The organism is Sphingobacterium sp. HJSM2_6 (assembly GCF_049316305.1).
Classification (GTDB): Bacteria; Bacteroidota; Bacteroidia; order Sphingobacteriales; family Sphingobacteriaceae; genus Sphingobacterium.
In genome coordinates, this window is the sequence record NZ_JBMOXB010000009.1 from 57672 (window position 1) to 115342 (window position 57671).

At 35.7% G+C, this 57671-nt stretch carries 50 protein-coding genes (2 of these 50 cut by a window edge); 23 read left to right on the forward strand and 27 right to left on the reverse strand.

Going from position 1 to position 57671, the window contains the following annotated elements:
- From eno to ACFRAE_RS09630, 7 genes are all read right to left on the reverse strand, one after another.
- Positions 1-875: the 5' portion of a phosphopyruvate hydratase gene (eno, locus tag ACFRAE_RS09600; protein WP_422796933.1), read on the reverse strand. It extends 424 nt beyond the left edge of the window; only the first 875 of its 1299 coding nucleotides appear in the window; the start codon lies at positions 873-875; the stop codon falls past the left edge of the window.
- Positions 876-1101: 226 nt separating this feature from the next.
- Positions 1102-2202 (reverse strand): glutamine-hydrolyzing carbamoyl-phosphate synthase small subunit, encoded by a 1101-nt coding sequence (carA, locus tag ACFRAE_RS09605; RefSeq protein WP_422796934.1) that lies wholly within the window; start codon positions 2200-2202, stop codon positions 1102-1104.
- A gap of 333 nt (positions 2203-2535) precedes the next feature.
- Complete coding sequence (gene rseP, locus ACFRAE_RS09610; RefSeq protein ID WP_422796935.1) at positions 2536-3846, reverse strand: RIP metalloprotease RseP; 1311 nt, start codon at positions 3844-3846, stop codon at positions 2536-2538.
- 27 nt (positions 3847-3873) lie between these two features.
- Positions 3874-5043 (reverse strand): 1-deoxy-D-xylulose-5-phosphate reductoisomerase, encoded by a 1170-nt coding sequence (locus ACFRAE_RS09615; RefSeq protein WP_422796936.1) that lies wholly within the window; start codon positions 5041-5043, stop codon positions 3874-3876.
- 17 nt (positions 5044-5060) lie between these two features.
- Positions 5061-5852, reverse strand: a complete 792-nt coding sequence (locus tag ACFRAE_RS09620) for a hypothetical protein (protein WP_422796937.1) — start codon at positions 5850-5852, stop codon at positions 5061-5063.
- A gap of 105 nt (positions 5853-5957) precedes the next feature.
- Positions 5958-8078, reverse strand: a complete 2121-nt coding sequence (locus ACFRAE_RS09625) for a DPP IV N-terminal domain-containing protein (protein WP_422796938.1) — start codon at positions 8076-8078, stop codon at positions 5958-5960.
- A gap of 192 nt (positions 8079-8270) precedes the next feature.
- Entirely contained in the window at positions 8271-8609 is a 339-nt protein-coding gene (locus tag ACFRAE_RS09630) for a DUF3276 family protein (protein WP_422796939.1), read from the reverse strand.
- A 262-nt stretch (positions 8610-8871) separates the two neighbouring features.
- Here ACFRAE_RS09630 and ACFRAE_RS09635 point away from each other — a divergent pair, with 262 nt between their 5' ends.
- The 4 genes from ACFRAE_RS09635 to ACFRAE_RS09650 are packed head-to-tail and all read left to right on the forward strand — an operon-like array spanning position 8872 to position 12992.
- Positions 8872-9744, forward strand: coding sequence for a LiaF transmembrane domain-containing protein (locus ACFRAE_RS09635; protein ID WP_422796940.1), 873 nt, complete (start codon positions 8872-8874; stop codon positions 9742-9744).
- A 10-nt stretch (positions 9745-9754) separates the two neighbouring features.
- Positions 9755-10795 carry a sensor histidine kinase gene (locus ACFRAE_RS09640; protein ID WP_422796941.1) on the forward strand — a complete coding sequence of 347 codons (1041 nt, stop codon included), beginning with the start codon at positions 9755-9757 and terminating at the stop codon, positions 10793-10795.
- Positions 10792-11532 (forward strand): LytR/AlgR family response regulator transcription factor, encoded by a 741-nt coding sequence (locus ACFRAE_RS09645; RefSeq protein ID WP_422796942.1) that lies wholly within the window; start codon positions 10792-10794, stop codon positions 11530-11532. The genes ACFRAE_RS09640 and ACFRAE_RS09645 overlap by 4 nt, the downstream gene beginning before the upstream one ends.
- Positions 11533-11552: 20 nt before the next feature.
- On the forward strand, positions 11553-12992 hold the full coding sequence (locus ACFRAE_RS09650; RefSeq protein WP_422796943.1) for a serine hydrolase domain-containing protein: 1440 nt from the start codon (positions 11553-11555) through the stop codon (positions 12990-12992).
- Between the two features lie 255 nt (positions 12993-13247).
- Here the strand turns inward: ACFRAE_RS09650 and ACFRAE_RS09655 are convergent, their stop codons facing one another.
- The 3 genes from ACFRAE_RS09655 to ACFRAE_RS09665 all read right to left on the reverse strand — a co-directional run bounded on the left by ACFRAE_RS09655 (position 13248) and on the right by ACFRAE_RS09665 (position 15078).
- The gene (locus ACFRAE_RS09655; protein ID WP_422796944.1) at positions 13248-13622 is read right to left on the reverse strand and encodes a RidA family protein; all 375 of its coding nucleotides are present in this window, start codon (positions 13620-13622) and stop codon (positions 13248-13250) included.
- A 73-nt stretch (positions 13623-13695) separates the two neighbouring features.
- Positions 13696-14127: a helix-turn-helix transcriptional regulator gene (locus ACFRAE_RS09660; protein ID WP_422796945.1), complete on the reverse strand. Its 432-nt coding sequence runs from the start codon at positions 14125-14127 to the stop codon at positions 13696-13698.
- A gap of 453 nt (positions 14128-14580) precedes the next feature.
- Positions 14581-15078 carry a redoxin gene (locus tag ACFRAE_RS09665; protein WP_422796946.1) on the reverse strand — a complete coding sequence of 166 codons (498 nt, stop codon included), beginning with the start codon at positions 15076-15078 and terminating at the stop codon, positions 14581-14583.
- Between the two features lie 133 nt (positions 15079-15211).
- On the opposite strand from ACFRAE_RS09665, the gene purN reads away from it, so the two are divergent.
- On the forward strand, positions 15212-15787 hold the full coding sequence (gene purN / locus ACFRAE_RS09670) for a phosphoribosylglycinamide formyltransferase (RefSeq protein WP_422796947.1): 576 nt from the start codon (positions 15212-15214) through the stop codon (positions 15785-15787).
- An 83-nt stretch (positions 15788-15870) separates the two neighbouring features.
- Here the strand turns inward: purN and ACFRAE_RS09675 are convergent, their stop codons facing one another.
- Positions 15871-17058, reverse strand: coding sequence for an alpha/beta hydrolase-fold protein (locus tag ACFRAE_RS09675; protein WP_422796948.1), 1188 nt, complete (start codon positions 17056-17058; stop codon positions 15871-15873).
- A gap of 135 nt (positions 17059-17193) precedes the next feature.
- Between ACFRAE_RS09675 and purH the strand changes: the two genes are divergently transcribed.
- The 5 genes from purH (at position 17194) to rimK (ending at position 22377) form a co-directional block, all read left to right on the forward strand.
- The gene (purH, locus tag ACFRAE_RS09680) at positions 17194-18720 is read left to right on the forward strand and encodes a bifunctional phosphoribosylaminoimidazolecarboxamide formyltransferase/IMP cyclohydrolase (RefSeq protein WP_422796949.1); all 1527 of its coding nucleotides are present in this window, start codon (positions 17194-17196) and stop codon (positions 18718-18720) included.
- A 389-nt stretch (positions 18721-19109) separates the two neighbouring features.
- Positions 19110-19595: a DNA-deoxyinosine glycosylase gene (locus tag ACFRAE_RS09685; RefSeq protein WP_422796950.1), complete on the forward strand. Its 486-nt coding sequence runs from the start codon at positions 19110-19112 to the stop codon at positions 19593-19595.
- A 181-nt stretch (positions 19596-19776) separates the two neighbouring features.
- Positions 19777-20955 carry an AIR synthase related protein gene (locus tag ACFRAE_RS09690; RefSeq protein ID WP_422796951.1) on the forward strand — a complete coding sequence of 393 codons (1179 nt, stop codon included), beginning with the start codon at positions 19777-19779 and terminating at the stop codon, positions 20953-20955.
- A 12-nt stretch (positions 20956-20967) separates the two neighbouring features.
- A complete protein-coding gene (locus ACFRAE_RS09695) occupies positions 20968-21399 on the forward strand; it encodes an ATP-dependent zinc protease (protein WP_422796952.1) in 432 nt (143 codons plus the stop codon).
- Positions 21400-21441: 42 nt separating this feature from the next.
- Positions 21442-22377 (forward strand): 30S ribosomal protein S6--L-glutamate ligase, encoded by a 936-nt coding sequence (gene rimK, locus ACFRAE_RS09700; RefSeq protein WP_422796953.1) that lies wholly within the window; start codon positions 21442-21444, stop codon positions 22375-22377.
- 76 nt (positions 22378-22453) lie between these two features.
- Here rimK and ACFRAE_RS09705 read toward each other — a convergent pair whose 3' ends face one another.
- The 3 genes from ACFRAE_RS09705 to ACFRAE_RS09715 form a co-directional block, all read right to left on the reverse strand.
- The gene (locus ACFRAE_RS09705) at positions 22454-25006 is read right to left on the reverse strand and encodes a DUF3857 domain-containing protein (protein WP_422796954.1); all 2553 of its coding nucleotides are present in this window, start codon (positions 25004-25006) and stop codon (positions 22454-22456) included.
- A gap of 268 nt (positions 25007-25274) precedes the next feature.
- Complete coding sequence (locus ACFRAE_RS09710; RefSeq protein ID WP_422796955.1) at positions 25275-25700, reverse strand: cold-shock protein; 426 nt, start codon at positions 25698-25700, stop codon at positions 25275-25277.
- A 231-nt stretch (positions 25701-25931) separates the two neighbouring features.
- Entirely contained in the window at positions 25932-26813 is an 882-nt protein-coding gene (locus ACFRAE_RS09715; RefSeq protein ID WP_422796956.1) for a glycerophosphodiester phosphodiesterase family protein, read from the reverse strand.
- A gap of 308 nt (positions 26814-27121) precedes the next feature.
- Between ACFRAE_RS09715 and ACFRAE_RS09720 the strand changes: the two genes are divergently transcribed.
- Positions 27122-27889, forward strand: a complete 768-nt coding sequence (locus ACFRAE_RS09720; protein WP_422796957.1) for a DeoR/GlpR family DNA-binding transcription regulator — start codon at positions 27122-27124, stop codon at positions 27887-27889.
- A 296-nt stretch (positions 27890-28185) separates the two neighbouring features.
- Here the strand turns inward: ACFRAE_RS09720 and rplT are convergent, their stop codons facing one another.
- The 4 genes from rplT to thrS form a co-directional block, all read right to left on the reverse strand.
- The gene (rplT, locus tag ACFRAE_RS09725) at positions 28186-28530 is read right to left on the reverse strand and encodes a 50S ribosomal protein L20 (RefSeq protein ID WP_422796958.1); all 345 of its coding nucleotides are present in this window, start codon (positions 28528-28530) and stop codon (positions 28186-28188) included.
- A gap of 103 nt (positions 28531-28633) precedes the next feature.
- On the reverse strand, positions 28634-28834 hold the full coding sequence (rpmI, locus tag ACFRAE_RS09730) for a 50S ribosomal protein L35 (RefSeq protein ID WP_099365780.1): 201 nt from the start codon (positions 28832-28834) through the stop codon (positions 28634-28636).
- Between the two features lie 38 nt (positions 28835-28872).
- Complete coding sequence (gene infC / locus ACFRAE_RS09735) at positions 28873-29433, reverse strand: translation initiation factor IF-3 (RefSeq protein WP_422796959.1); 561 nt, start codon at positions 29431-29433, stop codon at positions 28873-28875.
- Positions 29434-29444: 11 nt separating this feature from the next.
- Positions 29445-31370 (reverse strand): threonine--tRNA ligase, encoded by a 1926-nt coding sequence (thrS, locus tag ACFRAE_RS09740; protein ID WP_422796960.1) that lies wholly within the window; start codon positions 31368-31370, stop codon positions 29445-29447.
- A gap of 341 nt (positions 31371-31711) precedes the next feature.
- Here thrS and ACFRAE_RS09745 point away from each other — a divergent pair, with 341 nt between their 5' ends.
- Together ACFRAE_RS09745 and ACFRAE_RS09750 are read left to right on the forward strand one after the other, a co-directional pair.
- On the forward strand, positions 31712-32335 hold the full coding sequence (locus tag ACFRAE_RS09745) for a 7-carboxy-7-deazaguanine synthase QueE (RefSeq protein ID WP_422796961.1): 624 nt from the start codon (positions 31712-31714) through the stop codon (positions 32333-32335).
- Positions 32336-32369: 34 nt separating this feature from the next.
- Complete coding sequence (locus ACFRAE_RS09750; RefSeq protein ID WP_422796962.1) at positions 32370-34271, forward strand: OmpA family protein; 1902 nt, start codon at positions 32370-32372, stop codon at positions 34269-34271.
- A gap of 12 nt (positions 34272-34283) precedes the next feature.
- Here ACFRAE_RS09750 and ACFRAE_RS09755 read toward each other — a convergent pair whose 3' ends face one another.
- From ACFRAE_RS09755 to ACFRAE_RS09765, 3 genes are all read right to left on the reverse strand, one after another.
- On the reverse strand, positions 34284-35462 hold the full coding sequence (locus ACFRAE_RS09755; RefSeq protein ID WP_422796963.1) for a glycosyl hydrolase family 28-related protein: 1179 nt from the start codon (positions 35460-35462) through the stop codon (positions 34284-34286).
- Positions 35463-35604: 142 nt separating this feature from the next.
- Complete coding sequence (locus tag ACFRAE_RS09760; RefSeq protein ID WP_422796964.1) at positions 35605-36678, reverse strand: Gfo/Idh/MocA family protein; 1074 nt, start codon at positions 36676-36678, stop codon at positions 35605-35607.
- Positions 36679-36694: 16 nt separating this feature from the next.
- Positions 36695-37954: a Gfo/Idh/MocA family protein gene (locus ACFRAE_RS09765; RefSeq protein WP_422796965.1), complete on the reverse strand. Its 1260-nt coding sequence runs from the start codon at positions 37952-37954 to the stop codon at positions 36695-36697.
- 118 nt (positions 37955-38072) lie between these two features.
- Between ACFRAE_RS09765 and ACFRAE_RS09770 the strand changes: the two genes are divergently transcribed.
- The gene (locus ACFRAE_RS09770; protein WP_422796966.1) at positions 38073-39338 is read left to right on the forward strand and encodes a DUF819 domain-containing protein; all 1266 of its coding nucleotides are present in this window, start codon (positions 38073-38075) and stop codon (positions 39336-39338) included.
- 312 nt (positions 39339-39650) lie between these two features.
- On the opposite strand, the gene ACFRAE_RS09775 is transcribed toward ACFRAE_RS09770, so the two are convergent.
- Both ACFRAE_RS09775 and ACFRAE_RS09780 read right to left on the reverse strand, forming a co-directional pair.
- Positions 39651-40700: a phytase gene (locus ACFRAE_RS09775; protein WP_422796967.1), complete on the reverse strand. Its 1050-nt coding sequence runs from the start codon at positions 40698-40700 to the stop codon at positions 39651-39653.
- Positions 40701-40717: 17 nt separating this feature from the next.
- Complete coding sequence (locus tag ACFRAE_RS09780) at positions 40718-43507, reverse strand: TonB-dependent receptor (protein ID WP_422796968.1); 2790 nt, start codon at positions 43505-43507, stop codon at positions 40718-40720.
- Positions 43508-43806: 299 nt separating this feature from the next.
- Here ACFRAE_RS09780 and ACFRAE_RS09785 point away from each other — a divergent pair, with 299 nt between their 5' ends.
- The 5 genes from ACFRAE_RS09785 to ACFRAE_RS09805 all read left to right on the forward strand — a co-directional run bounded on the left by ACFRAE_RS09785 (position 43807) and on the right by ACFRAE_RS09805 (position 48593).
- Positions 43807-44250, forward strand: a complete 444-nt coding sequence (locus tag ACFRAE_RS09785; RefSeq protein WP_422796969.1) for an acyl-CoA thioesterase — start codon at positions 43807-43809, stop codon at positions 44248-44250.
- Positions 44251-44332: 82 nt separating this feature from the next.
- On the forward strand, positions 44333-44998 hold the full coding sequence (rsmI, locus tag ACFRAE_RS09790; protein ID WP_422796970.1) for a 16S rRNA (cytidine(1402)-2'-O)-methyltransferase: 666 nt from the start codon (positions 44333-44335) through the stop codon (positions 44996-44998).
- A gap of 39 nt (positions 44999-45037) precedes the next feature.
- Positions 45038-45811, forward strand: a complete 774-nt coding sequence (locus ACFRAE_RS09795; RefSeq protein WP_422796971.1) for a PH domain-containing protein — start codon at positions 45038-45040, stop codon at positions 45809-45811.
- A 5-nt stretch (positions 45812-45816) separates the two neighbouring features.
- The gene (lnt, locus tag ACFRAE_RS09800; protein WP_422796972.1) at positions 45817-47445 is read left to right on the forward strand and encodes an apolipoprotein N-acyltransferase; all 1629 of its coding nucleotides are present in this window, start codon (positions 45817-45819) and stop codon (positions 47443-47445) included.
- A gap of 14 nt (positions 47446-47459) precedes the next feature.
- Positions 47460-48593, forward strand: a complete 1134-nt coding sequence (locus ACFRAE_RS09805; protein ID WP_422796973.1) for a cysteine desulfurase family protein — start codon at positions 47460-47462, stop codon at positions 48591-48593.
- A 148-nt stretch (positions 48594-48741) separates the two neighbouring features.
- Here ACFRAE_RS09805 and ACFRAE_RS09810 read toward each other — a convergent pair whose 3' ends face one another.
- Complete coding sequence (locus ACFRAE_RS09810; RefSeq protein WP_422796974.1) at positions 48742-49158, reverse strand: copper resistance protein NlpE; 417 nt, start codon at positions 49156-49158, stop codon at positions 48742-48744.
- Positions 49159-49225: 67 nt separating this feature from the next.
- Positions 49226-49561, reverse strand: a complete 336-nt coding sequence (locus ACFRAE_RS09815) for a tetratricopeptide repeat protein (RefSeq protein WP_422796975.1) — start codon at positions 49559-49561, stop codon at positions 49226-49228.
- A gap of 290 nt (positions 49562-49851) precedes the next feature.
- Here ACFRAE_RS09815 and ACFRAE_RS09820 point away from each other — a divergent pair, with 290 nt between their 5' ends.
- From ACFRAE_RS09820 to ACFRAE_RS09835, 4 genes are all read left to right on the forward strand, one after another.
- The gene (locus ACFRAE_RS09820) at positions 49852-50583 is read left to right on the forward strand and encodes an electron transfer flavoprotein subunit beta/FixA family protein (RefSeq protein WP_422796976.1); all 732 of its coding nucleotides are present in this window, start codon (positions 49852-49854) and stop codon (positions 50581-50583) included.
- A gap of 25 nt (positions 50584-50608) precedes the next feature.
- The gene (locus tag ACFRAE_RS09825) at positions 50609-51583 is read left to right on the forward strand and encodes an electron transfer flavoprotein subunit alpha/FixB family protein (protein WP_422796977.1); all 975 of its coding nucleotides are present in this window, start codon (positions 50609-50611) and stop codon (positions 51581-51583) included.
- 105 nt (positions 51584-51688) lie between these two features.
- The gene (locus ACFRAE_RS09830) at positions 51689-52333 is read left to right on the forward strand and encodes a bifunctional nuclease domain-containing protein (protein WP_422796978.1); all 645 of its coding nucleotides are present in this window, start codon (positions 51689-51691) and stop codon (positions 52331-52333) included.
- A gap of 36 nt (positions 52334-52369) precedes the next feature.
- On the forward strand, positions 52370-53737 hold the full coding sequence (locus ACFRAE_RS09835; protein WP_422796979.1) for a nucleoside permease: 1368 nt from the start codon (positions 52370-52372) through the stop codon (positions 53735-53737).
- Between the two features lie 634 nt (positions 53738-54371).
- On the opposite strand, the gene ACFRAE_RS09840 is transcribed toward ACFRAE_RS09835, so the two are convergent.
- Positions 54372-55544 (reverse strand): hypothetical protein, encoded by a 1173-nt coding sequence (locus tag ACFRAE_RS09840; RefSeq protein WP_422796980.1) that lies wholly within the window; start codon positions 55542-55544, stop codon positions 54372-54374.
- Positions 55545-55615: 71 nt separating this feature from the next.
- Positions 55616-57671, reverse strand: the 3' portion of a protein-coding gene (locus ACFRAE_RS09845; protein WP_422796981.1) for a TonB-dependent receptor domain-containing protein. The gene runs 680 nt beyond the window's last position; 2056 of the gene's 2736 nt are visible here — the last part of the coding sequence; the start codon falls outside the window, past its right edge; the stop codon is at positions 55616-55618.

The following is a 57671-nucleotide window of genomic DNA, read 5'->3' on the forward strand; positions in this document are numbered from 1 at the left end:
ATACCATCTTCGATAGAGATGATAGGATATTTAGCAGTTAATTCTGCCAAATAATCAACCTGCTCTTCGATTGAACGAACAGAACCAGACTTACCTTCAAATTTCGTGTAATCATATTTACCTTTCACGAAGAATTCTGTAGAAGCACAGTCTAAAGCCAAACAAATGTCTTTTCCTGGCTTGTAACCTGCTTTTTTAACAGCTTCTAATACCGTTTCAATCGCATCCTCAGTACCCGCAAATGTTGGAGCAAAACCACCCTCATCACCTACTGCAGTAGAAAGATTTCTGTCGTGAAGAATTTTCTTTAAATTATGAAAAACTTCAGCTCCCCAACGTAAAGCTTCCGAGAATGATTCAGCACCTACAGGCATAATCATAAATTCTTGGAAAGCAATCGGAGCATCCGAATGCGCACCACCATTGATGATATTCATCATTGGAAGTGGTAAAGTATTTGCATTTACACCACCAATATAACGATACAATGGTTGACGGCTCTCTTGAGCAGCAGCTTTAGCAACCGCTAAAGAAACACCTAGAATAGCATTTGCACCTAATTTACCTTTATTTTCAGATCCATCAAGATCGATCATGATTTTATCTATAGCATTTTGCTCGAATACATCAACACCTTCTAATGCTTTAGCAATTTTTGTGTTTACATTTTCAACAGCTTTCAAAACACCTTTACCTAGGTATTTTTTCTTATCTGCATCACGTAATTCCACAGCCTCGTGTGCACCTGTAGAAGCCCCAGAAGGAACCGCAGCACGGCCAACAAAACCGTTTTGTGTAGTTACATCCACTTCTATTGTAGGATTTCCGCGCGAATCTAAAATTTGGCGCGCATGTACGTCAATAATCAAGCTCATTTTTTATTTTTTAAATTTTCTTTTCTCACTTAGTGTAATAATAACACTAAAATAAGAAATATTATAAGTATATCAAAAATATGAAAAAACTATATACATCAATCCTTAATAATTTGATTATTTTAAATTATTTTTTATCCCTCTATTTCCTGGTCTTACCCTATTAAAACAAAAAAGTCATTAAGTATAAAACTTAATGACTTTTTGTATGAAGAACAGCAAAAGATTAGTCCTTAATCATCGCTATAAAATCGTCAAATAAATACCTTGAATCGTGAGGACCAGGAGAAGATTCTGGGTGGTACTGTACAGAGAATGCTTTTTTACCTTTCACACGAATTCCTTCGATCGAATTATCATTCAAATTAACATGGGTAATTTCTACCACATCAGAATTTTCAATATCTTCAGCCACTACACCAAAACCATGATTTTGAGAAGTAATTTCGCATTTATTAGCAATAATATTTTTCACAGGATGATTGATTCCACGATGACCATTGTGCATCTTTCTAGTGCGAATATCATTTGCTAAAGCCAAAATTTGGTGACCTAAACAAATTCCAAACATCGGCTTATCTGCTGCTAAAATTTCTTTTACCGTTTCAATTGCATAATCCATTGCAGATGGATCACCAGGCCCATTGGAAATAAAATATCCATCAGGATTCCATTGTTCCATTTCAGCGAAGCTAGTTTTTGCAGGAAATACCTTAGCATATACCTGACGAGCATCAAAATTTCTTAGAATATTCTTTTTAATCCCTAAATCCAATACGGCAATTTTAGTACTAGCAGATTCATCTCCATAATAATAAGGCTCTGTAGTAGAAACTTTGGAAGACAATTCTAATCCAGCCATTGAAGGCACCTTAGCCAACTCCGCTTTCAAAGATTCAATTTCCAAATTTTCAGAAGAAATAATGGCATTCATTGCTCCTTTGTCACGAATATGACGCACCAATGAACGTGTATCTATATCCGAAATACCTACCAAATTACCTTCTTCGAAGTACATTTGAATAGATTGATCAGCCATTTTACGGCTATAATTGATGTTATAATTTTTACATACTAATCCAGCGATTTGAATTTTTCCAGATTCTTCATCGTCTCCATCAATGCCATAATTACCAATATGTGCATTGGTCGTTACCATAATCTGCGCAAAGTAGGATGGATCTGTAAATATTTCTTGATACCCTGTAGTTCCTGTATTAAAACAAATTTCCCCTGTTGTGGTACCGATTTTTCCTGCTGCTTTTCCATGAAAAACAGTTCCATCCTCAAGGACTAAAATTGCTGGCAATTTGCTGTAGTTGGTCATTCTTATGTAGAGTTAAAAATATTTTCCAATTGTATGAAAGTCAATTACGAAACACAAAAAAAGCCCAAATGGGCTAACATATCAACGACTATATTGAATAACAGTTGAAACTTCTTTTTTTGCGGCTATGGGGTAAAAGGTCTCTTTCATTATATTGGGAGACAAAGGTACAAATTATTTTAAATTGACTATATAAATTTGAATATTTATTTACGTTAATACATTCAGATGACTTTTGAAAAAATAGTCCCAATCGATTTAAAAACCAATTAAAAACAAGATCCTCTATTCCAATTAGGTATAGAGGATCTTGCGTATCGTATTTTTTAATAGCTACTTAGTCAGCTTAAAAATATCATTTCCAAAAACAAAGATCATTAAGGCAACTAAGATAAAGAAACCTACAAGTTGAGCTTTTTCTAAAAACTTTTCGCTCAATGGCTTTCCTTGAATCATTTCAATTAATAAAAAGATCACATGACCACCATCTAAAGCTGGAATAGGCAATAAATTCATAAAGGCTAAGGCCATAGAAAGCATACCCACTAAACTCCAGAAACGAAGTCCATCGATTTCTTGACCAAACATCGTCGCAATACCAATTGGTCCAGATAATGCTTTATCAGCACGCACCTCGCCTTTGAATATTTTTCCAAAACCTTTAATATTATCAGTAATAACAGAGAATGCTTTACTCGCTCCAATAGGCAATGATTCCATAAAACCAAATGTTTTAGACAACATTGGAAGGTTTCCAAACCCTAAAACATTGGTCGTATCGCCAGCGCTGCTAAGATTTAACGAAACACCATCCCGAATCACCCCTAAGTTTATTTCTTTGCCTTTATTACGCTCTAATTCCTGCTTAAAAACATCCAAGCGAACCACTTGAACACCATTCACCGAAACAATACTATCGCCTATTGCTAAGCCCATCTTCTCTGCACGAGAATCCTTGGCCACTTCATTAACAGGCAACATTTTAAAAATTGGCTGAACGAATTCGTTTTTCTTATGGTCTGAAACATCATTCAGAATATCTTTAGGTAGCGTTATCTGCATTTCAGAACCCGCACGCTCTACCGTTAATACCGCATCCCCCATGAGGACTTCCGAGGTCATCAAATCAGCAAAAAACAAATTTGCTTTTTTACCATTTACAGCTAAGATTTTATCGCCTTCTTGAAGACCTACCTTTTGACCAATAAGTCCTGGTTGAACCCCAAATAATTTATTATTATCCAAATCAGAATTACCATAATTAAACGTAATCATCCAGAATACTAATACACCAACGATCACGTTTACAATAATTCCTCCTAGCATAACAATCAGCCGTTGCCATGCGGGTTTTGATCGAAACTCCCATGGCTGTGGTTCACCTTTCAATTGCTCCGTATCCATCGACTCATCGATCATACCAGCAATTTTCACATAGCCTCCTAGTGGTAACCATCCAATTCCGTATTCACAACCTTTATAGTTGAACTTAAGCAGCTTTACTCCCCAAGCATCAAAAAACAAATAAAACTTTTCTACTTTGATCCCGAATGCCCTTGCAGCTAAAAAATGCCCCAATTCATGCAGAATAATTAATAGTGACAAGCCTAGTAACACTTGTCCTACCATAATAACAATTCCCATTAATTCTTATTTTATACGATTATTAATTTACTTCTTATGAATACCTTGTGTTAAACTTCGTGCCATTCTTCGACTTTCTGCATCATAATACAAATAATCTTCCAATCCTAGTCCAGACTGAAAAGAAACCTGACACATTGTCTCTTCTATAATATCACTCATACCCAAAAACGAAATCTCATCCTTCAAAAATGCTTCTACCACAATTTCGTTTGCCGCATTCAATACACAAGCTGCATTCCCGCCTTGTTTTAAAGCTTCAAATGCAAAGCCCAAATTCCTAAAGGTCTGCATATCTGGCTTTTCAAAAGTCAGCTGAGGATAATCCATAAAATTAAACCGAGGAAAATCATTCTGAAAACGTGCTGGATAAGTTAAAGCATATTGAATAGGTAATTTCATATCCGGCAATCCCATTTGCGCCTTCAAAGATCCATCTTGAAATTGAACTAGCGAATGTATGATGGATTGGGGATGTACGATCACCTCAATTTGATCCGGTTCCAAATTAAACAACCATTTAGCTTCGATTACTTCCAAGCCCTTATTCATTAAAGAAGCAGAATCAATCGTAATCTTCGCCCCCATCTCCCAGTTCGGATGCTTTAATGCTTCCCGCTTAGTAACAGTTGCTAAATCACCGATTGTTTTTCCACGAAATGGCCCTCCTGATGCTGTAAGAATAATCTTTTCTAGGGGGTTCTGTTCTTCACCTGCTAAACATTGAAAAATCGCTGAGTGCTCAGAATCTACAGGCAATAATTTAACTTGATATTTACCTACCAATTCGGTAATCAGTTCACCCGCTACAACAAGCGTTTCTTTATTAGCCAGTGCAATATCTTTCCCCGCTTTAATCGCTGCCACTGTAGGTTTTAAACCTGCTGATCCTACTACGGCAGTTAATACGACATCCACATCCTCCCTATTCACGACTTCTTCCAAGGCCTCTTCACCGTATAGTACTTTGATAGCAGTAGATTGTAAGCCAGATTTAACTTTTTCATATGCAATTAAATCTGCGACTACGACTACTTGAGGATGAAATTTTAAGGCTTGTGCTAGGAGTAGATCGGCATTTTTCCCTATGGTTAGTACAGTTACTGCAAAATATTCAGGAAAGGTTTCAATCACCTCCAATGCCTGCGTACCTATACTTCCTGTAGAACCTATAATGGCTATATTTTTTTTCTTCAAAATAACTTTAGCTAAAATTAAAGATTGTATTTCTCCGTAGATATTTCCGGATGTTCCAATTTATAGGCTTTCATCATATCAATATAAACGATAGACATAACTACACTCACAACCGGTATGATGATAAATGAATTAATCAAACTCAATATTTTTGAAACTAAAAAATAACCTAAGTAGTCCGCTCCTATCTGCATTAAATGCGTAGAAGCGATGATAAATATGATTACTAAAAGCTTCATGACATTCCCCTTCGTCATCGATAAACTAAATTTATAGGATTTAATCGTATTAAATCCATTCTCTATGATGAAAAATGGAAAGAAGGTTGTCCGTATCAACACAAACAACAGCACCAATCCAGTTAAAAAGGGATGAATCTCAAAACGAACCGTATCCATGCTGAGTCCTAAAAACAATAAAGGAAAACACAGCACATACATGATGCAGTACACCACGAAGGTAATCAAGGAATAAAGGATCAGACCGAAGATATAATTTAAAAACTGATAAAAAGACGGAACAAAGCCCCAAAAACCTGGACTCTTATCCCCTTTAGCCAATACTACGGCATTTTTTAATAACACCAATTGCAAACTAAAATACAATCCTACAAAAATCAAAAGTAAAGCTATTTTGATAAAGAGATTGGAGGAATCAAGATAGATTGCTAAAAAAGAAGATAGGTTAGAAGTAACAAATAACAAGAAACATAAGCCAGCGATCGAAATATAATTTCGCATTAAAATATCAATAGCTCTTAAAAATACGTCGTTTGCTTTAAACGTAATGTCCTTTAGAAATTCCAGCATGGTTATGTAATTAATGCAAATATGATAATTTTTTTCGTTGTACCAATGCTTTATATCATTAAAAAAGGCTAAGATTATGTATTTTCTTAGCCTTTTTTCGTGATTTTAATTCATCTCCTTAGGAATTGGTTTCTCCAACAAATATTGATAGTAAAACCGAACTCGCTCTTTAAAATCATAAGCTGACTTAGTACGGTCAAACCCATGACGACTTCCTGGGTAAATCATCAATTCAAATGGTACTTGACGATCAGTCAATGCGTCTACTAGTTGAATAGTGTTTTGCATATGAACATTATCATCCATATCACCATGCATAATTCTTAATCTACCTTTATATTGATCTGCAAAAGTCAATACAGATCCTTGCTTATATCCTTCTGGATTATCTTGTGGCGTATCCATCCATCGCTCTGTATAATGAGTATCGTACAAATCCCAACTGGTTACAGGAGCACCTGCTATACCAAAATCAAAATAGTCCGCGCCTTTGGTCAAAGCTAAGCAGGCCATATAACCACCATAGCTATGTCCAGTAATTAGTAACTTATTTTTTGCAACCCAAGGTTTTGATTTCAACCATTTAGCCACCGTTATATAATCCACTAATTCCCAGTTCCCCAAATTACGATGCATCCAAGCCACTCCTTGTTTGCCAAAATGCCCTGATGCACGATGATCACATTCTATTTGAATAATCCCCTCTTGCGCCCAGTACTCTCCATTTACACCTTTCCAAGTATTTCTTACAGAGCCTGCATCGGGTCCACCATAGATACTCATAACTACCGGGTACACTTTGTTTTCATCAAAATCAGTTGGATAAGTAATAATCACGGGCAGTTGAAATTTCCCATCGTCCGATGGAATAGTAAAGTAAGATCTCTTCGCTACCTTATAGTTATTAAAGTCTGCTGATTTACTATCTGCCAATTCTTTGATTAATTTTCCATTCGTATCTAACAATGCTACTTTCGTCGGTGTTTCTAAATTGGAATAATGGGTAATAAAATATTTACCATCTGGCGACACTTGAACCTGATGAGAAAAATCCCCAAATGTCAATCGCTTTAAATTTTTTCCATTGAAATTTACACGGTATAAATCGACAGTAGCCGAGTTTTCTTTGCGTGCAGTAAAATACAATACCTTAGATTTCTCATCAATATGCGAGATGTTCGACACTTGCCAATCCCCATTGGTTATAGGATTGATTAATTTCCCATCTAAAGTATATAGGTAATAATGAGCCCAGCCTGTTTTATCAGATTTTAAAATATAATGTTTATTATCCGCCAAATACGTAATTCGTTCCTCATGGTCTAGATTAATCCATGAAGCCTGTTCTTCATGATAAATTTCCTTTTTAGTTCCTGTGGATGGGTTAACCGCATAAAATTTTAAATTATTTTGATCTCTATTCATCCATTGCAGCATGATAGACTGACTATCAAAACTCCAATAAGGTTGTCCAAAATATTGATCCATTTTTTCATCAAAATCTGCCCATACTACCGGAGATCCCTCAACTTGAACAAATCCAACCTTCACTTCTGGATTCGCATCGCCTGCTTTCGGATATCTTGTTTCTTCGAGATAGCCATGCTGTCCTTTAGACCCATAGATTGGAAACATGGGAACTTTCGTGTCGTCAAAACGCATAAATGCAATTTGCTTACTATCTGGAGACCACCAAAAGGACTTATAATTAGTCGATCTACCTAAGATTTCTTCATAATATACCCAAGATGACCAACCATTGTAAATAACATCCGTCCCATCATTGGTATACCGAACCTCCTTACCTGACTGAATATCCAATGCATACAAATCACTTTCACGTGTAAAAGCGATGTATTTACCGTCAGGAGATAATGTCGGGTTTTGTTCTTCAATAGCTGGAGAATTACTAAGTTTTTTCTCCGCACTTCCTGCATATTGAATAAAAATATCATTATCCTTAATAAAAACTCGTGTTGATGTATTAACAGGATAGGTGTATTTCTCTTTTTTCCCGGTCTTAACATGAACTTGATTCAGCTCATTTTGCGCTCTTTCGATGTAATTTGATCCATCTGCCCAACCCTCAAATCGGTTGATAGGTTGTGTTAAGGAACTTGCTTGACCCCAAGCTTGTTGATAAGTTAGTTTCTTGGTTTGCGCTATTGTTACTTCTACTCCAAGTAATAAAAAGGCAAAGCAACTTACAGAAAGTAATTTATTCATAAACGTTGTTTTAGTAATCATCTTCAATTGGAAATCGAAATTAACAAAATCTATTCGATATAGAATAAATTTACATGAAACTTCTTTAATAATTCCTTAACCTAGGCAAGTGGAGGAATTTAAAGTCTAAAATCCTGGCATAAAAAAACAGCCCCTAATAACTTAGAGGCTGTTTATATAGTTGTAACTGATTTAAAATGAAAAGTCGTCTTTTTGAACTAACTCTCCATTATGATCATAACCAGTTTCCTCCTGATTAGGTTCGTATCTTTTCTCAATCACTTCTTGATTTGACTTGATGTATTCAACTACATCTTGCAATCCTTCTGCGAATTTTTCAAAATCCTCCTTATACAGGAATATTTTGTGTTTAATAAATTGTCCATCTTCAAAACGCTTTTTGCTTTCTGTAATGGTCACATAGTAGTCGTTGGAACGAGTAGCCTTTACATCAAAAAAATAAGTACGTTTTCCCGCTCTCACCTTTTTTGAAAATACCTCTTCACGCTCTTTGTTATCAAAATCTCCCATTAGATTAGTATAATATTTAAGTTTAATCCATTATTTTCAGTCATAAATATATAATATTTAATTTCAAACATCCAAATTTTATTAAAAATTTATTGTTATATTAATTAATTAAGCAGATTTATTATCCAAGATTAAGAAATTATTAAGCTTTGTTTACCGACTAAATTCGTATGTTCACCGAAAAAACTAGGCATAAAGCCTATTTCATATTGGCTGATTTGTATATTCGCAATACTTTTGAATAAATTAAATCAAAAGGTACATGACAACGAACAAACAAAACATGAATCCAGAGGAAGAAAATAAACCACCAAAAAACAATAATACTTCAACCTTAGTTGGAGCCATCATTATTTTTCTTGGCTTTGCCTTACTCATGAAAAACTTAGACTTAGGAAATATGCTTCCAGGTTGGTTTTTCGGGTGGGAAACCATATTAATTATTATTGGTTTAGTCATTGGTGTAAATTCAAAATTCGAAAAAAAATCCGCCCATATTTTAATAGGTATTGGTTTGTTCTTTTTCTTAAAAAATGAGTTGGGTTTAAATATTGCTAAATTCATCATCCCTGCAGCGGCTATTTTTCTAGGCTTTTATTTACTGAATAGAAATAGAAACAAAGTCCCTATCCCACCTCCTGCACCTAAGAATGATGATTTTGACTGGGATAAGCGGGTAGATTCGCCATTTAATCAAAGCACAGATACGGCTCAAGACCAAGCTAAAGGAAATTATACACAAGAACATACTTCTGGACATAGGAAACAACATTATCAAAACTTTACGCCAGATTTTGAGAATTACATTAAAATAGACAATTTTTTCAGCGACACTAAAAAAGTCATTTTAAGTAAAAACTTTTTAGGGGGCAACATCACCAGTGTTTTTGGCAGTACGGTTTTGAATTTTTTACAAGCCGATCTTAAACAACCTGTAGTGATAGATACCTTTCAATTATTTGGTAGCACAAAAATCATCGTTCCTATGAACTGGAGAGTCTCTTCAAATATATCATCCATTTTTGGCGAAGTGGATGATCGTAGGCCTACGTATGAAATAACTACAGACGATAACAAAAAAATATACATTACTGGAACTTCTATTTTCGGAGGTTTAACGATCAAAAACAGCTAGTTTATTTGCAATGCAAAAACCCATTGTTGAACAATCTAAACGATCTATTATCCATGCGACCTCTTGGATTATTTTTGTTTTGTATTTTTTAATAATCTATGGTTTACTATGGTGGTCCAAAATTGGCCGTTCGGTATCTATATACGACGCTCTTATCAGTTCGTTGACGATTACTGCGATTACCTATATCGTATATAGTTCCCAGCAATATTACATTCCCAATAAAAGAAACTATTGGAAATTATTTTCTCTTGCAGCCATTTTCGCGTTGATTAGCATCACCATTACGCGTTTTATCATAGTTCAATTTCTTCCTGATGAAGAGTTAATGTATTTAAACTTCAGTCTTCCTTTCCGATTTGTCATCAATTTCCTTATCATCACTTGCGTCATGACCATTAATGTGTTCTGGAATATTCAAGAGGAACTTTTAAGCAACAAAAAAAGAAAAGATGAAAGTGAAAAGATGGTTCGTGATGCAGAACTTTATAATTTAAGACAGCAACTTCAACCGCATTTTTTATTCAACAGTTTAAACTCCATCATTGCATTGATTGGCAATCAACCTAAAGAAGCAAGAAATATGGTGTTTCAGCTTTCAGACTTTTTGCGAGGAACCATGCGCAAAGACGATAAGCAATTCAGCAATGTAGAAGAAGAATTAAATCACCTCATTTTGTATTTAGATATCGAAAAGGTGAGGTTTGGTCATCGCTTAGACACCGAAATTGACTACCATGAGGAGCTTTTGAAGGCAAACATACCGGTCATGATTTTACAACCCCTTGTCGAAAATGCCATCAAGTTTGGCTTGTACAATGTAACGGAGCAGGTCACAATCAAAATTTCTTTAACTTTAGACCAACAACTGTTGACTATAAAAATTTACAATCCTTTTGAACCTAATCAGTACGAACAAAAGAAAGGTACTGGCTTTGGTCTATCCAGCATACAACGTCGATTATATTTGTTATTCGGACGAACGGATTTATTACAAACAGAAACACAAGGAAATATTTTCATTTCCATTCTAAGAATACCGCAACTATGATAAAAACTATTCTTATTGATGATGAGCCATTGGCGAGAAGTATGGTATTGGAATATTTACAGCAATTTCCAGAATTTCAAGTATTAGCAGAATGCAACGATGGTTTTGAAGGAGTCAAAGCTATTCAGCAACACCAACCTGACCTTGTATTTTTAGATATTCAGATGCCCAAACTTACTGGGTTTGAAATGTTAGAATTGCTTGATCAACAACCCCATATCATCTTTACTACGGCATTTGATGAATTTGCCTTAAAGGCATTCGAAAAAAACGCCATCGACTATTTGTTAAAACCTATACGCCCTGACCGATTCGAAAAAGCAATAGATAAATTCAAGCTTTCTTTTCAATCGCAGACTAAGACTAAAATCGACACTGATAAACTCCAAGAATCTTTAGCTGAAGAAACCTTAGAACGTATCGTCGTAAAAAATGGCGCACAAATAAAAATTATTCCGATTCATCAAATCAACTACTTAGAGGCTTACGACGATTATGTGAAGATTCATACCAATGATGGTATGTTTCTAAAAAACAAGACCATGAGCTCCTTTGAAAAACAGCTCAATCCGAAACAATTTGTGCGTGTGCACCGTTCCTTTATCGTAAAAGTAGATCAACTTCAAAAGATCGAACCCATGGAAAAAGACAGTTATATTGCTACACTGACTACGGGCGGAAAGGTCAATATTAGTAAATCTGGATACGCTAGGTTAAAACAAATTATTGGATTATAAATTGTTTTGTATTTTTGAGCATGAAAAACATCCTTCATAGCTTAATCCTGTTGATCATTAGCAGTTTCATTCAAGTAGCAATAGCGCAAGAAAATGAGGCGGAAGCTAAGAATAGAGCAATTTTTAATCGTATTGAATATTTCTTTAATTCTCAACAACCAGATTCTATTTATCAATTAGCCAGTATCGATTTTCAGAAAAAAATCTCTGCAGAGCAAATGAATACTGTCCTAAACCAACTTTTTAGTTTAGGTAAAATTCAAGAAGCAACTTTGCAAACTTTTGAAGAAGGAAAAGCTACTTACAAAGTCAATTTTGAAAAAGAGACCTTATCCATCGTTCTTCGTATTGATACGTTTTTAAATTACAATTATTTAGAGTTCAAGCCTTTTCAAGCTGTCCCAATCAGCAAGAAAGATAGTGTAATTTCCAACGTGGAAACCAAAAGCCCATTGGATCGTTATGTAGATTCCATAGCAAGAAATTATGCCACTCAAAGTAATGCACAATCATTATCGATAGCAATCATCCATAAAAATAAAATAAACACCTTTTTTTACGGAGAAACTGAAAAAGGAAATCAAACCTTACCCGATGCCAATACCCTCTACGAGATTGGTTCCATAACGAAAACGTTTACCGCTTCCCTACTCGCAGAGTTAGTGAATACTGGAATTATCAGTTTAGATGACTCCATTAGTAAATTTTTACCGGACTCCCTAGCGAATAACCCAGCATTGCAAAAAATAACTTTCAAAATGCTAGCCAATCATACTTCTGGACTTCCTAGAATGGCTGATAATTGGAATGTTGGTCCTAAATTTAATAGTTCAGATCCTTATGCACATTATAATCAACAACTATTATTTTCCTTCTTAAAGAATTTTCAAACGAAGACAGAGCCAGAAACCGAATATTTGTATAGCAATATAGGTTACGGATTGCTAGGAGAACTTTTAACCATCATTAGCAAAAAACCTTACCAACAATTATTAAAAGACTCCGTTTTGGTTCCATTAGAAATGACTAGTACAACCGATGTTATTGATCCAAAAAATCTAAACGTCGCTTATCCACATAACGAAAAAGGAGAAAAAGTGCCTTTTTGGAATTTTCAAGCATTAAGTGCTACCGGATCTTTAAAATCAACACTGAATGATATGCTTCGTTATGTGATTGCACAGCTTACTTATCCGGAGTCTGCTATTCAAAAAGCGATGAACCTCACCAAGCAATATACTTTTTTCGTACCTCCCAATTCTGATATTGGCTTAGCTTGGCATATGAGCATGATGGAGGATGTAACCTATTATTACCATACTGGAAATACGGCTGGTTCATATTCATTTATTGGATTTGTCCCGGATGACAAATCAGTGGTTATTATCCTGAGCAATTCAAGCACAGATATAGCTGCCATTGGTCTAAACTTATTGGACAAAGTATTAAAAACAAAATAACTCATCAATCTATTTTGGTTTTTCGAGAAGCAAAAAAAGGGGATGGTCAATACTGACTATCCCCTTCTTGTAAAATTTAAGTTTGTCAAAAGTTGCTCCTTAGTTGGTCCAATTTCTATGATCCTTGAAAACAGCTGTAAAGCTAAATTTGAAAAACTAATCATCACTCAACCTATATCCCTCATTTACATAGCAAAAGAGGCATTCTAGGGAATAATGCATATACGGGTTATTATGTATGTGTGCAAGTTTTAATTATACTTCGACAATAAGCTCTACCTCCAATTTAAATCCATGCGGTAAACTAACAACAGGAATTACGGTCCTTGCAGGCTTATGCTTACCAATAAAATCGGCAAACAATGAATTAAATTGTGGAAAGTATTTTAAATCACTGATATACGCAGTGACTTTAACAATTTTATTAACGGATATCGATGCCGATTGAAGGATGCTTAATATATTTTGAAAAATGATATTAAATTCCGTTTCAAAATCATCATGTTGTAAGATTTTTCCATCAAAAGGAATAGGCAACTGACCAGAAATATATAATAAATGATTGGAAACAACTGCTGTACTGTAATGTCCATTTGCTTTTGGTATTCGTGCACCTTGAAGTATTTTCATAAATCTGTAATCTCTTCTTATTATACAAAAGAAAGCCTTGATAAAGGTTTAAAATAGAATATATTTAGCGTTTTCATTTTAGCAGATACTTAGGCAGATAACCTACTGTCTGTCTAAAATATCTTGTAAAATGACTTTGGTCTGCAAATCCACATAAAAAAGCAATTTCTGTTAAAGAATATTTTTCAGACTTGATATATTCAATTGATCGGATGATTCTAATTTTTCGTTGATAGAGTAACACGGTACTTCCGGTATACTTGGAGTAATATTTAGAAATAGTAACTCGATGAACTTTCCCCAAGTTTGCCAATTCCTCTAAGCTAATCGGCTTATTCCAATGGTCTATGATATAATCTTTGACCACAGTTACCCAATTGGGCATATCATTTCTTTTGATAATCAACATACCGTTATGTTCATCCTCAATATTCAAAACAACAGATTCTATCACTGCAAAAACTTCCTGATTAGGATACTGTAATTCTTTATATATATTTATCATAAAAAAATTAATACGTAAACAATTCTCCTATTTTTTACTTTTATTTCGCTATACTAAATTTGTTTGACATAAAAATGCTAGCAGCTCATTAATTCAAATCAATGACTAAGCAAACAAATTTTTTCTAGATCGTATTCAGCCATTCAATGGCTAATGGTTAAGGTTTCCATCTAACGAACACTTTATTCAATAGCTTTGATCGAGTAAATTAAAATTTATAGATTTTCAGCTACAAAACCTTCGTGCATGGAACCTTGTTATTTTTCATATTAGTTAATTATTAAACATAATAAAACCAATAATGAAGATAATCTAACAGTAATTAATCGTTTTAAAGTACTTTTAGCCCCATTACCTGTATAAAATTACGTAATATTTTATTCAAATAACTATTTATTTTTAATATTAGGAAAATAAAAGCCAATATAAGCGAACTTTAGAAACATAAAGTTTCTATTTGTTGATTTTAAGTATAGGGAATAGTTTTTCGAACTTATTTTCCCCATCAAAATGTTTAATTAATTTCAATGACCCTTTATCGTAAATATAAGTAGAAGGAAAATTTTTAGGATGGAATAAGGTGATAAACTCCCCGACAGGATCGTACAGAAAAGTTACTTGAGGATGATTCTTCAATGGTTTGGCGAACATATTAATAAATCCATCTACTTGTTCTTTCTCCACCATGGAAATCAGGTAATAATCAATGGCAGTGTCCAATTGATGAATCATTTTCCCCATTCCATTGCCTAACTCTTGGCAATGTCCACAACCTGGATCATACAAAATAAATACTTGTTTGTGTTTCTTATCCAACGAATCGATGGTAAAAGGAGCTTGATTAGTATAGTTGATAAATTGCTGAAAAGCCGGCAATTGCTTGGGCGCTTGTCCCAATAAATCATGACTGCTCAAAAACAGAAATAAACTTACTATCCAATAAATTTTCATCGTCAAACCGCTCATACAATTCCTCAATATAGGAATTATTAAACTTAAAACAGCGTCAGCCTAACCACATATACAAAAAAATCCACTATATTTGTATAGTAATTCAATTATTTATTTCTATCAATATCATATTGTGAAAAAGCGTATAGCTATTTTTGCTTCAGGATCAGGATCAAATGCTCAAAAAATTATGGAGCATTTCAAATATGCTGACGCTGCTGAAGTTGCCCTCGTGTTGAGTAATAATCCTGAAGCATACGTGCTTCAACGTGCGGATAATTTTGAAATCCCTACCCATGTATTCGACAGACACGACTGTTACAATACGGATGAACTTGTTAATATATTAAAAAGACTAGAAATAGATTTGATTGTATTAGCTGGATTTTTATGGTTAGTGCCGGAGAATTTATTACAGCATTTTCCAAATAAAATCATTAATATTCATCCCTCTCTATTGCCAAAATTTGGCGGTAAAGGCATGTATGGCGACCGTGTTCATCAAGCCGTATTAGCTGCAAATGAAGAGGAACATGGAATTACAATACACTTCGTAAACGAACGATTTGATGAAGGAGAAATTATCCATCAATCTAAATTTAGAATAGAGCCAGGAGACACCTTAGAGAAAATAAAATTCAAAGGCCAGCAGTTAGAACATTTACACTATCCTAAAGTCATTGAAAATTTAATTAAAAAATACAATTAAGTACTCTTGATAAGTATTAAAAAAGGGCTTCTTTATTAAGAAGCCCTTTTTTAATACTTATGAAAAACAAGAGTTCCCTAGCGCTAACTTTCGTTAAAAAGTTGAGGTAAAAATTCAACTAAATATTTTCGCCAATTGGACCAAGTATGTCCACCTTCACTTTCTACATAAGTATATTTTAAACCTGTATCATCTAATTTCTTCCTAAACTCTTCTCCGGTTTTATACAGGAAGTCTGTTTTCCCCATACCAATCCAATACAATTTATAGCCATTCTTTTTCTGAATAGCCAAGTTTTTATCAAATTCAGTATATACCTTTTCTTTAGAATCTTTTATTCTAAATGCCGCCGAAAATAAACCGATGTAGTCGAACGTATTCGGGTATAGCGAAGAAATAAATAAAGTATGAGAGCCTCCCATGGATAAACCAGCAATGGCCCGATTGGCTTTATCCTTTTTCACCCGATAGTTTTTTTCAATATACTGGATGATTTCCGGGAAATTGTTTTCCATTTCCGCGCTTCCAAGATCTCCACTAGGATGATTTAATACCAGTATTTGAGTAGAAATATCCGGTGCCGCAGTATTCTGAGTATGTCCATTAGGCATAACCACGAGCATTGGCTTTATTTTTCCTTGAGCTATTAAATTATCCATGATAAACGCGAGTCTTCCTAACGTTAACCAGGAGGTTTCATCCCCTCCCATACCATGTAATAAATACAATACAGGCAACTTGTTTTTAGATTCCCGATAGCCTGAAGGGGTATATATACTCATTCGTCGACTTTTATTACGGGTATTTGAAGGATACCAAACCTGTTCTACATTTCCCCTTGGAACCTCCGCAGGTTTATATAAATTTGCCTGATCACCAAAATTGATAAATGTATTATACACTTCATTCATATCACGAATCACCCTCGGATTAAAAGGATCCAATACTTTCCTGCCATCCACTTCAAAATAATAACTATGCATATCGGAAGGCAAATTTTTCTCCTCATAATTCCAATTCCCAAACTGATCCTTTCGCATTTTTACGTGCATTGGTCGCTCAGTTCCCCAATCCAACCAGGAACCAAATAAATAAACCTCTTTAGCATCATTGGATTTGTACACAAATTTTACCGAGTTATCTTTGTTGTTAAATACCCCTTGGTCAATCAATTGAGAAGACAAATAATTCGCTACAAGCGATTGTGCTAAAGCATCAATTGCAGTATATTGAAAAATAATTAGGGTCAAAATGGTTAGGTATCTTTTCATATGAAGTGAATTTTTATAATTTAAATTAACCTATCTTAAATATAGTAATAAACAAACATACTTCAGATTTAAAAACATATTAATCACAAAAAATAAATTTAAAATTTTTAGCTTTGCAACTCCAAAATGAATACAATGAATCATCCTGTAAAGATTAAAAATGCACTGGTTTCTGTTTATTATAAAGACAACCTAGCTCCTCTAATTCAATTACTACACAACTATGGAGTTACCTTCTACTCAACGGGTGGAACGGAGTCTTTCATTAGAGACCTCGATATTCCTGTCGAGAAAGTGGAGGATTTAACGGGTTACCCTTCCATTCTTGGAGGTCGTGTAAAAACCCTACATCCTAATGTATTTGGTGGTATTTTATCGCGCAGACCTTTAGCAGACGATAAAAAACAATTAGAAACTTACCAAATTCCAGAGATCGATTTAGTCATTGTAGATCTATATCCATTTGAAGAAACGGTAGCTTCAGGAGCAGCAGAGCAGGATATCATCGAAAAAATTGATATCGGTGGAATCTCTCTAATCCGAGCAGCAGCAAAGAACTTTAATGACGTTGTAATTATTTCTTCTAAAAACGATTACAAAGAATTAGAAGAAATCTTAGCTAACCAAGAAGGTAGCACTTCGTTAGAGCAACGTAAATCATTTGCAAAAAGAGCATTTAATACCTCTTCTCACTACGATACCGCAATATTTAATTACTTCAACCAAGAAGAACCATTAGCAGTTTTTAAACAATCTGAGCAACAAGCTCAAACATTACGTTACGGGGAAAACCCACATCAAAAAGGCGTATTTTTTGGGGATTTAAATGCGATTTTTGATAAGTTAAATGGAAAAGAACTTTCTTATAATAACTTGGTGGATGTCGATGCTGCTGTTGCAATCATAGATGAATTTTCAGCACCTACCTTTGCTATCTTAAAACATACCAACGCCTGTGGAGTAGCCTCTCGCAATACGGTAAAAGAAGCATGGTTGGCTGCATTGGCTTGTGATCCAGTATCTGCATTTGGCGGGGTGTTAATCTGCAACCGTGAAATAGATCAAGAAACTGCATTAGAAATAAACAACTTATTCTTCGAAGTACTTATTGCACCTTCCTACAGCGAAGATGCTATACAAGTATTGACGGCAAAGAAAAATAGAATTATCCTAAAACGTAAAGAAGTTAAACTTCCTACTCAGCAGGTTAAAACATTATTGAATGGTTTAATCATGCAAGATAAAGACAACACGGTCGAAGGTCCTCAAGAAATGACTTCGGTAACAAATACGGCTCCTACAGAAGCGCAATACGAAGATTTATATTTTGCGAACAAAATTGTAAAACATACGAAATCAAATACCATCGTTTTCGCTAAGGATAATACACTAATTGCTTCAGGTGTTGGTCAAACTTCTCGCGTAGATGCTTTAAAACAAGCGATTGAAAAAGCGCTTGCATTTGGATTCGACATAAAAGGTTCATCGATGGCTTCTGATGCCTTCTTCCCTTTTCCTGATTGTGTAGAAATTGCAGGTGATGCAGGTGTAGCTGCTGTTTTACAACCAGGAGGATCTATTAAAGATCAGTTATCTATTGACATGGCAAATGAAAAAGGAGTAGCCATGGTTATTACTGGCGTTCGCCATTTCAAACACTAATATTTTTTTTAAATCATATATAACGCTCCAACAATGAACGATTGTTGGAGCGTTTTCTTTTACCTAAATAAATTGCATTCCCTGTAAATTACCCAACACTGTTTTTTTCTATTGCTTCATCCAAGCTATTAGGATCTTTTTTAGGCTTTTTTTAAATTTCAATCGGATCTCCTTCGGATATGACTTGGACATTCCTCGGATCTTAGCGCAGTATCTCCGACCTAGATCCAACGGAAATCCAAAAGAATTCCATCATATTTAAGTATTCCTATGCCAGGAGTATAAATAAATTGCAACTGGATAACTAAATAATTTCCAGCTAAAAAAGCGGATAATTTCGGTAGTTTTTCCTAAATTACTACATACGATAAGGCAAAAATTTAATAGCTATGACGTTAAAGTCTTCTTTCGAACCTATCATTAATGAACGTGCTAAAATTCTGATTTTAGGCTCATTGCCTGGAGATTTATCTATTGCAAAACAAGAATATTATGCGCATCCGCAAAATAGGTTTTGGAAGCTTATATTTCAATTGCACCAACAAACTTGGAGTAATCAATACGCAACGAAAGTACAAGTACTCAAAGATCATCATTTAGCACTCTGGGATATTTGCGCTACTGCCTCTCGATTGGGAAGTATGGACAATGCCATACATACAGTAATAGTAAATCCCATAAATGAACTTTTAATCTCCTATCCTAACATACAAAAAATCGTATTTAATGGTAAAAAAGCGCAACAACTACATGATCAACAGGTTAAGCGATCACCTTCAATTACCTATATTACATTACCAAGCAGCAGTCCAGCAAATGCGCTATGGAATTTTGAAAAATTGATCCAAATTTGGGGAGAGGCTCTTAAGCCATAGTTTTTGACAAAAAACCTGTGAATATAAAATATTTGAAAAAACAGAAACTCACTATATTTCAAGACCTTATTTAGCGCACAGCACAGATAATCGTCAAATAAAGTTAGGAATTCGACAATCCAAAGGAAGAGAATAAAAAGTTTCGCATAAATCCATAGGTTTGCTTATTTTTGCACCTAAGATGTCAGATTTAAAATACAACCAAAGAGGTGTATCCGCAGGTAAAGAGGATGTACATAATGCAATTAAAAATATTGATAAAGGATTATTCCCAAATGCCTTCTGTAAGATCATTCCAGATATACTAGGAGGCGATGAAGAATGGTGCAATATTATGCATGCAGATGGTGCTGGCACCAAGTCATCTTTGGCTTATATTTACTGGAAAGAAACTGGAGATGCATCCGTGTGGCGTGGCATTGCACAAGATGCAATCATCATGAACCTCGATGACCTTCTTTGTGTTGGAGCGATCAATAACATCTTATTGTCTTCAACCATCGGTAGAAATAAAAATGTAATCCCAGGAGAGGTAATTGCAGAAATTATTAATGGAACGGAAGACATATTAGCTGAATTAAGGAATATGGGCATCGGCATTTATTCCACTGGGGGAGAAACGGCAGATGTGGGTGATCTAGTTCGCACCATTATTGTCGATAGTACGGTAACCTGTAGAATGAAACGCGATCAGGTAATTTCCAATCATCGAATCCAAGCAGGCAATGTAATTGTAGGTTTGGCGTCCAATGGTCAGGCTACCTATGAAACGGAATATAATGGTGGTATGGGATCTAATGGTTTAACCTCCGCTAGACATGATGTATTTAACAAATACATTGCTGAAAAATTTCCTGAAAGTTTTGACCCTGCAGTTCCTAAAGATTTAGTTTTTTCAGGATCAAAAAATTTAACAGATACCATTACTGTAGAAACAGGTGAAGAAATAACTGTGGGAAAATTAGTCTTATCGCCTACCCGCACTTACGCACCTGTAATTAAACAGGTATTAGATCGTTTCCGGAGTCAAATAGACGGTATGGTACATTGTTCAGGTGGTGCACAAACGAAAGTATTGCATTTTGTAGATCATGTACATATCATCAAAGATAATTTGTTCCCGGTACCTCCACTTTTTGAATTGATTCAGAAAGAATCCAATACCGATTGGCAAGAGATGTACAAGGTGTTTAATATGGGCCATCGGATGGAACTGTATGTTTCGGAAGAAATAGCAAGTGCCATCATTGAAATTTCAGAATCCTTCGGTATCCCGGCGAAAATCATAGGCCGTGTTGAAGAATCTGCGCATAAACAAGTGACCATTAGATCTCCATTTGGAGAATTTACATACATGTAAATCTTTTAATCTGTGAAAGGTAAAAAGATCATAGGAAGAATAGAAGTTATTGATTTACCTGAACTCGGGCTTTATAATATAGAGGCTAAAATCGATACAGGAGCAGAAACGTCTGTTCTACATTGTGAACAAATGGAGGTGGTAAAAAGAAAAGGACACCTCTATATCATCGGGCATATACGTCCAAATTTAGATAATGAAAAGACCATAAAACTAACCTTCCCAATACATCGGGAAAGAACGGTCAAAAGTTCCTTTGGACAATCAGAAATACGATACATCTTTTTGACAAAAATTCGTATGTTTAACGAACTGTACGACATCAAGTTATCTTTTCGTGATCGCTCTGCGATGTCCTATCCTATGCTATTAGGAAGGAATTTTATCACTGGAAAATTCTTGGTTGATGTGTCTAAAAAAAATCTAGCATCCAATTTGATATAATAAAAACTAGAACACCCCTTAAATTGTTTTATTTCTAAAAAAGTGAAAATAGCCGTACTTTCGACTAATAAGTCATTATATTCTACACGCCGCTTTGTTGAGGCTGCTGTAAAAAGAGGGCATCAATGCGAAGTGATTGACCATAGTAAATGCTATGTAGGTATACAACAGGGTAAACCTTCTATTCATTATAAAGGTCTTGATATAGCAGATATCGATGCGATTATTCCAAGAATTGGCTCTTCGGTAACCTTCTACGGTTCAGCGATTGTTCGACAATTTGAGGTGATGGGTGTTATCTCTGCCAATCCAAGTCAAGCAATTACACGTTCGCGTGATAAACTACGTTGCATGCAAATACTTTCAGGTGCTGGATTAGGACTACCAATCACAGGTTTTGCTAGGACTGCATCGAATGTGGATGATTTGATCAATATGGTCGGAGGAGCTCCATTAGTCATCAAATTATTGGAGGGAACGCAAGGTATTGGAGTCGTTCTTGCCGAAACTAAAAAAGCCGCATCATCGGTTATTGAAGCTTTTTACGGTTTAGGAAACAACATTTTAATTCAAGAATACATCAAAGAAGCCAAAGGTACTGACATCCGAGCATTTGTCGTCGATGGTAAAGTAGTGGGTGCGATGAAAAGAACCGCTAAAGAAGGGGAATTTCGTTCCAATCTTCATCGTGGAGGGACAGCTGAAGTTGTAAAGCTCAGCAGGAAAGAAAAAGAAACCGCGATTGCTGCGGCTCGTGCCATGGGACTTACTGTAGCTGGTGTAGATTTATTGCCTTCTGCACGCGGCCCTCTAATTCTGGAAGTCAATTCCTCTCCTGGTCTAGAAGGAATAGAGAATGCGACTGGAAAAGATATTGCAGTGGAAATAATAAAATATTTGGAAGTAGAATATGAAGCCAAACAAGCAGCAAAACAACTGGCTCCTAAACGAAAAATAAAAAAAGAAAGTAATCTATAATCCTTAAAAGAAAAGGCTATATCTTATCCATATAGCCTTTTCTTTTAAGATTCCACTCCTGTTAACCGCAAAATCCCTAATTCTTTTCAGTAAACTCGTCTTTCTTAATTTCATACTGGTATGGAACAGTGAACGTTCCCCTGACTCGTTTTGATTGATAAAAGTAAGTTCCCCAAACAATAAAGGCAAACAAACTTTTCATTATATCCACATAAACTTCTTGGAGATTATGTGACTCAATTTTTAAATGCTGCAAACTTACTAGCATGATTAAATAAGCAACTAAGTTAAAAATCATATTTAGTATGATGGCCGGTGGAACAATATCCCTTCGTTTAAAAAAGAAATAAATAATAAAAATAGTACTCGTAATACTAATTGAAAAATACGTTAATGTGAAAAATAAAAAAAACTTCAATACGAACCCTGTATTAGGCTCCGAATAGACATAATCAATAAAATTAGCATCTAAAACTGACTCACTGCCAAATAGTTCTGCTGCAGTTAATAAGGTTCCTGCAACTAATCCTATCATATACAAAATCATCCAACCTCCTATTTCGGAATATTGCGTTAAGGCTAAAGAACCGTCTATCGACTTAGGCCTAAGTTTTTGTAATTTAAAAATCCATAGCATACAAGTTAAACCGACGATCAATAAGAAATAACCAAATGAGAGGTAATGTAGCTTAAAATTTGTAAAATCCTGAATATTAATAAATCCATTAGCATCTAAAAAATAGTAATAAAAGAATAAGTTATTCTTTTCAGTCATATCGCCTAAATACTCCTTGATATCTTCTGAATGTATATATGGTTGATGAAATTCTAGCGCTAGTTGTACAACTAAGGTATCCTTACTGTTAAATACATTTTGAGCTATCCGATAGGCTTTTCTATTAAAAGATTGCGCTGATTCATAATTACCAATCACTTGGTTATTCTTATTGACAATTTTAATGATATGGGATCGATCCGTAGGATAAGTTAATGCGACTGGAGATAGCCTTCCTTCTTTAATTTCTGGTAATAGGTCCGCTAGGGTCTTACTAAAAGCAGGCACCATCAATTTTCCTTGTTCATCCGTATGGACAACTTTTTTAATGGTATAAAATTCTTGAATCTTCAGCACATTATTCAACTGATCATCTTCCACCAGGAGGTTATCTTTACGTACAGCATGATTATACAATTTGGAATAAAACGATTCATAATCTTTATAAAGTTGGTTTTTGCCTATTTCTTTAATCGTTGTGCGCATTTGATCAGCTTCTCCGCCTTCAAATCTAGTTTTCACAATCAATGTTGCACTGCCTTCACTGCCCAATTGGAGGATATTTTCTTCGAACACTTTGTTCATGCTCGGTTTATCTACCGCAGTAAGTTTTGAACCTTGTTCACAAAGTAATACTTCTCCATAATATGGAAAATACCGAAATTCAATTGGACCTGATTGATTCGTAATCGTCGGATCAATCATTTTCAGTTCATGATCTAATTTAATCATCAATACCATATGATTAAATGAAAATGGACTTGGCAACTGATCATCAAGACCCTTGTATTGATTGGTGTTTGCCAATACAATGGAAGTCTCTATACCTTTATCTTCAAGCATGGCTGCTAGCAATACCGATTTATCTTTGCAGTCGCCATACCGTTGATTAAACACTTTATCTGGAAGATGCGCACGATGGGAATGCTGCCCCATTTCGATGCCCATATATCGAATTTCATTCTGAACAAAATTGACACAATGTTCGATGAATTTGTACTTATTACCAGAAACCTCGTTCCAAAGGTTGTTGGTGAATTTCTTAATACTACTTGTCTCAGAAAGGTCCGGTATTGGATTGACCCGCATAGCCCATTCAGAAACTTGCCTCCAGGTAGAAAATTCGGAACATTCCACCCAAGCAAATTTTTGAAACCAACTCGGAAGCCATTCTTCATATTCCGAGCTTACGCTCGTATTTTCTTCCCAGGTATATTGGGTATGTCCTGCTAATTTCTCTTTCTTACCTGCTTTGGCTCCAGCATGGGTTTTGAATAAAATATTTCGAGCATCAGGCACTACATAATTCAAATGAACTAAGCCTACAGGTTCAGCAGATTCTAAATAATAACTGTTTGCAAATTTACCCTCAAAAACAGGATTAAACCCTATAATGGAATAAGCAAAAACAATTTTATCCCCTTTTCTCAAATCATCAATTACATTGTGCGCAGTAAATTGGCCATTATAAATCGATCTTGAAAGATCATTTTCAGTGGCGTGAATATTAAACTTTGATAAATTCAACCGATCGAGTTGTTTTCCTTCTCTGAGGATATAAAATTCATGAATGACCAGCTTTTGATATACAGGATCAAATGTCACAAATTCTTGGCCGGCATTCTCTATACCGTTATCGTCAAATAATACCTTAATGGTTTTATTATAATAAGTTTCTAACCCTAAGTGGTATTGGCTTTCTATTAATTCAAAATAGTAGCCCATACTAATGTCATCCGTATTAATTTTTTGAGGAGTTCGAGTGGTTTCCCGTAGCCAAGTAGGCTTTTGAGATTTTGAAAGAGTTGGAAGAGGTTTAGCTAAAATTATGAAATGGCAAAGCCATAAAACCATAGTTAAAAAATAGTTCTTATACTTCATCTAGATTAATATTAGTAACCTAATATATGAATTATTAAGAAATTAAGTGATTACCTTATTGCAATTAGTATAATATAAAAAAGTTATACCCGCAAAGCTAGATTAGGAAGAATTTGAAAGGGATAAAATTATTTTGGTATTTCATATTGGAGGATATAGATGCAACTAACCTCCAGTATAAAATATCAATATATGTAAAGGATTTAAAAATGATTAAGACTTCTTTGGAGTAAGAAAATACTTAACCTTCAATTTCTGATAATTGATATCCTTGTTTTCCACGCACGTATTTGAACTTAACCACTTGGTTTAATTTCAATACTTTGCCCGCTAATGTATCATTAAAATAGATGCTCTCTCTAGAAATATTTTCTCTAATGAAACCATAATGTCCTACTTCATTATAATAGGATACTGTACCTACTACAAATTCATCTTCTAGACCTTTTGGTTTTTCTAAATCTTCTGGTTTAAATTTGTACGTAGTGGTAGGTGGCGTATCTGAAATATTTCCAAATTCATCCACATAGGCAAACATCTCTTCTAGAGCTTTACCTTTATTGTTCGAAGATTTATTGTATTCTCTTCGGTCAGATTTCTCTTGTTGTTTCTGTTGCTTTTTCTTTGCAAGTTCTTTTTTTCTAAATGTGAGTTGATTTCTTGACATTAATAAAATTTATGCGATAAAAAATATAAGGTACGATTCTTAAGGAGAGCGGAGAGGCAATGAATAAGAAAAAGCCTATTTTGTAGTTATTTACAAATATAAGAAAATTAATGGTAAATTATCTAGCAAAGAATTGGACTTCATGAATATTACTGGGCAAGGTAAACAAGTTTAGCCAGTAAATCGAGGTTCTTTCACTGGCTATGGGCATTTTTAACTTATCGCAGTTTTTTAAGGTGTTTTGATACTTTTACTGACCTCAATTGGCAAGTCAGATTCTAATACCCGAGCCCCATCGGCAAAAACAGCTCGGTATTGCTTAGCTCTTGCTTCTGCGCTCGGCAATTTGTCGTATGTAGGCGCCGTGGATATCATACATAAAACCCCCTTATCCTTAAAAAAGCGATACATCTCTTGATTTGAGTCTTTGATCTCAGGTCCGATATATACAATCATTCGATCAAATGGTAAACCTGAATTTTGAAAAGCTTCTAAATCCTTTTTAGTTCTGATATGCATAGACATATATTGTTTCGGATTTTTATCAAGGAAAAATTTAGCTTGCTCCACATTATGTACGGTCACCCAAACCCATGCATAGGCATTGTGTTTTCGAATGATTTCGGCTGTTAGTTCCAAAGGCAAGTCTTTCTTATCCAAATTTAATATGGTTTTACCTTTTGCCCATTTGATCATCTCCTCCAAGGTATTGATTTTATAGCCTGTGGGGTTTCCTTGATGATCCTTTAAGGATAATTTTTTTAATTCTTTCCATGTAAAATCCTTCACTTTCCCTCGACCAGTGGTGGTTCGATCTAAGGTTTCATCGTGAACCATCACAGCTATTCCATCTTTTGTTAATCTTGGATCTACCTCAAAAATGGCCTCTGTATGTTTTAAAACCTCCTTCATAGATGCAATGGAATTCTCTGGCATTTGATTTTCAATGGTGCCGCGATGGCCCGATATAATTAGCTTGCCAGATGCATATGAAAAATAGGCATACATCTCCTCTACCGTTTTGAAATTTAAGTAATGTGATTTTTGAGCGTAGGTATTTGCATGGATGAATATCCCAATAAGAACTAAGAAGGAATAAATTACGTTTTTCATGTGGCTTAAGTTGAATTCGAAATTAAGCATTCTGTTTTTAATTTTTGAATAGGACTCGGTAATAATACCCAATACTATGGGCTTTTGCGCCAAATTTGGCGGGTAATAGTTAAACAAGTACTTCCTGCCTTACTATCGAAAAAACGCCCATAAAGTAAATGCTACATGCGCTATAATAAATATCCCCAACAGCACCCTTTAAAGATAAAATATTTTAAAAAAAATAACAAAATTAGCCATAAACAACAAAACATTATATATTACTTAAAAAAGTAAAGTATATTTGCATGACATTAACTAATAAGTGAATGATGATGAATATTACAGAAAGGCATGAATTCATCCTAAAATGCTTAAAAGAAAAAGGAAAAATAAGCATCGATGCGATCTGTGAAATTATGAAAGTTTCCAGTGTCACTATTCGCAAAGATTTAAAAGTCTTAGAAGAAAAAAATTTACTTTTTCGCATTAAAGGGGGAGCCTCAAATTCCAATCCTTATGCCATTGATCGGCCAATTCTGATCAATGAATTGATAAGGAATGATGAAAAGCAAAAGATTGCTAAAGAAGCACTCAACTTAATTAAAAACAACGATTCCATTCTACTAGGTACAGGAACAACCGTTTTTGCTTTGGCCAAAAAGTTAGAAAGTGTTCAAAACTTAACGGTAATCACGCCCGCATTAAAGGTGAGTTTAGAATTAAGTACGAAGCCTAATATTGAGGTTCTGCAATTGGGAGGGCTAATACGTCCTAACTCGTCTTCGGTTGCAGGAAATTATGCTTTGCAGATATTGAAAGAAATTAGTTGTGGTATTTTATTCCTTGGAGTAGACGGTATAGATCCGGATTTTGGAATATCCATCAGCAATCTGCAAGAAGCAGCGCTCGCTCAGGCCATGTTAACTACCGCCCAAAAGGTTGTTATTTTAGCAGATAGCACTAAATTTGGAAAAAGGGGTTTAGGAAAGTTATGCGACTTAATCGACATCGACTACATTATTACCGATAATAAAATCCCTGAGGCCATGGTTAAAGAAATTGAAAATATAGGAATTAAAGTCATTATCGCATAACGATCCCCCCGAAACACCAAATAAACTTAACCAATTTTTCCATCGCAGTCATCCATCCGTACACATCCAAAAAAATCTAGCCTTAGTATCCAATTCTTTATTGCCTTTTCACAACGCATACAAAGCTCTTTAGATCCGTTTTTGTTGTCTTGTAAATATAAACTCACCTCTTACTTTGTTAAGCTCAGCACGGCGCTTTAAAACATCTTTAAGTGAAGGGTGATTGGGGTCCAATAAAAAAGCCATCCTAGTTGGATGGCTTTTAATACCTAACAAATTGATAGCGGTTAAATACTCTATTTTACTGCGTCTACAACTGCTTTGAAAGCATCTGGATTATTTAATGCTAAGTCAGCTAATACCTTACGGTTTAGACCAATGTTTTTAGCACTTAATTTACCAATCAACTGAGAATAAGAAATTCCGTGTTGACGAGCTCCAGCGTTGATACGTTGTATCCATAAAGCTCTAAACTCGCGTTTTTTGGTTTTACGGTCGCGGTAAGCGTACTGTAAACCTTTTTCTACTGTATTCTTAGCAATAGTATAAACTTTGCTACGGGATCCATAATAGCCTTTAGCTAATTTTAGGATTCTTTTACGTCTTCTTCTAGAAGCAACTGCGTTAACCGAACGTGGCATAATTATTAAAATTTAGTTTGGTATAAGGCGTTACGTATTTCAGTAAACTTACAACCTGATACCCGGTTAAAAATATTGTTATTAAAAAATAATTGTATAAAACTTATTTACCGATACCAAGCATACGTTTCACGTTACCTGTATCACCATCAGAAACATAACTTGTTGTTGTTAAATTACGTTTTTGTTTGGTAGTTTTTTTGGTCAAGATGTGGCTTTTATAAGCGTTTTTTCTTGCAATTTTACCTGTTCCAGTCAATTTAAAGCGTTTTTTCGCGCTGGAATTGGTTTTAATCTTTGGCATAATACTATAAATTTTATATCAATCTGTTAGATACTTTATTATTTTTTTGCAGCTTTAGGTGCTAAAGTTAAAAACATACGCTTACCTTCTAATTTTGGTAGTAACTCTACTTTACCATAATCTTCCAGTGCTTGAGCGAAACGTAATAATAATATTTCGCCTTGTTCTTTAAACACAATTGCACGACCTTTAAAGTGAACATAAGCACGTACCTTTTCACCTGCTTCTAAGAAACGCATGGCATGTTTTAATTTGAATTCAAAATCATGCTCACTGGTGTTAGGCCCGAAGCGAATCTCTTTAATAACAGTTTGCTTCGCATTGGCTTTAATTTCCTTTTGTTTCTTCTTTTGTTCGTAAATAAACTTACTGTAATCTATAATTTTACAAACAGGAGGCGTAGCATTCGGGGAAATCTCAACTAAATCCAACTCTAACTCATCTGCGAGTTGTAAAGCCTGTCTAGTGGTATAAACTCCTGTTTCTACATTATCCCCAACCAATCTTACCTCTGGAACTCGGATAAAATCATTTATACGATGCTCGGGTTCTTTCTTTCTGATGGGGCCTCTATTGCCGAAATTGTTACTTTTTGCCAAATGTTTTTAAATTAAACAGTTATTTCTTTTATTAATAATTCTTTAAACTCTGCTGCAGTTATAGATCCTAAATCTACACCACCATGTTTACGTACTGATAAGGTTCCACTTTCTACTTCCTTCTCTCCTACGATCAACATATATGGCATTTTTTTAACCTCAGCATCTCGTATTTTCCTTCCTACCTTCTCATCACGCAAATCAATTAGACCGCGAATATCGGAATTATTTAGAGATTCTAAAAGTTTTTGAGCATATTCTTCATATTTTTCTGACACTGGCAGGACGATAAATTGCTCAGGAGCAAGCCATAAAGGGAACTGACCACCGCAATGTTCGATTAAAACAGCAACAAATCGTTCCATAGAACCAAAAGGCGCGCGATGAATCATCACAGGGCGATGCTTCATATTATCGCTTCCAGTGTATTCCAATTCAAAGCGTTCCGGCAGATTGTAATCTACTTGGATGGTTCCTAATTGCCATTTTCTACCTAAAGCATCTTTGACCATGAAATCTAATTTTGGTCCGTAAAATGCCGCTTCACCATACTCAATTACAGTAGGTAAGCCTTTTTCAGTAGCAGATTCAATAATCGCAGTTTCTGCTAATGCCCAGTTCTCATCTGATCCAATATACTTGGTTTTATTTTCAGGATCACGTAATGAAATTTGTGCTGTATATTCTGAAAAGCCTAAAGCCCCGAAGACATACAATACCAAATCAATTACTTTTTTAAACTCATCCTTCACCTGATCGGGACGGCAGAATAAATGGGCATCATCTTGAGTAAATCCGCGTACACGGGTCAAACCATGTAATTCTCCAGATTGCTCATACCGATAAACTGTTCCAAATTCTGCAAATCGAACCGGTAGTTCTTTATAGGATCTTGGTTTTGTTTTATATATTTCACAGTGGTGAGGGCAATTCATTGGTTTTAATAAAAATTCCTCCCCCTCTACTGGTGTCTTAATCGGTTGAAAAGAATCTGCTCCATACTTTTCATAATGACCAGAAGTAATATACAATTGCTTATGTCCAATATGTGGTGTCATTACAGGTTCATATCCGGATTCGATTTGAGCTCTTTGTAAAAAATCTTGCAATTTCTGTCTTAAAGCAGTTCCTTTTGGCAACCACAATGGCAAGCCCATTCCTACTTTTTCTGAGAAAGCAAAAAGCTCTAACTCTTTTCCTAATTTCCGATGATCTCTTTTCTTAGCCTCTTCGATAAACTTCAGGTATTCGGTTAATTCAGATGCTTTGGGAAAAGTAACCCCGTATATACGAGTCAATTGCTTACGGGTCTCATCCCCTCTCCAATAGGCTCCCGCAACATTCGTCAATTTTACAGCTTTAATAAAACCGGTATGCGGAATATGAGGACCTCTACATAAATCGGTAAAGTTGCCTTGTGCGTAAAAAGTAATTTTACCGTCTTCCAGGTCTTTGATCAAATCTAATTTATACTCATCGCCTTTTTCTTCAAAAAAAGCTATGGCATCAGCTTTTGATACAGCCTTACGATCAAATACCTCTTTTTGCTTGGCAAGTTCTAGCATTTTATCCTCGATTTGCTTAAACTCATCAGAAGAAAATTCCCGATCGCCGAAGTCAACATCATAATAAAATCCAGTTTCTATGGACGGTCCTATACCAAATTTAACACCTGGATATAGCGCTTCCAAGGCCTCTGCCAATAAGTGCGCAGAAGAATGCCAAAAGGTTGATTTCCCTTTGTCATCATTCCATGTTAATAATTTGATGGATGAATCTTGTTCAATTGGTCTTGTAGCATCCCAAACCTCTCCATTGACTTCAGCAGCTAATACATTTCTAGCGAGTCCTTCGGATATGGAAAGTGCAACTCCCATGGCTGATGTGCCTTGTTCATACTGACGGATAGAACCATCAGGTAATGTAATATTAATCATTTACAACATGATTTAATGTTTGTTAAAAAATGGCCAACTTATTACAATGTGTACAATTACATTGACTTCTTAAGATAACCTTAAATAATTCAAAGTACAAAATTAGGCTTTTTTTTGAGGATTAAGAAATCAGAATCCATTTCCATTAACTAAAAAATAGCTAATTTAGTAATCATACTAGCCGCAAAAACTAAAGCGCATTAGTTGTCGATGATGTTTTCAATCATTGCCTGTGAGTAATTCTCCTTTTCGCAATATTGCTTTGAGCTGACAACATTTTGAGCGGTATTTAACATCTCTCAATTCTTTTTCCTAATTTTGCGGCTCTATTTTAAAGCGTTATGTCAAATCAAGTTCCAGAAGACGGCTCCTTTCTCCCTTTAATGGAAGAATTCTATACTATTCAAGGTGAAGGTTACCATACAGGAAAAGCAGCATATTTTATTCGATTAGGTGGTTGTGATGTAGGTTGCCATTGGTGTGATGTTAAAGAAAGTTGGAATGCGGACTTACACCCCTTGACTTCTGCAGATACCATTGTTGAAAACGCATTAAAATATCCTGCAAAAACGGTCGTGATAACTGGTGGAGAGCCTTTAATTTACAACTTAACGTACCTTACGTTAAAACTTAAAGAAGCTGGTATAAAAACATTTCTAGAAACCTCTGGTGCTTATCCCTTATCTGGCTATTGGGACTGGATCTGTTTATCGCCTAAAAAATTTAAGGGACCTCGCCCAGATGTGTTAAGTGCAGCAGGGGAATTGAAAGTTATCGTTTTCAATAAAACTGATTTTGAATGGGCAGAGGAACATGCAAAATTTGTCGGAACAAATTGTAAACTTTACTTGCAACCGGAATGGTCTAAGGCAGCGGAAATGACGCCTTTGATTATTGATTATGTAAAGGATAATCCCAAATGGGAAATTTCTTTGCAAACGCACAAATACTTAAATATTCCGTAAACTTCTCAAAAGAATGCTTAAGTTTAATAGTTAAATGACAAGCATTAGCCTATTCAAACAACTGTTAACCATTGGGTTCTGTTTATTCGTAAGCATAAGTTTTGCCCAACCCGGTTCAGTGAATAAAAAAGCCCAGAAAGCATTTGAAAATGCTAATCGTGCATTAGCCGCTAATAAACTCGCGGAAGCGAAAGATCTGTTACACATTGCCATTTTAGCAGATGCTAATTTTGCGACTGCATACCAGCAGTTAGGCGATATTTTAAGAAAGGAAGAGCATTATGCCAACGCTATTCCCTATTACGAAAAAGTATTGCAAATAAATCCTGAACTAAGCCCCTTAACGCAATTTGGATTAGCTTCATGTTTATTTTTTTCGGGAAAATATGAGGAAGCTTTAAAATACTTTAGCAGTTATAAAAAGTTATTGAATCCGAATGCTGCTTCTGTTGAACTGCTGAACAAATACCTGATCGATTGCGAATTTGCATTAGCAAACAGTGAACCAACTAAGAACATCCATCTCATCCCAATTTCTCCCGAAATAAACAGTTCTCATGATGAATACTTCCCAAAATTAACGGCCAATAACCAAAACATCATATTTACAAGAAAAGAAGCTAATCAAGAAAACTTTTACAGCAGTACGAAAATCAATGGAAAATGGACAAGCGTAGAAAAGCTACCTGAGCCCATAAACACGGCTGTATATAATGAAGGTGCACATTGCATTTCATTGGATGGTAAACAACTGTATTTCACGGGCTGCAATAGACCAAATGGCCTAGGTAGTTGCGACATCTATGTCTCCAATTTGGAGTCCGGCAGATGGACTACAGCAACTAATTTAGGGCCAGCTATAAATAGTAAGGGCTGGGAGGCTCAGCCAGCAATATCAGCGGATGGTAAAACCCTTTATTTTGTAAGCAATAGAGTTGGAGGATACGGAGGAAATGACCTTTGGATGAGCCAACTACAAGCGGATGGTACATGGTCAAAGGCAATAAACTTAGGCAACAAGATTAATAGTAAATATGATGAAGGCTCGCCGTATATCCATGCCGATAATAAAACCCTCTATTTTACATCCAATGGTTGGCCAGGTTATGGAAAGAATGATATATTTCAAAGTGAAAGGCAAGAGGATGGACAATGGAACGCTGCAAAAAATTTGGGGAAACCAATTAATAATGAGTTGGATCAGCGATCCTTCAACATCAGTTTAGATGGTAAGACAGGGTATCTGGCAAGCCAAGATAGCAGTAGAAATTGGGATATTTACACCGCATCAATTCCTCTGGAAATTGCACCTTCCAGCGTAGCATATATAGAAGGGATCATCCTTAACCAAGCCAACAAGCATCCACTTGGCGCTACAATACGTGTCACAAATACTAAAAATAATAAGCGAATATTTGAAGCCTCCAGTGATCACATAGACGGAACGTTTTTAGCCTTACTGCCTATTGGTCAAAATTATGCTGTACATGTAAAAAAAGAAGGATTTTTATTTCATTCCAAACAATATGATTTGACAAATCTAGCTCAGTCGGAAAGCAACTTTCAAGACAGCATTTATTTGGAGCCTATCCAAAAAGGATCTATCAGTATCTTAAGAAACATCTATTTTAACAGTAATGAATACCAAATTCTTCCTGACTCAGAAACCGATTTAAATTTATTAAAAGAATTTCTAGAGCTAAATCCCAAGCTGATCATAACGATTGAAGGACATACGGATCATACTGGGAATAGTCAAAACAATCAAGTGTTATCGGAACAAAGGGCTGCTGAAGTCGCTAAAATGCTCATTCAAAAAGGAATTAACAAAGACAGAATCCAAACTAAAGGGTATGGAGACAGCAAGCCCATCGATACGAACGATACCGAAAAAGGAAAGCAGGCTAATCGAAGGACCAGCTTTCGAATATTATAGGTTGATTAACGATTAGAAACTTGGACTGGCTTTTATATGTAAACCACCATTCTTTTTAAAATAGGAATTATCTGCACCCACATTAGACTTTACTAAATGATAATCCAATTTACCAAATAGCCTATTTTCAGGATCTAGAATAAAATTACTATAATTAAATGAAAGTGGAATTTGTCCTGAATTGACCTCAATGCCTACTTGTTCTATTTTAATAAATGATGTCCCAACCACATGGCCCGAGAAATCGACCTCTAATGAGTTAATGATATTTTTACAATTCTGAGCATGAATACGGCCAAACCAGCTGGAATGATCCATTTTCGAAAACACAAATGCTTGATCACAATTCCATACGGATAAATTATTACCATTTGCATGTTCTGAAAAGATCATACCGTATCGGAAAGCTGTTTTTACATAAATATTTCTAAAGTCTTGTTCCGGATTACACCATAACCTAGGAGCAACTAAACCCGCAGAATAATGCCCATCGTCCGTAGGAGCTGTCAAGTCTACACTTCTCACCGAAGAATATATCAATACATTATCTGTATATAAGGAAGCCGCATACGCCATATTAAGCCCTGAAAGATTGGGGTATTTTCCAGTTTGTGCCTTTACTTGAAAAGCGATGTCTTGTATGCGCATCAATGAATGGTTCAGTTTATAAATACCTCCCCCAGATCCCATAGCTAATAGAAAAGTAGCTTCTTTTTTCGGATCTGTATGCTTTTCGCCTAAAATATCTGAAAAAAGCACTGTACCGTTTACCCATACCTCGGATTTATCTACCGTTGTATGGTTTGCGTAAGCGCTTGCAGTATTTACAGCATTCTCTCCTACTATTTTGATCATGACATGAGATCTTCCGGCAGCAACTTTTGGTTTTATAATTAAATGGGCTTTCACTTCATACTTTTCTTGAATTGTTGCCAATCGATAGTGCCCATTTGGGAAATACAAAGTCCCTCCACCATGATCCACTAAATAATCCAACGCTTTTTGTATAGCTGGGACATCATCATTTTTCCCATCACCTTTAGCACCAAAGTCTTTCACATTATACGCTTGCTCTTTTAATACGTTCGTTTTAAAAGATTTAAGAGAACCGGCTAGCGCAGTGGAGCATAATAATAAGATAATTAAGGAAGCAGAAAACAACTTAACAGGAGCAAAGGAAACTGTAAACATAGTATAGGTTTGATTTAGATGTAAAATAAACTTACAAAAAAATATACAAATCTGACGGATTTGTATCAATTAATTATCGAAATTCAATAAAACAAAATGGCTCCTGCTAATGCAGGAGCCATATATTTCTTCGTAATACAGACTATAACCTCACAATTTCACCTGTCTTTACAGATTCATCGCAGGCAATAGCGATTTGCAAGCTGTTAATCGCATCTTGCATCGATTTACTTAAATCTAAATTGTCTTCTATTGCTTTCAAAAAGAAACGCTGTTCTCTGTTACACAATTCTTGATGGTCTGGCTCATCCTTAAGGTCTATCCATTCATCCTCTTTCGTAAAGGCATTTGATGCATCTATATTAGCATAATGAACTTTTAAGGATTCTGTTTTAGTATGATCCGCTACAGAATCAGATTTCCCAGCTTTTGCAGCATCATTCGCGACGATGGAGACACATCCTTTAGGACCAATAACATCTTTAATAAAAAATGCAGTCTCACTGATCATAGGTCCCCAACCTGCTTCATACCAACCTACACTACCATCATCAAAACGAATCTGCAATTGTCCATAGTTGTAGTTATCTGAAGGGATTTCTTCCGTCAGTCGAGCTCCTATAGCAGAAACTGAAACAGGTTTCGCCTGAGTCATCTGACACATCACATCGATATAATGAACCCCACAATCAACTATTGGGCTTAAACTTTTCATTAAATTCTTATGTACATCCCACATATATCCATGACTTTGCTGATTTAAATTCATCCGCATTACCAATGGGTATCCCATGGTTTTCCCAACTTCAATAAACTTTATCCAAGAAGGATGGTGCCTTAGAATATAGCCTACCACTAATTTTTTACCAGAAGCATTCGCTGCATCAATCACTCGTTGCGCACCTAAAACAGTGTCTGCTAATGGTTTCTCAATAAAAACATGTGATCCAGCCTCAAATGCTTTGATCGCATATTCCTCATGCGTATCTGGATACGTTGAGATACAAACTGCATCAGCCTTTGTTGCTTGTAAGGCTTCTTCGTACTCATCAAATAAGGCATATTGTGCACCTAAGGTTTCATTCAGTTTAACTTTACTTTCCCCCCTAGAAACCAATCCTACTATTTCAAACTCTTCCATTTCATGGTACGCTTGCGCATGAGATGCCCCCATATTACCGCAACCGACCACAAGTATCCTAATTTTTTGACTCATCTTTTTTTTAAATTACCTAAATTGCTAATCCTGGTCTAGGAATTAAAGCCTTATCCCCTTCCATTTCCCAAGAATAATCTTCTGAGGTAGGGCCGTAAGTTTTTGTCGAGTTTTGAATCTCTTCCAAACTTATTATTTTACCAGTATATGCTGCCTCTCTAGCCCAAATAGCCAATAAAGTAGAATCTGCCATAAACTCTCCATCATTGATTATCTGTTTATTTTTTATAGCAGCAAACAGCTCATTATGCTGTGTTTGATACATGTTATCTGTTTTACCGGCAAACTTCCATGGATTTTCCCCATAAATCTCGTAGCTGCTTAAAATACTAACATTCATACCCCCTTTAGTACCTTTTGCTTCCACTGAATTTCGTGGTTGTGTACCATTTTGCTGTCTTCCAAAGTGAAAGCCTTTTACCCCTTCACCATAATCAAATTCGATGGCAAAATGATCAAATACATTCCCAAACTTATCCCATGGTTTACTTTGGCGCCCTCCTGTACCAGAAACAAATTTAGGTAAACCTCTATTCATCATCCAGTTCATGAAATCTATACTATGTACTGTTTGTTCCACGATAATATCACCTGAATAACGTTGGTAGAAAAACCAGTTATACAATTGATACTGAAGATCAGACCATCCAGCCTGCTTAGGTTTTTCTGTCAATTCTCCTCCTAATCTAAAGGTGGAGATTGCATAAATATCCCCAATACTTCCAGCATGGATTAACTTCGCTAATTCACGATTTGGAGTCGTATATCTAAAACAAAAACCCGAAACAACATTTAACTTTTTCTCTTTTGCTAACTTCACTGCCTCACGAACCTTATGAACTCCTGGTACATCTACCGCCATAGGTTTCTCACAAAATACGTGTTTCCCTTTCTTAACGGCTTCAGCTAAATGATCGGGTCTAAATGAAGGCGGTGAACATAATAACACCACATCCACATCACTATCAATCAGTTTTTTATAGGCATCAAAACCAACATACTTTCTTTTATCTGCAACTTTCACACGATCCTTGTCAGCTTCTTGCAAAGAGGCTAAAGCGGTATCTAATTGTGCTTGAAAAATATCAGCTAAAGCAACGATTTCCACATCTGGATCTGCGGATAAGGCTTGAAATGCTGCTCCAGTGCCTCGGCCTCCACAGCCCACTAAACCAACTTTAATTTTTTTCTTCACATCCATTAAAGGATTAGGCATTTCTAACGATGTTGCCCCAAGAATGATACCACTACTCTTTATAAAATTTCTACGGTCCATTTCGTATTTATTATTTTTTGGATTAGATTTAATTTTGATTACTACCCAATAGGTAGATATGTTTGTTTATCAATAGAATTAGTTATTTTCACAGCAAATTAGCAATTATTAAAAATTTATGCAAATTACCTCTACCGAAAACCTGCCGTTAATTAGTAACACTTCTGTTGTATTTGGATTATTGATGCTTATTTTAGGATTCGTATTCTACACTTCCAACCTATCTAATAAGTTTATAAAAGGGTTTTACAATATTATTCCGCCACTTTTACTTTGTTATTTCCTCCCTGGATTATTAAACACTTTCCATATTATTGACGGTGTAAATTCTCCTCTTACGACCATTGGTAGTCGATATTTTTTACCAGCATGTTTAATTCTTTTTGTCATTAGTTTAGATTTAAAAGAAATGTGGGCCTTGAGAAAGCGCGCAGGACTAATGTTTATTACAGGTACCGTGGGCATTATCATTGGAGGGCCACTGGCCGTTTGGTTAACCTCCCTTGTGGCACCTGAGGTAGTCGGAGGAGTGGGACCAAATGAAGTATGGAGAGGTTTAGGCGCATTAGCAGGATCATGGGTAGGTGGAAGCGCCAATCAAGTCGCTCTTAAAGAAATATTAGAACCATCTCCAGAATTATTTTCCTCCATCATTGCGGTGGACGCTTTTGTAGCTTATTTATGGATGGCTTTCTTATTATTTGGAGCAGCTAAAGTAAAGAAGTTCAATGCTTTTTTTAAAGCCGATGCAAAGGATGTCGAGGAATTGCAAGAGAAAATGCAAAAGAGAGCTTTAGAAAACAACAAAATCCCAGATACTAAAGACTTTATGCTCATGCTATCTTTAGCATTCGCAGGAACTGGATTAGCGAGCTTCTTAGCTGAACCTTTCGCAAAATACATGGGAACAAACTTTCCCGAACTCGCTAAATTTTCCTTAACCAATGAATTCTTCTGGATTATCTTTTTTGCAACTGCCTTTGGTATTGCTTTATCGTTTACTCCTGCAAAAAAATTAGAATATGCAGGCGCCTCAAAGATAGGCTCAGTGCTACTTTACATGCTGATAATCACCATTGGTATGCAAATGGATATTACAGCAATCCTTGGTAACCCTGGATTATTTGTAGTAGGTCTTATATGGATATCCTTTCATGCGTTATTATTATTGATTATTGGCAAGCTATTTAAAGTACCCTTTTTCTATTTTGCCGTTGGAAGTATGGCAAATGTTGGAGGTGTAGCTTCAGCATCCGTCACTTCGGCAGCCTTCCACCCTTCTTTAATATCCGTAGGTGTGATCTTAGCAGTTTTTGGATATGCTATTGGTACATATGCCGGATGGTTAACAGCGATATTAATGCAGATGGTCTCTCCGATTTAAACTTTCATTTTTATATAGCAAGGTATCCAAGCATTTGAAAAGAAAAAGATCAACAGCATATTTGGCATTACCGTATGCGATGGATCATTCCCTCAGCATGTTTTTAGTATGACGACAAAGCATAGGATTAGTCAAACTAGATTGTAATAAACTTTATTCTCATACTTTATTTAGGGAATAAAAATTAGGCATAAGGATGGAGAATTTATTAGACAAACCTATCCAGAGCTGTCAATTCCTTCGCAGATAACATAAATAAGGGCCTCATCATTCCTGATGCGCCCTTATTACAAATGATTATGGTTTGGTATCTTATTTACTTAATAAATTTTCTATAAGTTGCCAATCGTAGTAATGGAAAACCCTTCCATTGGACATTGCGACCAATACCCCCTTTGGAAATTTTGAGCCTATAGGCATAGATACCGCATCAGCCCCATCACATTCTATTGTAGAAACAGGTATTTCTTTCAAAAGAGGATGTTGGTTGGCATTTTCAACACTCCCCTCCCTTGGATAAATGTTAAAGGAATTATTTTGCTGATTAGAAACTAGTATATACCCTGTACTATCCGTTTGTTTATATATTGCAATACCTTCATGATCAGATTTAAAATCCTTTTGACCAAATAATGCTAATTCTTCATTTCCTTTTTTAGGATTAGCATAATATTTATGAATGCCATAACCTTCATCCGAATAATAAATATAGCCCAACTCATTATCCACAGCGATAGCCTCGATTTCTTTCCCTCCGACATATTGACCAAATTCCCTGACCTTTTCTGCTTCCACTGCTTGACCATTCCAGATTAATTCATATTGAAATAAATAGCGTTCAGATGGACCACTTTTTCTTCCAACCACAGCATAAATCTTATGAGCCGATGAATCCTGTTGAGTATATAAGGCAATTCCCATAGGCGATCTTTCTTGCTCTCCTTCAAATACGGGGATACCACCTTGATCCAATGGCTTTAAATCAGGTAAGCTAAACACCCGAATTTTATTGGTTCCACGCTCGGTTAAAACAGCAATATCAATGGTCTGATCGCCCATTTTAAAACCATAAGCGATATCTACATTATTAGGACGATCCAAAGGCACTACCTTATTTATGATTTTCCCATCCATATCAAAGGCATACAATCCTCCCGTTTTTTCATGCTTGTCTGTACCGATCACAATTACTTGAGAACTATCCTTAGGGTTGATCCAAATCGCTGGATCATCCGTATCATTTGGAACTTGTTCGGTAATGATAGTAGGTTTAATAGCATCCTTAGCAACAGGTGCTAATTTGCTATGACAAGCCGTTAGCATGTACGTTAATGCAGTGGATATAATTAGTAATTTTTTCATTGTTTGTATATTATCTATTAAAGGTCAAATTTTAAACCCAACGTATATCTTGGCTTATAGTACTCCAATTGCATCATTCTATTTTGAGTTCCTTGATAATAACGCAAAGGCTGATTGGTCAAATTATTTGCTTCCGCAAATATTCTAAACTGCCGTGTTACTTTGTAAGATGCATTCGCATCAAGGAAGAATTGTTTATCATAATAGGCATCATTAAATGCATCTTTACCAATAGCATCCAAATAACCTGCAGCATAGTTCCCAGAAAGTCTTGCAGATAATTTAGAATTTTCCCAAGATAATGAAGCATTAAACATATGAGGTGCGGTACCCGGTAAACCAATATCTGTACGAAAAACACCATCTTCACCTGCTATTCCTTTCGCTTTTGAAGCCGTAAACGTATAGTTTGTATAAATCCCGAATCCTTTTAAAAATTGCCCCGGTAAAAAGTCCAATTGACGCTGAAAAGCAAGCTCAAAGCCATACACATCTACTTTATCCCCATTTTTAAACTGTTTAAACTCCCAAGTATCACCAGCAGCAATAGGGTTTGCTTGATTTGGATATAACTCCGTAAATCTTGCTGCAGTAAAATTCGCATCATTATACATATAGATGAAATTCTTCAATTTCTTATAGAAAACTCCCCCAGACAGTAAACCAATATTCTGAAAGTAATTTTCCAGCATGATATCTCCATTATATGCATAAGTAGCCTTTAACTTCGGATTACCTGCCTCTAATTCACTATCTTCAGATTTAGAACTGATATAAGGGGCTAAAGCATAATAATTGGGTCTTGCCAAGCCCGTACTAAAGGCAGCACGCAAGATAAAATGATCGTTGAAATTATGTTTTAATGTGGCATTAGGAAGAACATGGGTATACTTGTTTTTATTTTTAATTTGCCCTACTAATTCCTCTTCATCCTTAACATTATTTCCTGTATAATCCAAACGGGTATGCTCTATGCGAGCACCTAAAATTAAAGTCGTTGCCTCGCTTAAATTTTGATCAAAACGAGCATAAGCCGCGTAGATCCCTTCTTTTGCATGATAATTTTGAGATAAATACTCCGAAGGATCCGCTTCTTCTTCAAATTGATTTTTATCCAACAAATTCAAACCACCTAAATAGCTATTAGCAGCAAATGTTCCCGCTGCAAATCGTTCCCCTTGGTCCCAACCTCTAGCATCCCAGTGTTGATTAGGCACCTCTAATAAGTTATTGATTTTTGTATTTGGTTTATATTTATAAAAAATATTATCTCGGTTTTTAGTTTTCAAACGTAACCTTGCCCCAAAACGAAGTCTCCCTTTTTGACCATCCAAAACACTTAAAGGTACACGTAGATTAACTTTTGCGCCAATCTCATCCTCTGAAGTATAATTGTGATTTTCCGTAATTTTATTGAAACCAAACTTTGAAAGATCGGTAATACCATCAGTTACAAAAGGCAAATTAGAATCAGTCAAATCCTGTTGTAAAGCGGCGTTCTTAATCGAAAAATTAATATATCGCTCATTTGGACGATCTTCATCAGCTTTTGAATACGCTAAAGACCAATCCAAATCTAATTTAGGTGTTAATAAATGTTCTCCACGTAGGGATAAATTCAATACACTTTGTTTTTCCAATCGACTATTTTCATTCGCATTATTGTCTATTCCTCCTTTCGTTTCCCTACTAATTTCGCCGATATAAGCTTTTTTAGCCTCATCCCATTTCATTCCTTTATAGCGTAATCGATACCGATTTTCCAAATCATCACGCCAATTATATATCGCATTCAATCCAATACGATGGTGATCATTAATTTCAAAATCCCATCCAGCAGACACACTTCTTCTTACCCGACTCACATCATACTTACGGATGTCCATATCCTTCAAAAAGATTTGTTCCCCACTCTTGTTCCAAGCACTTTCAATGTTGTTAGATCCAAAATGCTGCGTTTGCATGGTTCCACTCAATACCAATCCCATTTTATTATCCATGAATCGATTTCCATAAATAATTGATCCATTGTATAGCGGTTTTTCGCGGATAGGTGCATACCCAGCCCCTACAGTTGCGGATAAACGTTGCTTATTTGGTACTGCCCTTGTTACTAGATTTACACTTCCACCGATAGCATCTGCGTCCATATCAGGCAACAACGTCTTGTTGACTTCAATATTTGAAATCATATCCGAAGGAATTAGATCCATTTGAACATTTCTATTATCCCCTTCAGCAGAAGGAATACGATCACCATTCAAAGTCACCGAATTCAATTCTGGTGCTAGTCCACGAATGATGATATTTCTAGCTTCGCCTTGATCATTTTGCATCGTTATACCAGGAACACGTTTTAAGGCATCACCAATATTTTGATCAGGAAAACGTCCAACCTGATCTGAAGAAATGACATTGCTGATATTATTATTGTTTTTTTGTTGATTTAATGCTTTAGCTTGTCCTTTTGCTAAATCACCTATCACCATTACTTCAGCAATGTTATTACTTCCTGACTCCAAAAAAATGGTTAAATTGGAAGTTGAAGCATTCACCTCCACCGTTTGTTGAAAATGCTTAAATCCTAAATAATTGATACTTAAATGATAAGTACCAACAGGTAAATTAAGAAACTCAAAATTCCCGTTTCCATCGGACACCGTGTACCGATTGCCCTCTTTTAATTTAATAGTTGCACCTGGCAACGAAAATTGATCCTTGGAATCCATTATTTTTCCCCTCAAAATACTTTGGGCATTCGAATAACAGAAAATAAAGGTGAATAATAGTAGTAAATAGTATCTCATATCAATAGTTTAATATTTGAGGTAAAGAAATGGTACTAATACAAACTACCAATTAATATAATGTTATTAATATGTTAAACGAATTAAAGAAATGAAGGCTAAATAACAAACTTACAAGCAGAATAACCCTAATAGTTAATAAATTAAATCAGTTAACATGGATTTAGGAACGCATTTTATGCTCCGCTTCTTCCAGATAGTACATGCACAAAACCAGTATTCCTAAAAAGTATGTTTTGAAAATAGTTTTCATCAAAATGAAATGAGTAATTTTAGCAGGAGAATTAGAGAGATATTCCATGCAACAAAACATTTTTTTTGAAGGCCAAGTATTATGGTCACAGATAGATGCCAATATCCATGTTCGGCATTCTGCATACGCCGATTTCTGCGCACAAGCTAGAAGTAATATGCTAAACCAATCAGGCTTATCCCTGCAAGAGTTCACAAAAAGAAAAATAGGCCCTATTTTATTCCGCGAAGAATTAATATATCACCGAGAAATCGGGCTTGACGAACGAATAACTGTGACTGTAGAAATCACTAAATACAATATCAGCAATTCTAGATTTTCTTTTAGACATGAAATTTTCAAAGAAAATGGTGTTAAAGCAGCAACAGTAAATGTAGATGGTGCCTGGATGAATATTGTTGAGCGGAAGTTAAGCGCCATTCCCGAAGAATGGAATGACCTGATTAAGCTGTTTCCAAAATCAGCGGATTATACGGAAGTTTCAGAATAATTGCACATTATTTTATTGAATTAACAGGAGGAATGTCAACTCCATTTTGCTTGACATACTCTTTAATTAGTTACCTTTGACTATGCTGTACATCGTACCAACACCTATAGGGAATTTAGAAGATATGACATTTAGGGCCATTCAAGTCCTTAAAAATGTTGATATCATTCTTGCAGAAGATACCAGAACAAGTGCTCCATTGTTAAAACACTTTGGAATTGATAAAAAAGTTTTTGCGCATCATCAACACAATGAACACAAGGCCGTTCAAGAAATCATCCGATTATTAAAAGAAGGCAATAAAATAGCGTTAATATCTGATGCAGGTACTCCCGCAATATCTGATCCCGGATTTCTTTTAGTTAGGGAAGCTATTAAAGAGCATATCGAAGTACAGTGCCTACCAGGTGCCACCGCCTTTGTTCCTGCATTAGTCAATTCTGGATTACCCAATGACCGATTTTGTTTTGAAGGCTTTTTACCGGTTAAGAAAGGACGACAAACTCGTCTAAAGGCCTTAGCGGAAGAAAGAAGAACCATGATTTTCTATGAATCACCGCATCGCATTTTGAAAACACTTGACGAATTTATTGCCGTATTCGGTCCCGACAGACAAGGTTCGATATCTAGAGAAATTAGCAAGCTATATGAGGAAAATGTGCGCGGCTCATTGGAAGAATTAAAAAATCATTTTGAAACACATCCCGTAAAAGGCGAATTTGTTTGCTGTATTGCAGGATTAAGTTAATAATAATAGGTTTACCACAATATCATAAGGAATTCACAAATGGAAAACTATCAACTAGATAAATACGCTCAAGATGGTCAAGATCCAAAAGTATTAGATAAGGTTCTTGGAAAAATTTTAGATATGTTAACCGCCGATGAAGAGGTTAACTATGTAGCGATACAAAAAAAACCTGCAGTGAACCTACTGCCGGATAGTATTACTGTAAGTAATAAACGAATCTTCCTAGGTGAATTTACAAAGCTAGGATTAGCTACTAATTTTGAAATATTCTCTTGGCAAGACATTAAGGATATCGCATTTAAAGAAGAAATATTCGGATCTAAGGTTACCGTTATTCCCTATACAGGAGAAAATTTAACGATAGATTATATTCCAAAAACCCAGGCTCGTAAACTCTATCAATTAATCAAAGCGGCATTAGATAATCTCCAAGCTCAAAAACAAGTCAAAGCAGACCCTAAAATGGGTATTGAAAATAAACCAAAATTTGACTCTTATATTCCACAGGATCAAACAAAAGATTTACCTACAACAAGTTTAGAAGCTCCTATAGCAATTAATAAACAAGTAGAATCGAATACTGATCCTATAGGTGCTAGTTTCAATAATCCTAGCGCTTTCAGTCCACAAACGCCAACTTCCGTTCCAACGCAAAGTGAACCCAAAGCAATGCAAGCACTGGACCATACGATTATCGAGGATGATGAACTTACTATGAAGTTAAAAAAACTTAAAAGCTTGTATGATAAACAACTTATCACGCAAGCTGAATACGAATCTAAAAAAGCAGAAATTCTAAGCAAACTATAAATCAAATGCGTAATAATTATTTGCTGGCTAGCCTTAGTGCCCTATTGCTTTGGTTGGCATGGCCTCCGATCCCTTATAGTAGTTTTCTATTGTTTGTTGCTTTTGTACCCTTGTTATTTGCTATAGAAAAAGTAATGCGTTCCGATTTGAAAAACAAAGGGCGTAAAATCTTTTCATTAGCGTTTGTTACTGGCTTTATTTGGAATACCGCATCCATTTACTGGGTTTATAATGCCATGAATGCCTATTTAAATGCAGCGACATCCCTCTTGATTGCTTTAATCCCATTCACATTAGCACCACTGCTAATGGCGGTTGTTTTCAGACTATATTATCAACTTCGTAAAAAAAATCAAATTCTAATCAGTTTTCTAGGATTAATATCCTTTTGGATTGCCTATGAGTATTTACATCAAACTTGGGATTTATCATTTCCTTGGATGACGCTCGGTAATGGGTTTGCGAACTTTCATCAGTTGATCCAATGGTACAGCATTACTGGGGTATATGGAGGAACGTTATGGATTTGGATTTTAAACCTTTTGATCTTTTTACTGTTATGGCAGAAAAAAGAAAAATTAGAAATATACAGCAATAACATAGTTTTATCTATTGCGCTATTTAGCTTTTTACTACCTGCCATCAGTTCCATCGTTATATACCAGCGATATAATGAGCATGTAAACCCTTCGGAGATAGTCACAGTACAACCTAATATTGATCCTTTTGAAAAATGGGATTCATCTCCTATGAAGCAATTGGAAATTCTGATGAATTTGTCTCAAAAAGTAGCGAAACTCAATACGGAATTTTTCATTTGGCCAGAGACCGCAATCTCTGGTGAACGTGGAATAAATGAAGATGATTTTCGTGATTATGAACAATATAGAAAGGTCATTCAATTCTTAGAACCGTATCACAATGCGAATGTGCTTTCTGGAATTGAAAGTTATGCGATATACCAAGACCAACGTTCGTTAACAGCCGAACAAGTTGGAAATGTGTTTATAGACCGATTCAATGCAGCGGTCTTAATAGATGGAAGTTCTAAACTGCAGTTTTACCATAAGTCAAAACTAGTCCCAGGAGCTGAACAAATGCCCTTTGGTGAGGCTATGAGCTTCTTGAAACCCTTTTTCGCCCATTTTGGTGGCTCTACTGGTGGTTATGGCAGTCAAAAAGAACCCTCCGTATTCTATTCAGCAAGTGGTATTGGGGCAGCCCCAGTCATTTGTTACGAATCCATTTGGGGGAATTATGTCGCAGAATATGTTAAAAAAGGTGCGCAATTCATTGCAATAGTGACCAACGATGGCTGGTGGGGAGATACTTCTGGAAAAGATCAGCATTTGCTATATGCTAAATTAAGAGCAATTGAAAATAGACGTTGGGTCGTACGATCTGCAAATACAGGCATTTCAGCCTTTATCAATCAAAAAGGGGATATTGTTCAGCAATCTACTTGGTGGGTACCAACAGCCTTATCTCAAGAAATTAATTTGAATGAAGACCTTACTTTTTACAGCAGATACAAAGACTTAATTGTTTACATCTCCCTGATTACCAGCGCTATTTTACTTTGTTTGTTGCTGGTCAGAAATAACAAAAAGTCTCCAAATTCTCAACCTGTTTAATTATATTTGCGCCCATGCAAGTTTATTTCGACAATGCCGCTACTACCGCTTTAGATAAAAATGTTATCGAAGCAATGGTCAAAACTCTTACCGAAAATTTTGGCAACCCATCTTCCATACATGCACATGGCCGTGAAACGAAAACCATCATTGAACAAGCCAGAAGAACAGTTGCCAAGTTATTAAATACCTCTCCTTCTGAAATATTTTTCACTTCTGGAGGCACAGAGGCCGACAACATGGCTATTGTTCGTGCGATTGAAGCTTATCAAATTACTCATGCAATTACTTCTCCGATAGAACATCATGCTGTATTACATACCTTGGAAGAGCTGGAAAAAGCGGGGAAAATACACTTAGACTTATTAGAGGTAGATGCGGAAGGCAATATTAATCTTGCCCAACTAGAACAATTACTGGCAGCGAACCCAAGAACATTTGTATCGTTAATGCATGCCAATAATGAATTGGGGAACTTAGCCGATATTAAAAGAATTGGTGAAATTTGCGAACAATATCAAGCAGTTTTTCATTCGGATACTGTGCAAACAATGGGACATTATCCGCATAACCTAGCGGATTTAAAAGTTGATTTCATAACAGGAGCTGCTCATAAATTCCATGGCCCAAAAGGTGTAGGTTTTTTATATATTAATGGCCGAAATAAAATTAAACCCCTTATATACGGTGGTGCACAAGAACGCAATATGCGTGGTGGTACCGAAAACGTATATGGTATCGTTGGATTGTCAAAAGCTTTAGAGATTGCATATGCAGAAATGGACCAACATCAATCCTATATTCAATCCATTAAAGATTATATGAAATCTCAATTAATAACACAGATTCCTGGAGTGGAATTCAATGGAGAACAAGAAACCGCAAAATCACTCTACACCGTGCTGAACGTATCTTTACCTTGTAGCAATATGGGTGATATGTTGTTATTCAATTTAGATATCAAGGGAATATCCGCATCAGGTGGTAGTGCATGTAGTTCAGGCTCTGACATCGGATCGCATGTACTTCGTGCGATAAAATCAAATCCAGATCGCCCTTCGGTTCGATTCTCTTTCAGTAAATTTAACACTATAGAAGAGGTAGATTTTGTAGTTGCAGCATTAAAAGAAATTTGCAACCACGACTAATACTTTGGAACATGCTAAAAAAAATGCCTTAAACAAGTTTAAGGCATTTTTTATTTCTTTTGATCTAATCAAATACGAATAGTAGCTGTTGTATTTAGATATTACCCCAATTAAATCATAAATTTTTCTTTAGTTAACTACGATCTAATTAGTCTATTTTGACTAAGACATACTGATCGGCTAAGTCCCCTTTAATTTCTTTACCGGAAAGATCAAGTTGATTAAGCTGCTTATCAGATATCTTATAGTCGTAATCTATATTTTCTAAACTTAATATATCATCATTTATTTTCCAACGTCCACGATGCTCAAAGACTTCATCACTTTTACCTACATAAGTATATCTTAAATAATATTGCTTGTTATTACTTAAGTTTAATACGGTGGATATATTGGTGCAATCTGCACAGGGTAAGCGCCCCTCATACGTTCCTACAATTCCGATACCTGTTAACACATTCCCTTCTGATTGTTGCAATTGATTAACATTTGGCTTGCTGTTTTTACAGCTAATACCAATGATAATCAAAATCAAAGTGAATGAAATAATGGACAAGGCACGCATAATAAACGATTTGGAACTTTAAAAACAAAAAAGATACCATTATTTCATTTTTAAGAAAACTTTAACATTATTCGTCGTCTTCGTCCAATAAACCATCCAGCAGCAGCAAGGCATTTTTTAATTCTCCTAAAGCATGAAAATTGCGTTTTTGCTGTGCCATGTGAATTCCTTGTTCGTAAATAAGCCTAGACCTGTCTGGTTGATTTGCCTGCTCTAGAAATTTACCAAAATGATAATAAGTACCAATATAATCTTCATGATGCTCCAATAAATCTTCAAACCCTTTTAACGCCATTGCATCTTCTCCGAGTTTTACGTACTCCATCGTGATAGCGTATTTAAGAAATGGATCTTGAGGATTTTCCTCTAAAAAACTATTCAATTGGTCTAAGCGTTTATTCATACACAAAAATAGATTATTTATATGGATTTAAAAATGAGAGTCCAAATCTGAAAAAATACTATGCACGCATAGAAATGACAATTATATGACAAACATTATTCGGGAAAAAATATTCTTAATTTCAAAAATTATGATTAAAATTTCGATAGTTTATTGCGTAATTTATCATTTAAGGTCATTTATTTTATAAACAAACTAATTTATATGGATTTAATGAGGACTAAAAACATCGCTATATATGTTTTGAAATACTTAACAAATAGTGTAGGTTTGTGTAAAACGCTAGAATTATGAAAATATTAGTATGCATAAGTAACGTTCCAGACACCACTTCAAAAATTACGTTCACTAACGATAATACGGTTTTCAATAGTCAAGGTATACAATATATAATAAATCCATATGATGAAATAGCTTTAGCAAAAGCTGTTGAGCTCGCTGAAGGCGGAAAAGGCACTGTAACTGTTATCAATGTGGGCGATAGTAGTACCGAACCAACCATTCGTAAGGCATTAGCTATTGGTGCTGATGATGCAGTCCGGGTGAATGCAAATGCTAGAGATGCTTGGTTTGTAGCCAATCAAATAGCAAATTATGCTAAAAATAATTCTTTCGATTTAATCCTAACAGGTCGTGAATCCATAGATTATAACGGTGCTCAAGTAGCAGCCTTATTAGGTGAGTTATTAAATCTTCCATCCGTATCCATCGCTAAAAAATTAATAATTGAAGGCAGCGAAGCCACGATCGATCGTGAAATAGAAGGCGGAAAAGAAGTATTGACGGTCAATCTACCTGTGGTAGTAGGTACAGCTGAAGGTGTTGCAGAACCAAAAATTCCGAATATGAGAGGAATCATGAGTGCAAGAACAAAACCACTACAGGTCATCGAACCAATAGAAGTTAGCGTACTTTCCAGCATAAGTAAGTTCGAAACTCCAGCGGCTAGAGGTACTGTAAAATTAGTGGACGAAGTCGATCAATTGGTGCAATTGTTACACAGTGAAGCTAAAGTGATCTAATCCTTATTTATCAAAAGAATACAATATGGCTATTTTAGTTTATATAGAAAATATAGAAGGAACATTTAAAAAATCAGCATTTGAGGTGGTCTCTTACGCAAAGGCTATTGCCGACCAACTTTCTGATACTGTAACTGCGATTTCTATTGGTCAGGTAGCAGAAGCAGAACTAACGAAATTAGGTCAATATGGCGTCAGCAAAGTGTTGGATTGTAATCAAGAACAATTAAAACAATTTGTAAATAAAGCATATGCTTCGATTATAGCGGCTGCGGCCATACAAGAGCATGCGAATGTCGTTATTTTATCCAATTCATTCAGTGGAAAAGGTTTAGCACCACGTTTAGCTGCAAAACTTCAAGCTGGATTAGCTGATGGGGCAATAAGCCTGCCTTCCTTTACCGCAAACGGTATGGAAATTAAAAAATCAGCATTTTCAAACAAAGCTTTTGCTACTGAACTTATCAGTTCCGATAAAAAAGTAATTGCCCTCAATCCGAATAGCTTCGAACTCGTTAAATCTGATACGCAAACAACGATCAGTTCATTTAGTCCAAATTTATCAGAACAAGATTTCAATGTAATTGTTAAAGATATTGTGAGGGCAACCGATAAAATATCTTTACCCGAAGCCGAGATTGTTGTATCTGCAGGCCGTGGACTAAAAGGACCCGAAAATTGGGCGATGATTGAAGAGTTAGCGGAGGTATTAGGTGCTGCGACAGCTTGCTCCAAACCAGTATCTGATGCCGGCTGGAGGCCGCATTCGGAACACGTGGGTCAAACTGGAATAGTTGTTAGTCCTAATTTATACATCGCTATAGGTATTTCAGGTGCTATACAACATTTAGCAGGGGTGAGTTCTTCTAAAACTATTGTCGTTATTAATAAGGATTCAGAAGCTCCATTTTTTAAAGTAGCTGACTATGGAATTGTAGGAGATGCCTTTGAAATCGTGCCAAAATTAACTCAAGCTATTAAAGCTTTGAAACAACAATAAATATTTACTAAACAATGAACGAGTGGCCTCTGCTAAAAAATGGCAGGGTCACTTTTTTTTTGCCTTGAATATTCCCATCTTTGTATTCACGTTAACGTGTTTTTAATGAAGAAAATCAAGTTAGATATCGTAGGGCTTTCCTATAGTCAGACACAATCTGGAGCTTATGCATTGGTATTAGGCGAAGTTGGAGGTAATAGACGATTACCTGTGATTATTGGAGGTTTTGAAGCGCAATCTATTGCCGTTGAAATTGAAAAAATGACCCCGAGCAGACCGCTGACGCATGATTTATTTAAATCATTTGCGGAAACGTTCCGTATTAACCTCGAGGAAATATTAATCTACAATTTGATAGATGGGATTTTCTTTGCCAAATTAATTTGTTCTGATGGCAGTCAAACTACTGAAATTGATGCACGTACTTCGGATGCTGTCGCACTAGCGGTTCGCTTCGAATGCCCTATTTACACGTACGATTTCATTATGAATACAGCAGGAATAGTCATTGAAGGCAACGATTTCGCCTTTCTAGAGAACATTGAAAATGTAGGAAACTACAAACCCGCTGAGAATTCGGATCAGGAAGTGGAAGAAAAACCCATAGAGAAAGAAAAAGTAAAAAACAAACCCTCTCCCTATGCTTCTTTAAGCTTAGAACAACTCGAAAAAACACTTGTAGAGGCTATTGAAAATGAACAATATGAAACCGCCGCAAAAATTCGCGACGAAATAGAAAAACGAAAATAATTTTTACCTCTCCCTTTTTGAAAAACTCCATCGAGTATGTCTATTAAACTTCGATTAACCATCATGAACTTCCTGCAATTTTTTGTTTGGGGAGCTTGGTTAATTACCATTGCCAATTATTGGTTTGGTACAAAAAATTGGGATGGCACAGAGTTCGGAGCCATTTTTTCCACCATGGGTATTGCATCCCTATTCATGCCTACCTTGATAGGAATCCTTGCAGATCGATGGATTAATGCGGAAAAGCTATATGTTGCTTTACATTTACTCTATGCTGTTGCCTTAATTTATCTTGCCCAGGTTAGCAATCCGGAAGATTTTTTCCATGTGATTCTGATTGCCATGTGCTGTTACATGCCTACGCTTGCCTTATCCAATTCCATCGCATACACCGCATTAAATCAAGCGAATTACGATTTAATCAAAGCTTTCCCTCCCATTCGTGTGTGGGGAACCATTGGCTTTATTGCAGCGATGTGGATTACCAATTTAACAGGAAGCAAAGCGACAGAAGGGCAATTTTACATTGCCGCTGCTGGATCAATACTGCTAGGAATTTATTCCATATTTAATCTTCCAAAATGCCCACCGCAGCATCATATTAAAGGAAATTCCAGTTTATCACAACTGTTAGGATTGGAAGCTTTTAAGCTTTTTGCCAATTATAAAATGGCTCTTTTCTTTATATTCTCCATGTTTTTAGGTGCCGCGTTGCAATTAACAAACGCTTATGGCGATGTATTTCTGGATGAATTCAAATTTTTCCCGAAATATGTAGATTCTTTTGTGGTCAAGTATTCCACAATCATTATGTCTATTTCACAGATTTCGGAGACCTTATTTATTCTAGCGATCCCGTTTTTCTTGAAAAAGTTTGGCATAAAACAAGTAATGCTTATCGCTATGGTGGCATGGGTATTACGCTTTGGACTTTTTGCCTATGGAAATCCTTCCTCCGGTCTTTGGATGATTGTGCTATCGTGTATCGTGTATGGAATGGCTTTTGACTTCTTTAATATCTCAGGTTCATTATTCGTAGAAACCAATACCAATAACAAAATTAGATCATCTGCTCAAGGTTTATTTATGATGATGACGAATGGATTTGGTGCTATTTTAGGCTCTAGAGTTTCTGGATGGATTATCGATAAATACTACACCCTAAATTTTAAGGATGAAAAATCGCTTGCCGGTTTTTTAGAAACAAATCCAAATAACAGTTCATTCCAAAATTTCATCAGCTCCAAGTCAATTGAGGTCAAGGAAGGTGTATTCAACCAAGTCGTGCAACTGAAGGATTGGCACCATATATGGCTTGCGTTTGCAGCGTATACCTTAGTTGTTGCGATATTATTTGCGATTCTGTTTAGACATAAACACGATCAAGAGTTAGAAAATAAGTAACAGAACACTGCTCCTACCCCAAAAAAAAATTGGTTTTTTAGCCTAGTATTCTTACTAATTTTAAAAGTCTATACCCATTCCTAACAGAAAATGGGGTATAGACTTTTAAGTTTATTGCCAATCCTTCCTTGTTCAATATATCGCATAACCTAAAAAAATTCGTTTTATACCCTATTATATTAATTATGATGGAATCCTAAGTCTCTACGATTCTTGCCTGATTCATAATCAGATTTCTTTCGGATCTTGTTCGTAAAATTGCACGGCAGATCCGACTAATATTGGGTTAAAATCCAAAGAAGATCCGAAGAAGATCCAATTAATATATGGGCTTTCACATTCCCATTTGACCGATGATCCTGCCCGATGGACTTAAAAAAAAGGGTTTTTAACCCTTTTTGAATCTATTTAATAGGTTTTATTTTTTACGGAACCCAACAGTTGTTTTTTGCAAAATGTTTCCTTAAATCCATCCTGACTGGCTTGATTTTTATAGTATAGTTGCACGAGGGCTAGCAACTAGAGGATTAACGAGCTAAACAGCCTATACCTATAGAATAAAAAATAAAAACCCGCCCTTTATTCAAGAGCGGGTTTGGTATATAATTTGGATAATTTACTTATTCGAGTACGATTATTTAAATGTGTAACCAGTCCATCCAAATACAGCAGTATTTGCACCTTTTAAGGCATCATTTTTAGTTACTCCACCTAGACCAGCATCTTTAATTTTTGCTTGGTCTAATTTATTTGCTGGATCAAATGCATAAGTTATTGTCGTGCCAGCAGCAGCAGAACTAATATCATCTGTAAAATCTATCAAATCAACTACTACTTGATTGTTGTTATCAACAATAACTGTTTTAGGACCAAATTTCACAAATGCATTCGTGATGGTTGCTTTTGCACCTCTTCTGATTTTGATGGCATCTACCATAGTTGCTTCAGGAGCATTGTTAATCAATGTTATATCCTTGATTATAGCGTTAGATTGGTTAATATGATTGGCAAATTTACCATCCATATTTCCATCTCCTTCAATACCACGAGGATCTTTGGTTGCATCAAGATAGCCCTCTTCTCTTATCCCATAGACATTGGAGATCGTTCCAGTATATCCTTCTGTAAAATCTACCATGTCATCAGAACAATTGACCACCAAAATATTCGATGCATTTACTGAACCACCGAAAAATTCGATAGCATCATCTGCTGCATAAGAAAAATAAAGATTAGATAACTGCGTTTTGTTACCTACCGCATTTAATGTTAATCCATTATGTTCTTTTGTTTCACTGATACGAGCTCCAGTATATTCAAAACGCACATAGTTTAAAATACCTGAATTATCATCATTTACATCTCCTCCATAACGAATAGTTGTATTAATTTCTGTTCCACTTTCAGCAACTTTCCCAGCTTCACCACTGATTATTCCTTTACCATTGATGATTACTCCACCCCAATCTCCTTCTTTTGGAGTAGCAGAATTAGATGTAAAGACAATTGGTTTATCTGCGGTACCATTCGCGATGATTTTACCACCTCTTTCTACCAACACATAAGTACTTGTACTTCCACCTTCCGCTTTAATAATTGTCCCAGCTGGAATAGTCAAAGTAGCACCATCCGATACTAACAAGGCTCCCGTTAAAACGTATTGGGTACTAGCATCCAATGTCATATTGGTTGTAATCTTTCCTGATAATTCACCCTTTTTATTTTGAATTGGGTTAACATTATCATCAGTACAAGATGCAAAAAGCATAGCTGATACACCTAACATTAAAAATAATTTTGTCTTCATATTCATTTAATTTCTGACACAAAGAAAACGTTAAGTATTTAACCTTGTGTTAATTGTGTGTTAATTATTTATTAAAATTTATAAGATAAACCTAAGCTTAAATCCACTCCTCTACGGTATTGCTCCACAATGATTGGAGCTGCTCCATTACTGAATTTCCTGGAATACTGACGGTATGGATTTAATATATTTTCAGCTTTTAAGTTGATGCCAATCTTCTTTTTGATGGTTCCATTCAGCACAAAATCTAGGGATGGAACACCTTTTTCTACAATGTTTTCAAAACCTCCAACACCAATGGTATAAATACGATCACTGAAATAATTAAATACGACAGTAGGTGTCAAATCAAAATTGTTAAATAGGGCTTTATAACTTAAGTCCGCATTAATTAACCATGGCGATGCACCCTCCAATTGATCTTCCGTGTACGTATACCTTCCAATTGGATCATCTAGTTTTTGCTTGGAATAGAGGTAGGAAACATTTAAACCAGCAGACAATACATTTTCGCCAAAACTGTTGGAAGATTTGAACAAATCTTTCTTCAATTCCACCTCTGCCCCGTATACAGCGGCCATACTTCCAGTATTAGCAAAGGTCATTTGCCCACCAGAACTCAGCGACTGTATCCGTGAAATAGGATTTTTAATATGTTTATAAAATACCGCAAAGGAAACTAACTCTCCCATATTCGGGTACAATTCCCATTTGATATCTCCATTGATAACTTCTGAAGGTATGACCTTGACATTACCCACGGTGGATAGATTCTGTCCAGTATATAACATATTCGCCACTTCAATAAACTGCGGCATAATGTATGATTGACTTCCTGAAGCCCTCAAGATCATCTTATCAGTCAAGTTATATTTTAAATTCAAGCTTGGTAGGATGAAATTTTTCTTGATTAACGAGGGTCCATCGATATTACTAGTTCCTAAATTCGTATCGTACAGTACTTGTTGTTTGATATGCTCATAACGTAATCCTAGAACAGCCACCAAATCTTCATTAAACTGATAAGTTCCAGAAGCTAAAAAACTATGCACATTTTTTGTTCCTGTATAATAAAATGGATTATAAGCTGCTGCCCCTGTTCCTCTTCCTGTTTCTAAGGAGAAGCCCGTACCGAGGTTATGTTGATTAAAAAAATCATCCAGTTTATTTACTTCTACAGAGGATGGTGGAGGGGGCAGGATTTTATGATTGAAAACTGATGAATAAAAGTTTCGCTTAATCATATTTCCTTGATAACCAAAATCAATCTTTCTGTCTAACTCACTTCCATGAGAGAAATCATAATTTAAGATAGCTTTAGCTACTAATCCACGATCTACCATATCGGAATAAAATCGCTCATTTTCCCCAGCAGAGTTGGTCGAAAAACTCAAAACTGAACGTCGCTCCAAAAGGTTGTTCGTCCGACGATCGGGTTCATTTCCTAAACTGTAATTAAATGCCAATCCTAAATCGGTAGTCCATCGTTCATTTAAGGTTAATTTGGATAGCAATTGATTTACGAATAAGTAATTATCATTTACTTGCTGTCTTCTGGTAAATTCACGATCCCCTTCTTCCTCATTAATGCCTTTTCCAAATATTTCAGAATAGTTCTGAACTTGATCGTGTATGAACAAGGAATTATAACTGATGTAATTATTAGCCCAAGCATACCGTAAATTCAGCATCGCCGATTGAGAAACATTATATTCGTTTTGAACAAATTCCTTATCTAAGTATTTACGACCTTCATTATTCGCTTGTTGATATTTACCTTCCGCATAGCGGTATTTACCATCCATACTCCCCACAATAAATAAACTTAAGGGATTATTGCCTATCATAAATCTCCTGGAACCTTGGAATTTTAATCCATTATTTAAAAGGTATTTTTGGCCAGCTGGCGTCCAAGCATTTTGAAAGGAGTAATTTTTTAGGTCATTTACCTGAGGTTTCCATCCACCTAAATTTCCGCCGTACCAATTGGCTCCATCAATTCTTTTAAACCCATCTTTGCCTATTGTTTGGTTATTGCCACCTATACTGGTGCCAATTTGAAAACTATTTGCAGTAGCTTCTTTGGTATAAATATCAATATTTGCTCCAGCAACATCTCCTCCAATC

Coding starts and splice junctions, on each gene's coding strand:
- ACFRAE_RS09630 (WP_422796939.1), bottom strand. CDS start 8,609: ATGGGAGATTTTGATAACAAAGAGCGTGAAGAGGTATTTTCAAAAAAG.
- thrS (WP_422796960.1), bottom strand. CDS start 31,370: ATGATTAATATTACATTACCTGATGGTTCTATCCGTCAGTATGAACAA.
- ACFRAE_RS09650 (WP_422796943.1), top strand. CDS start 11,553: ATGAAAAACATCCTTCATAGCTTAATCCTGTTGATCATTAGCAGTTTC.
- ACFRAE_RS09720 (WP_422796957.1), top strand. CDS start 27,122: ATGATGATGAATATTACAGAAAGGCATGAATTCATCCTAAAATGCTTA.
- ACFRAE_RS09665 (WP_422796946.1), bottom strand. CDS start 15,078: ATGAAAATTTATTGGATAGTAAGTTTATTTCTGTTTTTGAGCAGTCAT.
- ACFRAE_RS09685 (WP_422796950.1), top strand. CDS start 19,110: ATGACGTTAAAGTCTTCTTTCGAACCTATCATTAATGAACGTGCTAAA.
- ACFRAE_RS09660 (WP_422796945.1), bottom strand. CDS start 14,127: ATGATAAATATATATAAAGAATTACAGTATCCTAATCAGGAAGTTTTT.
- ACFRAE_RS09750 (WP_422796962.1), top strand. CDS start 32,370: ATGACAAGCATTAGCCTATTCAAACAACTGTTAACCATTGGGTTCTGT.
- ACFRAE_RS09830 (WP_422796978.1), top strand. CDS start 51,689: ATGAAGAAAATCAAGTTAGATATCGTAGGGCTTTCCTATAGTCAGACA.
- ACFRAE_RS09825 (WP_422796977.1), top strand. CDS start 50,609: ATGGCTATTTTAGTTTATATAGAAAATATAGAAGGAACATTTAAAAAA.
- ACFRAE_RS09810 (WP_422796974.1), bottom strand. CDS start 49,158: ATGCGTGCCTTGTCCATTATTTCATTCACTTTGATTTTGATTATCATT.
- ACFRAE_RS09690 (WP_422796951.1), top strand. CDS start 19,777: ATGTCAGATTTAAAATACAACCAAAGAGGTGTATCCGCAGGTAAAGAG.
- ACFRAE_RS09760 (WP_422796964.1), bottom strand. CDS start 36,678: ATGAGTCAAAAAATTAGGATACTTGTGGTCGGTTGCGGTAATATGGGG.
- ACFRAE_RS09815 (WP_422796975.1), bottom strand. CDS start 49,561: ATGAATAAACGCTTAGACCAATTGAATAGTTTTTTAGAGGAAAATCCT.
- ACFRAE_RS09770 (WP_422796966.1), top strand. CDS start 38,073: ATGCAAATTACCTCTACCGAAAACCTGCCGTTAATTAGTAACACTTCT.
- ACFRAE_RS09795 (WP_422796971.1), top strand. CDS start 45,038: ATGGAAAACTATCAACTAGATAAATACGCTCAAGATGGTCAAGATCCA.
- lnt (WP_422796972.1), top strand. CDS start 45,817: ATGCGTAATAATTATTTGCTGGCTAGCCTTAGTGCCCTATTGCTTTGG.
- purH (WP_422796949.1), top strand. CDS start 17,194: ATGAATCATCCTGTAAAGATTAAAAATGCACTGGTTTCTGTTTATTAT.
- ACFRAE_RS09640 (WP_422796941.1), top strand. CDS start 9,755: ATGCAAAAACCCATTGTTGAACAATCTAAACGATCTATTATCCATGCG.
- rplT (WP_422796958.1), bottom strand. CDS start 28,530: ATGCCACGTTCGGTTAACGCAGTTGCTTCTAGAAGAAGACGTAAAAGA.
- ACFRAE_RS09705 (WP_422796954.1), bottom strand. CDS start 25,006: ATGGTTTTATGGCTTTGCCATTTCATAATTTTAGCTAAACCTCTTCCA.
- rseP (WP_422796935.1), bottom strand. CDS start 3,846: ATGGGAATTGTTATTATGGTAGGACAAGTGTTACTAGGCTTGTCACTA.
- carA (WP_422796934.1), bottom strand. CDS start 2,202: ATGACCAACTACAGCAAATTGCCAGCAATTTTAGTCCTTGAGGATGGA.
- ACFRAE_RS09780 (WP_422796968.1), bottom strand. CDS start 43,507: ATGAGATACTATTTACTACTATTATTCACCTTTATTTTCTGTTATTCG.
- ACFRAE_RS09620 (WP_422796937.1), bottom strand. CDS start 5,852: ATGCTGGAATTTCTAAAGGACATTACGTTTAAAGCAAACGACGTATTT.
- rsmI (WP_422796970.1), top strand. CDS start 44,333: ATGCTGTACATCGTACCAACACCTATAGGGAATTTAGAAGATATGACA.
- ACFRAE_RS09755 (WP_422796963.1), bottom strand. CDS start 35,462: ATGTTTACAGTTTCCTTTGCTCCTGTTAAGTTGTTTTCTGCTTCCTTA.
- rpmI (WP_099365780.1), bottom strand. CDS start 28,834: ATGCCAAAGATTAAAACCAATTCCAGCGCGAAAAAACGCTTTAAATTG.
- ACFRAE_RS09840 (WP_422796980.1), bottom strand. CDS start 55,544: ATGAAGACAAAATTATTTTTAATGTTAGGTGTATCAGCTATGCTTTTT.
- ACFRAE_RS09835 (WP_422796979.1), top strand. CDS start 52,370: ATGTCTATTAAACTTCGATTAACCATCATGAACTTCCTGCAATTTTTT.
- ACFRAE_RS09645 (WP_422796942.1), top strand. CDS start 10,792: ATGATAAAAACTATTCTTATTGATGATGAGCCATTGGCGAGAAGTATG.
- ACFRAE_RS09765 (WP_422796965.1), bottom strand. CDS start 37,954: ATGGACCGTAGAAATTTTATAAAGAGTAGTGGTATCATTCTTGGGGCA.
- ACFRAE_RS09675 (WP_422796948.1), bottom strand. CDS start 17,058: ATGAAAAGATACCTAACCATTTTGACCCTAATTATTTTTCAATATACT.
- ACFRAE_RS09745 (WP_422796961.1), top strand. CDS start 31,712: ATGTCAAATCAAGTTCCAGAAGACGGCTCCTTTCTCCCTTTAATGGAA.
- ACFRAE_RS09655 (WP_422796944.1), bottom strand. CDS start 13,622: ATGAAAATACTTCAAGGTGCACGAATACCAAAAGCAAATGGACATTAC.
- ACFRAE_RS09775 (WP_422796967.1), bottom strand. CDS start 40,700: ATGAAAAAATTACTAATTATATCCACTGCATTAACGTACATGCTAACG.
- ACFRAE_RS09715 (WP_422796956.1), bottom strand. CDS start 26,813: ATGAAAAACGTAATTTATTCCTTCTTAGTTCTTATTGGGATATTCATC.
- ACFRAE_RS09635 (WP_422796940.1), top strand. CDS start 8,872: ATGACAACGAACAAACAAAACATGAATCCAGAGGAAGAAAATAAACCA.
- ACFRAE_RS09625 (WP_422796938.1), bottom strand. CDS start 8,078: ATGAATAAATTACTTTCTGTAAGTTGCTTTGCCTTTTTATTACTTGGA.
- ACFRAE_RS09820 (WP_422796976.1), top strand. CDS start 49,852: ATGAAAATATTAGTATGCATAAGTAACGTTCCAGACACCACTTCAAAA.
- ACFRAE_RS09805 (WP_422796973.1), top strand. CDS start 47,460: ATGCAAGTTTATTTCGACAATGCCGCTACTACCGCTTTAGATAAAAAT.
- ACFRAE_RS09710 (WP_422796955.1), bottom strand. CDS start 25,700: ATGTCAAGAAATCAACTCACATTTAGAAAAAAAGAACTTGCAAAGAAA.
- ACFRAE_RS09785 (WP_422796969.1), top strand. CDS start 43,807: ATGCAACAAAACATTTTTTTTGAAGGCCAAGTATTATGGTCACAGATA.